We start from the raw sequence: 43,539 nt of genomic DNA, 5'->3' as shown, positions 1-43,539 counted from the left end.
CCAAAGGAATCCCAACCAGCCAGACATAAAGCCCGACCAGTCCGGGGTATAAATCATAATTGGCACTGGCTTATCAAGCACCCTGTTGAGTTCTCAAAGAACAACCACACACCGATCAAAAGCCCCAACCAGTGGGACCCCATCTCGGGGCTTTCCGTCCGCGTCCCCGACGCTTTCCGGCGTCAGGCACTTTTACTACGTTACCCGCCGGTTTTCGCCGTGTCAAACCGCGGTTTTCGCGGCCCGTCGTGCGTCTTTCCGTGCTGCGGGCACCATGTCTCGACCGGCTTGCGCCGCTCTCGTCACGGAATTCGACAGGCCGGCCGCCGCGGTTTCCCGCGAACTCGCCCGGTGCCCTGCCGGTCGTCAACCTTACCCGGTCGGTTCCGCCTCACCAAATCCGCCTCGCGGCGAGTCTGGGGCCCCTCCCGGTGCCGGGTCTGAAGGTGTAACCCCTCCGGCCCGGCGGTCATTCCCGCGCTCCGGCCGCTTCAGGCTTTCGCCTGTTTCGTCCGTTCCGCGCTGGCAGAGAGAAAGTTACGCGTCCGGCGGGATGATCGTCAAATCCGCCGGACGCGTCCCCCGTCACACCGTCGACAGGCGACTATCCGCCCAGCTCAACGCCTGCGAAGGAGCGCTTGCCACGGCGCAGCACCAGGTACCGGCCGTGCAGCAGGTCCTCCGGTGACACCGAAGCGTCCACTTCGGTCACCCGGTTGTTGTTGACGTAGGCGCCGCCCTCGGCGATCACCCGACGGGCCTCCTTGAGGCTGGGCACCAGCCCGGAGTCGCGCAGCAGGCCCGCCACGTCCGGCAGATCGCCGGCGAGCTGCACCAGGCCGGCCTCGGTCAGCGCCGCGCGCAGCGTCTCCGGGGACAGGTCGTCCAGTGAGCCCCGACCGAACAACGCCTGGCTGGCGGCGATGGCCTGCCCGGTCTCCTCCGGGCCGTGCACCAGGGTCGTCAGCTCCTCGGCGAGCGCCCGCTGCGCCAGCCGGGCCGCCGGTCGTTCGGCGGTGGCCTTCGCCAGCTCCTCCAGCTCGTCCCGGGACCGGAAGCTGAAGTACCGCAGGTAGCGGTCGACCTCCCGGTCGTCGACGTTCAGCCAGAACTGGTAGAACGCGTACGGGCTGGTCATCATGGGGTCGAGCCAGACGGCGCCGCCCTCGGTCTTGCCGAACTTCGTGCCGTCGGCCTTGGTGACCAGAGGCGTGGTGAACGCCTGCACCGGCCCCGCGCCGCGCCGTCGTACGTAGTCGACGCCGGCGGTGATGTTGCCCCACTGGTCGGAACCGCCGAACTGGAGCTGACAGCCGTGCCGGCGGTGCAGCTCGAAGAAGTCGTTGGCCTGCAGCAGCTGGTAGCTGAACTCGGTGAAGCTGATCCCCGTCTCCAACCGGGCCCGCACCACCTCTCGCGCCAGCATCTTGTTCACCGGGAAGTGCTTGCCCACGTCGCGCAGGAACTCGACCACCGACATCTCGCCGGTCCAGTCCAGGTTGTTGACCAGTTGCGCCGCGTGGTCGCCGGTGTACGACACGAACGGCGCCAGCTGCTCACGGATCCGCTCAACCCAGCGGACGATCACCTCGGGCGGGTTGAGGGTGCGCTCGGCGCTCTCCTTCGGGTCACCGATCTGCCCGGTCGCCCCGCCGACCAGCAGCAGCGGGCGGTGGCCGGCGAGCTGCAGCCGGCGGGCCATGGTGACCTGCATGAGGTGGCCGACGTGCAGGCTCGGCGCGGTGGGGTCGAAGCCCACGTAGTAGGTGGCGGCGGCCCCACCGTCGAGCAGCTCGCGCAGCTCGTCGAGGCCGGTCGAGTCCTGGATCAGGCCACGCCAGAGCAGGTCGTCGGTCAGGGAGTCCCGCCCGGGCGGCGGGGGGCTGCTGTCGGTCACGGTCGCTAATTCTCCCCCATCGGCGGCACCGACCCGTACCGGGTTTGGCGCGAGCCGCCCCGGCTAGGCTTGCGCCTTGTTGATCGAGGAGGGTTTTGTCGTGGAGATGCCGGACCTGACGGGTGGTTTCGTCGCCCTGCTCGGCCTGAAGTTCGAGGAGGCGACCGCCGACCGGGTCGTTCTCAGCTGGCGCGTCCGGCCCGAGTTGCACCAGCCGTTCGGCATCCAGCACGGCGGGGTGTACTGCTCGGTGGTGGAGACCGCCGCCAGCGTGGGTGGCTCGCTGTGGCTGGGCGACCGGGGCACCGTGGTCGGCGTCAGCAATCAGACCGACTTCCTGCGGGCGGTCCGCGACGGCGAGCTGACGGCGGTCGGCACGCCGGTGCACCGGGGCCGCAGCCAGCAGCTCTGGCAGGTGGAGATCACCGACGCCGACCGGCGGTTGGTCGCCCGCGGTCAGGTCCGGTTGCAGAACCTTTCCCCCGCCTGACCCCGCACACCCCCGCGTGGCGGCGGGCCCAGGCACGCGGGGTCAGCTGCGGGCCTCGTCCAGCAGCACCGGCTCGGTCTCCTGGTCGGTGTCCTTCTCGGCGTCCGCCTCGTCCAGGGCCCGGCTCAGCCGTACCTCGGTGATCGCCCGGTGGTCGATGCCCGCGACCACCAGCGTCCAGCCGTCCAGGGTGACGTCCTCCCCCGCGACGGTCGGGATGTGGCCGAGGCGGGCCAGCACCAGCCCGGCGACGGTGGTGTAGTCGCCGTCGGGCCGCGACGGCAGCTCGACGCCGATGTCCGGCAGGTCGTGCACCGGGAAGGTGCCGGGCAGCAGCAGCGCGCCGTCGGGGTCGCGGCGCACCGAGTAGCCGTCCCGGTCGGTCTCGTCGTAGATCTCCCCGACGATCTCCTCCAGGATGTCCTCCAGCGTGACGATGCCGTCGACGGCGCCGCGCTCGTCCACCACCAGAGCGATGTGCTGGCGTTCGGCCTTGAACTGGCGCAGGGCGTCCACCACCGGCAGCGAGTCGGGCAGCAGCATCGGCGGGCGGGCGATCTCGTCGACCGGCCGGTCGTCCGGCACGCCCACCAGGTCGCGTAGGTGGATCACGCCGAGCGTGTCGTCCAGGCCGCCGTGGCGCACCACCGGCGCCCGGGAGTGCCCGGTGGCGGCCAGCACCAGCCGCGCGGACTCCGCGGTGGTCCCGCTGTCGAGCGTGAAGACCCGCAACCGGGGTACGAGGACCGCCCGCAACCGCCGGTCGGCGATCTCCACGGCGCCGGCGATGATGGTGCGCTGCTCCTTGGTGAAGCCGTGGTTGCCGGCGACGATGTCGCGCAGCTCGTCCGGGCCGATCTCCTCCGGCTGGTGCTTCGGGTTGAGCCCGACCAGCCGGACCACGAGGTCGCTGGTGGCGCCGAGCGCCCAGACGGCCGGTCGGGTCACGGTGGCGAGCAGGTCGAGCGGGCGGGCCACCAGCAGCGCCCACCGTTCGGCGGACTGCATGGCGATCCGCTTGGGGGCCAGCTCGCCGAAGACCAGGGTGACGAAGGTCAGCGCGAGGGTGACCGCCACGATCGCCACCGTCTCGGCGGCGCCTCCGAACACCCCGAGCAGCGGCACGAGGGGCTTGGCGAGCGAGACCGCCGCGGCGGCGGAGGCCAGGAAGCCGGCCAGGGTGATGCCGATCTGAATGGTGGCCAGGAATCGGTTCGGATCCTTGGCCAGTCGAGCCAGCACCCGACCGGCCCGGCTGGTGCGCTCCAACCGCTGGATCTGGCTGTCCCGCAGCGACACCAACGCCATCTCACTGCCCGCGAAGAGCGCGTTGATGACGACCAGGACCCCGACCAGAGCCAGTTGGCTCCCGTAGCTCTGCACGCCTGGTTCGCTCCCTCGTCGTGGTGGCGCCGGCCGGTGCGCGGCGCCCACCGGTCGGCGGCCCCGCCCGGCGTACGCGTGTCTGTGCCCCGTGCGTCGGCTGCCGAATCCTGCGCCGGCGACGCTAGGCCGATTCGGCCCCCGATGGCGCGGGCAGGTCCAGGACGTACGAGTCACCCTCGGCGCGGAAGCCGAGCCGGTGGTAGTAGGGGGCGACCATCCCGGGCGGGCTGACCACCCGGTGGAAACCGCGTTCGGTGAAGAGGCGGCTGCGCCGGTAGACGAACTCGCCGGGCGTAAAGTCGCGGAACTTCGGGGTCACGTAGTCCAGGTCGATCTGGGCGACCCCGGGCGCCTCGGCGTGCGAGAGCACCACCCCGACCACCTCGTCGGCCTTGACCACCAGGAACGCGGAGCGTTCCGCGTCGGCAGGGTCCCAGTGGAAGCCGGGATTGAAGCGGGTGATGTCGGCCGCGTGCACCCGCAGCGTGTGCGCCAGGAACTGGTCGCCGACGCCGACCTCGACCACCTGGTAGGTCTGCTCGTCGTGCCGGGTGGCGAGCATGCCGCGCAGGTACCAGATGTTGATCACGGCGAGCACGATGTTGAGCCCGACCATGGGCCAGACCTCGATTGCGGCGTTGTAGCCGATCAGCACGAGGCAGCCGATGAGGTTGAGCGCGCGCAGCCGCAGGATGCGCGACTGCAGCAGCGACCAGACCAGTACCGCGGAGCCGGCCCAGCCGACCAGATCCAACCAGTTCACCCCGCGAGACTAGTGCTCACCCTGGTCAGAGCCGTCGGCGGGCAGCTCCAGCAGCCACTCCTCGACCTCGGTGCCGCGGCCGTTGGCGTACCCCGAGTCCTCGCCGACCACCACGAAGCCGCACTTGGCGAGCACCGCGAGGGACGCGGCGTTGTCCTTGGCGGCGCGGGCGTGCACCGGCCGGGGCAGCTCGCGCAGGAGGGCGGCCAGAGCGGCGGTGGCGTGACCGCGCCCCCAGCGGGCCGGATCGATCCAGTAGCTGACCTCGGTGCGGTCGCCGACCGGGAAGGCGGTGACGTGGCCGACCACCTCGCCGTCGACCTCGACGGTGCGGACCAGGTTCGCCGGGTCGGTGAGCACCCGGGCCCAGTGCCGGGCGAACTCGCGGTGGTCGGACGGGTCGGCGGGGCCGAACGCGGCCATCCGGTTGGCCTCCGGATCCTGCTGGTGCAGGAAGAACTCGACGAGGTCGTCCTCGCGGACCGGGCGCAGCTGCACGTCGGGGGTCATTCGACGAGGGTACGCAGCGGCCGAGGACGGTACGCAACCTCAGGCGGCGACCGCCGCGACCGCCACCGCGGCCGCGGCCAGGGAGCTCGTGACCGACAGCATCCGACGCCACGGCACCGCCGCGTCGACCGCGGGCAGGGTGGGCCAGCGGATCACCGCCAGCGCCACCCCCGCCGCCGACAGGCCCGCGCCGACGGGCCAGAGCCAGGCCGGGACCATCGACCAGTCGCCCAGGCGGTGCCCGAGCCCCAGGTAGGCGAACGCCCACACCGCCGCGGACACCAGGGTCACCCGGTCCAGGTTGGGGCGGCGGACGGTGCCGAGCAGGGCGAGACCACCGAGGAAGGTGAACGCCACCGCGAGACCGGCGCCGATCCACCACGGCGTCACCGGCGCGGCCTCGCCGGCATTCTCCTTCGGCACTCCGAGCAGCCGCAGCCCGATGGGCTCGACGCCCTTGTCGGTGTTGCCGAGCACCACCACCGCCCTGCCGGTGGCCGGCTCGAAGCCGACGTAGGACCGGAACCCGCCGGCCGCGCCGTTGTGCCAGACGATCTCGCGGTCGCCGTGGCGGGTGGTGAACCAGCCGTACCCGATGCGGGTGTCGGCGTTCTCGCGGTAGCGGGCGGTGGCGGCGTCGGCGCCGGGCGCGGTGCCGCCGGCGGTAGCTGCCACCAGCCGGGCCAGGTCCTCGGCGGTGGACCAGACGCCGATGCCGGCCGGGGCGTAGCCGGGTCCCAGCCAGGGGTCGAGGGCGCGCCCGCTGGCGCGACTGCCCTGCGCGCGGTCGGCGGGTAGGTCGCCGGACCCGGCGGCGACCACGGTCGCGGTCATGCCGAGCGGCCGGAGCAGCCGCGCCTGCAGCAGATCGGGGTACGCGACGCCGGCCTTCGCGGCCAGCGCCTGGCCGAGCACGGACGGCCCGAGGTTGGAGTAGTGCACCGAACCGCGTCCGTCGCCGGGGGTGACCCGGTCGGCGGCGGTCCGGACGCTGTCGACGTCCTGCCCGGCGTAGGGGTCGCCGCCGGAGACGTTGGACCAGAGGATGCGCGCCCAGCCCAGCGGCGAGCCGGGGGCCAGCCTCGGCAGGCCGGCGCGGTGACTGGCCAACTCGGCGAGGGTGACATCGCGGGCGGGGCCGGTGACGGCGGGCCAGGTGGCGCCGAGCCGGTCGTCGGGGCCGACGACACCGGCGGCGACCTGGTCGGCCAGGAGCATGCCGGTGAACGTCTTGGGGACCGAGCCGATCTCAAAGGGGGTGCCGGGCTCGACGGGCCGTCCGGTGCCGTCCCGGTCGCCCAGGCCGGCGACGCGGGTCCGGCCGTTCTCGACCAGGGCGACGGCGAGCCCGCGGTGTCCCTTCGGGTCGGGCACCGCCGCCCGGACGGCGCCGGCCAGCTCGGGGTCGCCGGTGACCTGCGGGCCGAGGCGGGGTACGCGGGGCATCAGCACGATCCCGACGAGGCCGGCGAGGAGCGCGACGAGGAGTGCGATCGCGGTCGTTCTACGCATGGTCTTCCTTTCGTCGGGCGAGGGGTGTCCGCCGTGGGGGTGGCTGGGCGGACGGCTTCGACGATGGCGGGGCCGGTGGTCAGCGACCGGCGGCGGCGAGGATGGCCAGCAGTGGCACCACGCGTTCGGCGGGGACGGCGTACCGGCCCCGGCCGGCGCTGCGCAGCCAGCCGGCGGCGGCGATCTGGCGCAGGTGGTGGTGGAGCTGACCGGTGGTGCCCAGCTCTTCGATGTCGGCCAGCGCGGCGGTGGTCTGCCGGCCGCCGAGGACCTCGCGCAGCAGCCGCAGGCGCACCGGGTGGGCCAGCGCGGACAGGGTGGCGGCCAGCTCGGCCCAGTCGTCGGCGAGCAGGTCGTCGACGCCGCGCCCGTACTGCCAGTCGTAGTGCTGGTCGGCGACCCGGACGGTGCCGGTGTAGAGCACGGCGCCCGCTCCGTCGGACGGCAGTCGCTGCTTGAGGCCGTCCAGGGCCCAGAACGTGCCGGCGAGCGCGGGCGGTGTGTCCGCCGTCGGCGGCGACGCCGCCAGGCGCTCGGTCAACGCGGCGACCTGTGTTTCCAGCGCGGCCAGCCGCTCCTCGACAGTTCCCATGGGTTGATACTACGAACATACGTATTTTCGTGCAACCCGAGGTGCGGGCGAGCCTCCCGCCAGCGCGTCCGGGCCGGGGCAAATACCGGCGTTGCCCGCCGGGTACGTCGACAATGACCTGACCGACCGAGGGAGATCCGATGAACCGACCCGTCGTGGTGGGTGTGGACGGATCGCCGTCCAGCCTCGTCGCCGCGGAGCACGCGGCCCGCGCCGCCCTGCTCCGGACCCGGCCGCTGCTCCTGGTGCACGGCTACCTGCACCCGCTCGGCTACGGCGTGCCGCTCAACCCGTACGACCTCGGGGTGCCGGCGCCCACCGAGGAGGCGCAGAAGATGTTGGAGCGCACGGCGGCCGACCTGGTCGACCGCTGGCCGGGCCTCACCGTCGAGGTGCGCCAGATCGCCGGCGGCCCCGGCGCGACGATGGTCGAGGAGTCCCGCCACGCCGAACTCGTCGTGGTGGGCAGTCGAGGGCTGGGCGGCTTCGCCGGCCTGCTCCTCGGATCGGTCGGCACGCAGGTGGCCGCGCACGCGCACTGCCCGGTGCTGCTGGTGCGCCCGGACGAGCAGCCGATCCCGGTGGACGCGCCGGTGCTGGTCGGCGTGGACGGCTCGGAGTCGTCCCGGCTCGCCGTCACGTACGGCGCCGACGAGGCGGCGCGCCGCGACGTCCCGCTGGTGCTCGTGCATGTCGGCCCGGTGGACGGCGACCGGCCGGTGCCGGAGGAGGTGGAGGAGGCGCAGGCCGCGTACCAGGCCGAGGCGGTGCGACTGCTGGCCGACGCCTCCACCGCCGTCCGGGCGGAGCATCCCGGCCTGCTGGTGCGGGAACATCCGGTCCGTGCGGACGGCCCGGCCCGGGGGCTCATCGAGGCGAGCGGCACCGCGTCGCTGCTGGTCGTGGGCACCCGGGGCCGGCACGGATTCACCGGACTGCTGCTCGGCTCGGTCAGCCAGGCAGTGATCCAGCACGCGCACTGCCCGGTGCTGGTGGCGCACCCGTACGACCGGGGGTGACCGGGGCGTCGTCCCGGCCGAGCATCTGCAGGAAGTCGGTGGTGAGAGCGAACGGGTCGGCCGGGCCGGTGGCCGGCAGCCGACGGTCGATCTGGTCGGCCAACTCCCCGGCCGCGCGCCTGATCCGGCCCCGCAGCGCGCCGTCGGCGGTGCCACCGGACCAGTCCTCCGGAGCGGCGAAGACCGCGGTGGGGACCACGACCGCGCGCAGGTAGCTGAACATCGGGCGGACGGCGTGCTCCAGCGCCAACGAGTGCCGGGCGGTGCCGCCGGTGGCCGCGATCAACACCGGCCGGTCGATCAGCGACTCGGCGTCCAGCACGTCGAAGAAGGACTTGAACAGCCCGTTGTAGGAGGCGCTGAAGATCGGGGTGACGGCGATGATCCCGTCCGCCCCGGTCACCGAGTCCAGCACCTCACGCAGCGCCGCCGGCGCGAACCCGGTGAGCAGGTTGTTCACCACGTCGTGGGCGTACTCACGCAGGTCGACGACGCGCAGCTCCACCTCGGCGCCCCGCCGGACCAGCTCGTCGCGGGTCGCATCGGCGAGCTGGTCGGCGAGCAGCCGGGTGGACGACGGCTGGCTGAGGCCGGCCGAGATCACCGCGAGGGTACGGCGGGTCATCGGGCCACCTCCGGCGCCTTGCCCGTCACGTCGTCGACGGCGTGCACGGTGCTGTCCTTGGCGCCACCCGCCGCGGCGAGCAGCGAGGCGTGCGTCGGCGCCTCCGGCACGTGCGCGGGGCGCAGCGCGGCGAACTCCTTGCGCAGCACCGGCACGACCTCCTCGCCGAGCAGGTCGAGCTGCTCCAGGACCGTCTTCAGCGGCAGCCCGGCGTGGTCCATCAGGAACAGCTGCCGCTGGTAGTCACCGACGTAGTCGCGGAAGCTCAGGGTGCGGTCGATGACCTGCTGCGGACTGCCCACGGTCAGCGGGGTCTCCCGGGTGAACTCCTCCAGCGACGGCCCGTGCCCGTAGACCGGGGCGTTGTCGAAGTACGGCCGGAACTCCCGGACCGCGTCCTGCGAGTTGCGCCGCATGAACACCTGCCCGCCGAGGCCGACGATGGCCTGGTCGGCCGAGCCGTGGCCGTAGTGCGCGTACCGCTGGCGGTAGAGCTCGATCATCCGCTGGGTGTGCTCCTTGGGCCAGAAGATGTGGTTGGCGAAGAAGCCGTCGCCGTAGTAGGCGGCCTGCTCGGCGATCTCCGGGCTGCGGATGGAGCCGTGCCAGACGAACGGGGGTACGCCGTCGAGCGGGCGCGGCGTCGAGGTGAACGACTGCAACGGGGTGCGGTACTTGCCCTTCCAGTCGACGACGTCCTCGCGCCACAGCCGGCGCAGCAGGTCGTAGTTCTCGATCGCCAGGGGGATGCCGGCGCGGATGTCCTTGCCGAACCACGGGTAGACCGGGCCGGTGTTGCCGCGGCCCATCATCAGGTCCACCCGGCCGTCGGCGAGGTGCTGGAGCATCGCGTAGTCCTCGGCGATCTTCACCGGGTCGTTGGTGGTGATCAGCGTGGTCGCGGTGGACAGCAGCAGCCGCTCGGTACGCGCCGCGATGTGACCGAGCATGGTGGTCGGCGACGAGGGCACGAACGGCGGGTTGTGGTGCTCGCCCGTGGCGAAGACATCCAGCCCGACCTCTTCGGCCTTCAACGCGATGGCGACCATCGCCTTGATCCGCTCATGCTCGGACGGCTCCCGACCGGTGGTCGGGTCGACCGTGACGTCGCCGACGGTAAAGACTCCGAACTGCATGACCAGCTCCTCGCGTGTCTGCCGGATCCGTCGTGGTACCCGGACGCACCGCTCAACCTATTTGACGCGTCAAATATTTCATCGGCAGATACCCTGCCGATGGCGTGGATCACGCATTGCCGGACTCGCCCGGCGAACCTGACGGAAGATGTCAGTTCCGCTGGGACAGGATGACGGACATGACCCATCGCGCCGAAGGCACCTTCACGCTGGACACCTGGGACCAGGAACCGTACGACGAGGCCGAGGGCACCACGCTGGCCGAGGCCCGGATCAGCAAGACGTTCTCCGGCGACCTGGCCGGCACCAGCCTCACCCGCATCCTGATGTGCCGCACGCCCATGGAGACGTCGGCGGCGTACGTGGGCTTCGAGCGGTTCACCGGCTCGCTCGCCGGACGGGTCGGCAGCTTCGTGCTGCACCACACCGCGGGCAGCGACGGCGACGGCTCGGCCCTGGCCTGGACGGTGGTGCCGGACTCGGGCACCGGCGAGCTACGCGGCCTACGCGGCGGCGGGCAGATCATCGGTGGCCCGGACGGCGGCCACGCCTACCTGCTGGACTACGACCTGCCCTGACCGCCGCCCGGACGGCTCAGCCGCCCGCGACCGAGGGCAGCACCTGCACCTCGGCGTCGTCGCCGACCGGCGTGGCCAGCCCGCCGGAGTGCCGGCAATCCTCCCCGTCGACGTAGACGTTGACGTAGCGGCGCAGCTCACCACGCTCGTCGCGAATCCGCCGAGCCAGCCGCGGATGGCCGGCGGCCAGCTCGTCGAGGACCGCCCGCAGCGTCCCGGCGGCGGCCACGCTCAACCGGCTGGCGCCGCCGGCCTCGCCGCGCAGCGGGCCGGGCAGCAGCACAGTGACCACGTCACACCGCCGCGGCCCGGACGCAGAGCACGTCGGGCAGGTGCGCCGCCACCAGCGACCAGGAGTCGCCCTCGTCGCGGCTGGCGTAGACCTCGCCCGAGCGGGTGCCGAAGTAGACCCCGCCCGGGGAGGAGTCGTCGGCGCACATCGCGTCGCGCAGCACCGCCGGGTAGAACGGGCCCTCGGGCAGCCCCACCGACAGCGGCTCCCACTTGCCGCCGGCGTCCCCGGAGCGGAAGACCCGGCAACGGTGGTCGGTGGGGAAGCGCTCGCTGTCGGCCACCAGCGGGAACGTCCACACCGTCCCGCCACGCCCGGGGTGGGACACCATCGCGAAGCCGAAGTCGCTGGGCAGCCCGTCGGCGATCGAGGACCAGGTGCGGCCGTCGTCGTCGGAGCGGTAGACGCCGTGGTGGTTCTGCGCGTACAGCCGCTCGGGGTTGCCGGCGTCCCGGGCGACCTTGTGGACGCACTGGCCGAACTCCGGCCACTCGTTGGGCATGAAGTAGGCGCGGATGCCGGTGTTGCCCGGCGCCCAGCTCGCCCCGGCGTCCTCCGAGCGGTAGACCCCGCCGGTGGACATGGCGACCAGCAGCCGGGCCGGGTCACGCGGGTGGGGCAGCACGGTGTGCACGGCCTGGCCGCCGAACCCGGCGCCCCACTCGGGGCGGTGCGGGTGGTCCCAGAGTGAACGGACCAGCTCGAAGCTGCGGCCGCCGTCGGTGGACCGGAACAGCGCCGAGGGCTCGGTGCCGGCCCAGACCACGTCCGGCTCGTCGGGGCCGGCCGGCATCAGCTGCCAGACCCGCCCGAGGGTCGCGTCGGTGTCGGCCGGGAAGGCGACCGGGGCCACGTCGGGCTCGTCCCAGGTGGCGCCGAGGTCGTCGCTGGTGGCGACGCTGGGCCCGAAGTGTGAGCTGGTCACCCCGGCCAGCAGCCGCGGGGTGGGGCGGCGGGTGTCGACCGCGACCGCGTAGACGCCGGTCATCGGGAAGTGCGGGCCGGTGATCTCCCAGGTGCGCCGGTCGTCGGCGCTGGTGGCGAGAAACAATCCCTTGGCCGTGCCGATCGCGAGCAGCGTTGCCATGACGTCCTCCGGTCCGTCGGCGAGTAGGTGCGGTGATTATGGCCACACCCCCCGACAGATTCGCCAGGCCACACGCCGCGCCGGCGCTCAGCGCCGGGCGCGGGGCACGTGCCGGCGGTACGCGCTGACCGTCGGATCGCCGTCGAGCCAGAACCGCCACGGCAGGTCGTGGGCTCCGGTCACGCCGACCCGTGGACCGGCGACCACCGCCTGCGGGGGCACCGGCGACGCCGCGGGGCGCAACCGGACCGGCCCGTCGCCGAGCAGGTATCCGCCGTACGCGGCGCGGTCGATGCCGAGCGTGGCGCAGAGCCGAGCCGGCCCCCGGGCCAGATCCACGTCCCGGCGTACGGCAGGTCGGCGGGCGCGTGCCGTGGCCAGCCCGTCGACCACCGCACCGGCGCGTAGCAGCACCGCGGCGGCCTCCCCCTCGACTCCGGTGACCACGTTCATGCACCAGTGCATGCCGTAGGTGAAGTAGACGTAGGTGTGCCCGGCCGGCCCGAACATCACCGCGTTGCGTGGGGTGCGCCCCCGGTGCGCGTGCGAGGCCGGATCTCCGGCCGTGCCGGCGTACGCCTCGACCTCGGTGATCCGGACGGTCACCCCGCCGGCGTGCAGCAGGCAGCCGAGCAGCCCACGCGCGGCCGGCAGCAGCGGGCCGGCGAGCAGGTCCGCCAGCGTCGCCAGGCCGGCGTCGGCGTCGGCGTGGTGGTCACCGGGCAGCAGATCCATGACCCGACGGTACCCAGCCCGTCCCGCCGACCATCGCCGCGACCCTCGGCGTTTCAACATTCTGTTGACAACAGGAAGTTGATGGGTTGTGATCGGAGCATGACGACCGACGACCAGTTCACCGCGCCGAGCCCGGCCCGGGCGCGCGCCCACCGCACGCACGACGCGCTGCAACGGATCAGCGAGCGGCACGCCGGCACCGAGGCCCGGCGAGGACGCTGGGCCCACCCGTACGTGCTGGACCCGTGGGAGGCGGTGGCCCTGGTCACCGCGCTGGCCGCGGGCGGGGCCGAGCGGGAGCCCACCGAGGAGCCGGTCGACGGCGCCGACCTCACCGCCGCCCTGACCCTGCTCCCGCACGTGCGCGCCGAGCTGGACGCCCTGGAGGCGGGGCTGTTGACGCTGGCCCGCGACCGGGGGCTGACCTGGCAGGCCATCGCGTACGGGCTGGGCCTGGGCAGCGCGCAGGCCGCCCGGCAGCGCTACGAGCGGGTCGCCGCCCGCTCCGCCGAGCAGACCGGCTGACCCGCCACCGGTGCAGAGGGTGGCGACCCGACCGGCACGGCGCGCGCCGACCAGCGGCCGGGCGGGCAGACTGTGCGCACGACGATTCCGGGAGGCACCCATGGAGCGCGCGGAGATGCTGGCGTACTGCCTGGCCAAGCCGGGGGCGTGGCTGGACCGGCCGTGGGAGGGCGACGAGGTGGTGAAGGTGGGCAGCCGGATCTTCGCCTTCCTCGGCAACGGCGACGGAACCCCGACGATCGGCCTGAAGTGCGGGCCGACCCGTGAGGTGGCCGACGAGTGGCTGCACCGGCACCCCGACGACGCCAGGGTGATGGCCTACATCGGCCGGTCCGGGTGGAACACGCTGCGCCTGGACGGCGGGATCGACCCCGACGAACTGTCCGAGGCCGTCGACGCGTCGTACGACATGGTGGTGGCCAAGCTCCCGAAGCGGGAGCGCCCGACGGCCTGAACCGACCGCGGCGCCGGAAGCGGACAGCTCCGGCGCCACGGCGAGATCAGCGCGGGACGACCCGCTCGGTGGCCCACTCCCGCCAGCCGGCCAGCCGGTCCGCGGCGGCGGCGAGCTGGTCGGCGACCGGCCCGGGGCCGGTCGAGCCGGGGGTGGTCCGGGCCGCGAGCGCCGAACGGACCGAGAGCACCTTGCGTACCGACGGGTCGAGGTGCTCGCTGACCGCGGCCAGATCGGCGTCGGAGACCTCGTCCAGCTCGCAGTCCCGGGCCGCGCAGAGCGCCACCAGGCGGCCGGTGATCTCGTGCGCGTCACGGAACGGCACGCCCTTGCGGACGAGCCAGTCGGCCACCTCGGTGGCCAGCGAGAAGCCGACCGGCGCGGCGGCCACCAGACGGTCCACGCGGACCGTCATCGTGGAGATCATTCCGGCCAGGGCCGGGAGCAGCAGCTCCAGGGTGTCGACCGCGTCGAAGGCCGGCTCCTTGTCCTCCTGCATGTCCCGGTCGTAGGTCATCGGCAGGCCCTTGAGCATGGTCAGCACGGTCATCAGCCCACCGACCAGCCGGCCGGACTTGCCCCGGGCCAGCTCGGCAATGTCCGCGTTCTTCTTCTGCGGCATGATCGACGAGCCGGTGGCGAACGCGTCGTCCAGCTCCACCCAGCCGAACTCGTGCGAGGTCCAGAGCACCACCTCCTCGCCGAGCCGGGACAGGTGCACCCCGATCATCGCGGTGGTGAAGAGGAACTCGGCGACGAAGTCGCGGTCGGCGACGGCGTCCATCGAGTTGGCGAACGACGTGCGGAAACCCAGCTCCTTCGCCACCGCCACCGGGTCCAGCGGCAGGCCGGACCCGGCCAGCGCGCCCGCGCCGAGCGGGCTGATCGCCGCGCGGTGGTCCCAGTCGCGCAGCCGCTCCAGGTCGCGCAGCAGCGGCTGCACGTGGGCGAGCAGCCAGTGCCCGAAGGTGACCGGCTGGGCGTGCTGAAGGTGGGTCATCCCGGGGGCGGCGGTGTCGACGTGCCGCTCGGCCTGCTCGACCAGCGCCTCGGCCAGCTCCACCACCCGGCTGGCCACACCCCGGGCGTGGTCGCGCAGGTAGAGCCGCAGGTCCGTGGCGACCTGGTCGTTGCGGGACCGGCCGGCGCGCAGCTTGCCGCCGAGGCTGCCCAGCCGCTCGATCAGCCCGCGTTCCAGCGCCGTGTGCACGTCCTCGTCGTCGACCGTGGGGCGGAACGCCCCGGAGGCGCAGGCGGCCTCCAGGTCGTCCAGGGCCGCCAGGATCCGGCCCAGCTCCTCCGGGTCGAGCAGGCCGGCACCCGCCAGGACCCGGGCATGCGCCCGGGAACCGGCGATGTCGTACGGGGCCAGGCGCCAGTCGAACTGCACGCTCACCGACAGCCGGGCGAGCGCCTCGGCGGGGCCGCCGGCGAACCGGCCACCCCACAGGCTCGTCCGGTTGGTGGCGGCGCTGTTCTCGGTCAGGCTCTTGTCGTCCACGCCGCCCATCATTGCTCTGCTTGCCCTTCGCTCGCGACTGCGGGGCTCACTCGCCGCGCTCGCTCACTCCTCGCGCTCGCACGGATCACTGGCCGGAGCTGCCCAGCCGGGCGTTGCGCGCGGCGGCCATCCGGCTCGGCAGACCCCACAGCTGCACGAAACCCTTCGCAAGCGACTGGTCGAAGGTGTCGCCGGTGTCGTAGGTGGCCATCCCGAAGTCGTAGAGGCTCGCCTCGGAGCGCCGACCGGTGACGGTCGCCCGGCCGCCGTGCAGGGTCATCCGCACCTCGCCGCTCACGTGCCGCTGCGCGTCGTCGATGAAGGCGTCCAGCGAGTCCTTCAACGGCGAGAACCACAGGCCGTCGTAGACCAGCTCACCCCAGCGCTGGTCGACGCTCTTCTTGAACCGGGCCAGATCCCGCTCGACGGTGACCGCCTCCAGCTCCTGGTGGGCGGTGATCAGCGCGATCGCGCCGGGCGCCTCGTACACCTCGCGGCTCTTGATGCCGACCAGCCGGTCCTCGACCATGTCGAGGCGGCCCACGCCCTGCGCGCCGGCGCGCCGGTTCAGCTCCAGGATCGCCTGGTACGGCGTGACCGTCTCACCGTCGATGGCCACCGGCACGCCGGCGTCGAAGGTGATCACGACCTCGTCGGCGTCGCGCTCCTGCGCCGGGTCGGAGGTGTACGAGTACAGGTCCTCGATCGGGGCGTTCCAGATGTCCTCCAGGAAGCCGGTCTCCACCGCGCGGCCCCACAGGTTCTGGTCGATGGAGTACGGCGACTTGGCCGACACGTCGATCGGCAGCCCCTTCTCCTCGGCGAACGCGATCGCCTTGTCCCGCGTCCAGGCGTAGTCCCGGGCCGGCGCGATGATCTTCAGGTCGGGGGCGAGCGCGTTCAGGCCGACCTCGAACCGGACCTGGTCGTTGCCCTTGCCGGTGCAGCCGTGCGAGACGATCGTCCCGCCGTGCTTACGGGCCGCGGCCACCAGGTGCTTGACGATCAGCGGCCGGGACAGCGCCGAGACCAGCGGGTAGCGGTCCATGTAGAGGGCGTTCGCCCGGATGGCCGGCAGGCAGTAGTCGGCGGCGAACTCGTCGCGCGCGTCGACCAGCTCGGACTCGGCGGCGCCGCAGTCCAGCGCCCGCTGCCGGATGGCGTCGAGGTCCTCGCCGCCCTGCCCGACGTCGACCGCCACCGCGATCACCTCGGCGCCGGTCTGCTCGGCCAGGTAAGGAATGGCGACGGAGGTGTCCAGCCCTCCGGAGTACGCCAGGACGACCCGCTCGGTCATGATGTGGTGCTCCCTTCAACGTTGTCTTCCCCGCGGGCCCAGCCGGCGAGCTTGTCGCCGAGTGCGGCCCCGCCGACGGCCTCACGGGCCACGACGAGGATGGTGTCGTCGCCGGCGATGGTGCCGACGACCTCGGGCAGGCCCGCTCGGTCCAACGCGCTGGCCAGGTATTGGGCTGCGCCCGGCGGGGTGCGCAGCACGGCGATGTTGCCGCTGGAGTCGACCCCGTTGAGCAGCTCACGCAGCAGCCGCACCAGCCGCGCGGGGGCCGCCTCGGCGTCGCGCAGCGGCCGGTGGCCGTCCTCGGGGATCAGATAGATCGCCGGCCCGTCGCCGCCGCGCACCTTGACCGCGCCGAGCTCCTCCAGATCCCGCGAAAGGGTGGCCTGGGTGACTCCGACGCCGTCGGCGGCGAGCAGGTCGGCCAGTTCGGTCTGCGAGCGGACGGCCTTGTCACGGATCAGCTCCACGATCCGGGCGTGCCGCGCGGCGCGGGTCAGCGGGGCGGTCATCGGGACTCCCCCGTTCCGGCTCCGGCGCCGACCAGGAACGTCAGCAGCGCCTTCTGGGCGTGCAGCCGGTTCTCCGCCTGGTCGAAGACCGCGCTCTGCGGGCCGTCGAGCACCTCGTCGGTGATCTCCTCGCCGCGGTGCGCGGGTAGGCAGTGCAGCACGATCGCGTCCGGCGCGGCCTGGCCGAGCAGCTCCTTGTTGACCTGGTACGGCAGGAACGGGGTGATCCGGTCCAGCCCGTCGTCCTCCTGCCCCATCGACGTCCAGGTGTCGGTGGCCACCACGTCGGCGTCGCGTACCGCCTGACCCGGATCGGTCAGGGCCCGCACCGATCCGCCGGTGCCGGCGGCGATCTCCGCCGCCCGGCTCAGCACGGTCGGGTCCGGTGCGAAGCCCGCCGGCCCGGCGACCCGTACGTGCATCCCGGCCGTGGCCCCGGCCAGCAGGTACGACTGGGCCATGTTGTTCGCGCCGTCCCCCACGTAGGTCAGGGTGCGGCCGGCCGTGCCGCCGAACCGCTCGCGGACGGTGAGCAGGTCGGCCAGCAGTTGGCAGGGGTGGAAGCCGTCGGTGAGCGCGTTGATCACCGGCACGCTCGCGCCGGCCGCCACCTCGGCGATCCGGTCGTCGCCGTGGGTGCGCAGGACGATGGCCGCGACGTAGCGGGACAGCACCCGCCCGGCATCGGCCAGCGACTCGCCCCGGCCGAAGTGGGTGACCTGGGTGTCCACGACGAGGGGGTGCCCGCCCAGCTCGGCGATCCCGGCGTCGAACGAGATCCTGGTGCGCAGGCTCTGCTTGTCGAAGAGCACCGCCACCGAGCGCGGCCCGGACAGCGGCCGGTGGCCGAACCGGTCGGCCTTCATCCGCGCCGCCAGGTCGAGCACCGTGGTCTGCTCGGCGGGCGAGAGATCGTCGTCGCGCAGAAAGTGCCGGCTCATGCGGTCGTCCCCGTCGTGGTCGTGGCGGTGGCCGGCGTCGAGATCGTGGAGGATGCCGGCCCCTGGTGCGGCGCCGTTCCTGCACGATCGGTGCCGGCGGCCGCCGGGGCGGCCGCCGGGGCGGCCGCGTCCAGGGCGGCCGGTAGCGCGGCGAGGAAAGTGTCCACCTGGGCGGTGGTGAGGATCAGCGGCGGGGCCAGCCGGACCACGCCCGGCTGCACCGGGTTGACCAGGAAACCGGCCTCGCGCAGCGCCTCGGCGAGCACCGGCGCCACCGGGGCGGTGAGCGCCACGCCGAGCAGCAGACCCGCGCCCCGCACACCGGCGACCAGCGGGCGGTCCAGCGCCTCGATGCCGTGGCGCAGCCGCTCGCCGACCCGCTTGACGTGGTCGAGCAGCCCCTCGTTGGCGATGGTCGCCACCACGGCGAGCGCGGCGGCGCAGCTGATCGGGTTGCCGCCGAAGGTGGTGCCGTGCGAGCCGGGGGTGAGCAGGTCGGCGGCCCGGCCGAAGGCCAGCGTGGCGCCGATCGGCAGCCCGCCGCCCAGCCCCTTGGCCAGGGTGACCACGTCCGGCTCCACGCCCTCGGCCTGGTGGGCGAACCAATGGCCGGTGCGGCCGATGCCGGTCTGCACCTCGTCGAGCACGAGCAGCGCCCCGTGCGCGGCCGTGATCCGTCGGGCGGCGGCGAGGTATCCGGCCGGCGGCACGACCACGCCGTTCTCGCCCTGGATCGGCTCCAGGACCACCATGGCGGTGGCGTCGGTGACGGTGGCCTCGAGGGCGGCGACGTCGCCGTAGTCGACGTGGGTCACCTCGCCGGGCAGCGGGCGGAACGGGTCGGCCTTGGCCGGCTGGCCGGTCAAGGCGAGGGCGCCCATGGTGCGGCCGTGGAAACCGCCCCGGGTGGCCACCACGTGGCTGCGGCCGGTACGCCGGGAGAGCTTGAACGCCGCCTCGTTCGCCTCCGCGCCGGAGTTGGCGAAGAAGACCCGGCCCGGCCGGCCGGCGAGCGCCAGCAGCAGCTCGGCGAGGGCGACCGGCGGCTCGGCCACGTAGAGGTTGGAGACGTGCCCGAGGGTGGCGACCTGCTTCGAGACGGCGGCCACCACGGCCGGGTGGGCGTGGCCGAGGGCGTTCACCGCGATCCCGCCCACCAGGTCGAGGTACTTCCGGCCGGCGTCGTCGACCACGACCGCGCCGGCGCCGGAGACCAGCGCCATCGGCGGGGTGCCGTAATTGTCCATCATGGACTGGCTCCAGCGCTGCACCAGTGCGCTCATGACGCGACCGAGCCCTTCTTGTTCGCGACTGCGGGGCTCGCAGGCTCACTCCTCGCGCTCACGACCATCGTTCCGAACCCTTCCGAGGTGAACACCTCGAGCAACGTGGAGTGCGCCACCCGACCGTCGACGACGTGCGCGGCGGGGACTCCCCCGCGCACCGCCCGCAGGCAGGCCTCCATCTTCGGCACCATCCCCGACTGGAGGCTGGGCAGCAGCGTGGCGAGGTCGTCGGCGGCGATCTCCGAGACCAGGCTGGTGGTGTCCGGCCAGTCGGCGTACAGGCCGGCCACGTCGGTGAGGACGACCAGCTTGCGGGCCCGCAACGCGACGGCCAGCGCGGCGGCGGCGGTGTCCGCGTTGAGGTTGTGCAGCACCCCGTCGACGTCCGGCGCGACCGTGGAGATCACCGGGATCCGGCCGGCCGCGATCAGGTCGGTCACCGCCGACACGTCCACCGACTCGACGTCGCCGACCTGGCCGACGTCGACCGGCAGCCCGTCCACGTACGCCGGGCGGCGCACCGCGGTGAACAGCCGGGCGTCCTCGCCGGAGAGGCCGACGGCGAAGGGGCCGTGCGAGTTGATCAGCCCGACGAGTTCCCGGCCCACCTGCCCGACCAGCACCATCCGGACCACGTCCATCGCCTCGGCGGTGGTCACCCGCAGGCCGCCGCGGAACTCACTGGCGATGCCGAGCCGGCCCAGCATGGCGGAGATCTGCGGACCACCGCCGTGCACCACCACCGGCTTGAGCCCGGCGTACCGCAGGAAGACCATGTCGGCGGCGAACGCCCGCTGCAACTCGGGGTCGGTCATGGCGTTGCCGCCGTACTTGACGACGACCGTGGAGCCGGAGAAGCGGGCCAGCCAGGGCAGCGCCTCGATCAGCGTCTCCGCCTTGACCTGGGCGCGGGTGAGGTCGGTGCTGAGGCTCATGTGGAGTACGCCGAGTTCTCGTGCACGTACGCGTGGGACAGGTCGTTGGTCCAGATCGTCGCGGCCGACGTGCCGGCGTGCAGGTCGATCCGGATGGTCACGTCCCGCCCGGTCAGGTCGACCTTCGAGCGGTCCTCGGCGGCGCCGCCGCCCCGGCACACCCACACCCCGTTGACGGCCACGTCCACGCCGTCGGGCTCGAACGCGGCGGCGGTGGTGCCCACCGCGGCGAGGATCCGGCCCCAGTTCGGGTCGTTGCCGAACAACGCGGTCTTGACCAGGTTGTTACGGGCCACCGAGCGGCCCACCTCGACCGCGTCGTCCTCGTCGGCGGCGCCGACCACGTCGATGGCGATCTGCTTGGTGGCGCCCTCGGCGTCGGCGACCAGCTGCTGGGCCAGGTCGTGGCAGGCCGCGGTGACCGCTGCGGCCAGCTCGGCCGGCGTCGGCTCGATGCCGCTCGCGCCGCTGGCCAGCAGCAGCACGGTGTCGTTGGTCGACATGCAGCCGTCCGAGTCCACCCGGTCGAAGCTGACCCGCGTGGCCGCGCGCAGCACCTCGTCCAACGTCGCCGGCCCGGCCACCGCGTCGGTGGTCAGCACGCAGAGCATGGTGGCCATCCCGGGCGCGAGCATCCCGGCGCCCTTGGCCATCCCGCCGACGGTCCAGCCGCTGCCCCGGGCCACCGTGGTCTTCGAGCGGGTGTCCGTGGTCAGAATGGCCTCGGCGGCGGCCGTGCCGCCGTCCCGCGACAGCCCCCGGATCGCCGAGCGGACGCCGGGCAGCAGCTTCGGCATCGGCAGCCGCTCCCCGATCAGCCCGGTGGAGCAGACCGCCACCTCACCCGCGCCGAGAATCAGCCGTGGGCTCACCGAGGTCAGCGCGGCGGCGGTGTGCTCGGCGGTGGCGTGGGTGTCCTGAAACCCGGCCGGGCCGGTGCAGGCGTTGGCGCCGCCGGAGTTGAGCACCACCGCGCGGACCACACCGCCACGCACGACCTGCTGCGTCCAGAGCACCGGCGCGGCCTTGATCCGGTTGCTGGTGAACACCGCGGCGACGCCGGCGTCCGGGCCGTCGTTGACCACCAGCGCGACGTCCGAGCCACCACTGGCCTTCAGGCCGGCAGCCACCCCGGCCGCCCGGAACCCCCGCGGGGTAGTGACGCTCACGGGGTGACCCCCCAGACGGACAGGCCGGTGGTCTCCGGCAGGCCGAGCATCAGGTTGGCGTTCTGGACGGCCTGGCCGGCGGCGCCCTTGCCCAGGTTGTCCAGCGCGCTGAGCACGATCAGGCGGCCGGAGTCCACGTCGACGGTGGCCTGCAGGTGGCAGGAGTTCGAACCCAGCGTGGCCGCGGTGTGCGGCCACCTGCCCTCGGGCAGCACGTGCACGAACGGGTCGTCCGCGTACGCCTGCGCCAGCACGTGCTGCGGGTCGACGCCGTGGGTCGGCAGCGCGGTGACCGTGGCCAGGATGCCGCGGGGCATCGGCGCCAGGACCGGGGTGAACGACAGACCGGTCGCCCCGGACGCCTGCTTGATCTCCGGCACGTGCTGGTGGGTGCCGACCCGGTACGGCGACAGGTCCCCCAGCACCTCGCTGGCCAGCAGGTGCGGCTTGGCCGCCCGCCCGGCGCCGGAGGTGCCGGAGGCGGCGACCACCACCACGTCGGCGGGGTTGGCCGCGCCGGCCGCGATCAGCGGCGCGAGCGCCAGGGTGATCGCCGCCGCGTAGCAGCCGGTGTTCGCCACGCGGGTCGAGCCGGCGATCAGCTCCCGCTGGCCGGGCAGCTCGGGCAGGCCGTAGGTCCACTGGCCGGCGTACGGGCCGCCGTAGTACTGGGCCCAGTGGTACGGGTCGGCGAGCCGGTGGTCCGCCCCCAGGTCGACGATCCGCACGTGCGGCGGGATCTGGGCGGCCAGCACGGCCGACTCGCCGTGCGGCACCGCCAGGAAGACCAGGTCCGCGTCGGTGAGCGTCGAAGGGTCGGTCTCGCCGAACACCAGGTCGAGCCCGGTGAGCTGCGGGTGCACCACGTCGACGCGGTGCCCGGCCTGGCGGTGCGCGGTGGCGGCGACCAGGTCGAACTCCGGGTGCCCGGCGACCAGGCGCAGCAGCTCGCCCCCGGCGTAGCCGCTCGCTCCGGCGACCGCGACTCGGATTCCCATACTCACCTCCGCATGACTATGCAACGAAGGTTAGCGCCATGATCGAGGCGCTGCAAGTTCATACAGTCCACTGCATGGGAATGATGCGCGTGCCGCCGGACACACGTCCGGCCCGGGTCGCGGGGCGACACGGGCCGGAACGGCGAAAAACGGGATGGAACGTTCAGAGGCGGCCCTCCGCGACGGCCCGACTCACCCAGGGGACGACCTCGTCGAGCATCACGTCCAGCGACGTCGTCGCGGTGAACCCGAGCACCTCACGGGCCTTGGTGACATCCGGCACGCGCTTCTGCACGTCGTAGCGGAACGGCTCGTCGCAGACGTACCGGAACGGCACATCCGACCCCTTGATCTTGTGCCAGATCAGCTCGGCCAACTCCAGCACGCTGGTCGACTCCGCGGTCGACAGGTTGAAGTCCTCGTTCCGCGCGGCCGGATGCTCGATCGCGGTGGCGATCCCCCGAGCCAGGTCACCGCCGTACGTGTAGTGCCGCACCTGGTTGCCCTCGCCCAGGATGTGCAGCGGGTCCTGCCCCTTGACGATCTTCTGCACCAGGTCCGGAACGACGTGCGACATGGCCAGCTTCACGTTGCCCGAGAGCACCTCGGCCTGGCCGAGCGCCCGCCCCTCGCCGACGCCCACGCAGTTGAACGGCCGGACGATGGTGTACGGCACCTGGTACTGCTCCCAGGCGGTGCGGGCGTAGTACTCCACGGCCAGCTTCTGGAACCCGTACGACGACAGCGGCGGTGGGACGCGCCGCTCGTCGCCCTCCCGGCTCGGCCACTGCTCGGTCGACTCGTAGACCATCGAGGAGGAGAGGTAGGTGACCTTGGCCAGCCGCCCCTCCCGGTGCGCCCGGATCGCCGCGTCGCAGGTCGCCGCCATGATCCGCTCGTTGGTCGCCAGCAGGTCGTAGGCGTACGCGTGGAAGTAGGAGATGCCGCCGATCATCGCCGCCCCGGCCACCAGGTGGTCGCAGCCGTCCAGCAGATCGGTGAGCAGGTCGACGTCGCGGGCGTCACCCTCGACGAAACGGTAGCGGGGATGCTCGTCGTAGCTGTGGGTCACCGGCCCGTACTTGGAGAAGTTGTCGACCCCCACCACCTCGTGGCCCCGGTCCAACAGCTCCTCGACGAGGTAGCCACCGATGAATCCGGCCGAACCAGTTACCAGGACCTTCGCCACGTGCGCTCCTAAGCGGTTTTCTCGTACTCGGTGCTGTTGTCCTGCGGGTCGCGCGGCGCCGGCACGGCCGCCGCCGCCGTGCCCGCGGCGAACCTCGCCCGGCCCAGCCGCCGACCGTAGGCGAAGAAGTACCACCGCAGGTACCCGGGCAGGAAACGGCCCAGGTCGAAGTGGGACTCGCCCAGCGGCCGGTCCAGCCAGATCGTCGGGATCTCGGCCACCGGCAGCCGCAGCCGGGTGGCCTTCGCGGTCAGCTCCAGGCCGATCTCGAACCCGGTCCGGGACTCGATGCCCACCTCCCGGACGAAGGCCGTGTCGTACGCCTTGAAGCTGTTGGTGGCGTCCCGGGTGCCGACCCGGGCGAAGGTGTAGAGGCTGCGCCCGGCCCACCGGGACATCATCCGCTTCAGCCTCGGCCCGCCCACCTGCTGCCCGCCCGGCATGTACCGGGAGGCGGCGGCGACCACCACGCCCCGGTCCACCAGCCGGGCCAGTTCGTCGATCTGGCGCGGGTCGTCGCAGCCGTCGGCCATGGTGACCACCACGACGGGGGCCTGGGCCGCGTCGACGCCGAACCGGATCGCGTTCGCGGGCCCACGACCGTAGGTGTTGAGCACGGCACGGACCCGGGGATCGCGCCGGGCGATCTGCTCGGCGTACGGGACGGTGGTGTCCTCCGGCATGTCGTGCACGATCAGCACCTCGGCCGGGAGCAGCATCTCGCGCAGCATCCGCTCCAGGCAGCGGACGATCGCCTCGCCCTCGTTGTAGACCGGGACGATGACCGACACGCGCGGCGTCATACCCGCACGCCCTGCCCGGTCAGCCCCCACATGTCGATCAGCGGGGTGTCGGTCTCCAGCCGGGCGTACTGCTCATGCGGGGCCGCGATGACCAGCAGGTCGGCCCGGCGCAGCACCTCGGCCAGATCGACGAAGCGCTCGTCGGCCACGTACGGGTCGGTGCAGAGCGTCTCGCGGGTCTTCAACGCAAGGATCTTGCGCAGCTTGTACGCCAGGCTCTCCCGCGGGTCGTCGCTGCCACCCTTGAACGCCATGCCGAGGATGCCGACGGTCATCTCGGACAGGTCGAACCGGTCCTCCAACCGGGACACCAGGTACAGCGGCAACCCCTCGTTGATCAACATGGCGGAGTGGCCGAGCACGAAGTTGTTGCGGTTGAACGCGGCCAACTGCATGGTGTCCTTGAACAGGCACGGCCCGGCGGCGAAACCCGGCATCGGCAGGTCCGCCGCGCGCGGATAGTCGTACGCCACGGCGTGCCGGATCCGGGCGAAGTCGAGCCCGAAGTCGTTGGCCATCATCCAGAACTGGTTGGCGGTGGCGAACTTGATGTAGCGCCAGGTGTTGGTGAACAACTTCGCCAGCTCCGCCTCCTCCGGCTCGAGCGGCACGATCTCCTCAGTCAGATGCCGGAAGAGCTTCTCCGCCCGGGCCAGCGCCGCCGGCGTCCGCGCCGCCACGATCTGCGGCAGCGCGAACAGCTCGGTCATCGCCCGGCCCTCGGCGATCCGCTCCGGACAGAACGCCACGTCCGCCCGGATGCCCTTGCCGGCCAGCAGCTTCTCGGTCAGCGCCGTCACTCCCGGGTAGACGGTGCTGCGGAGCACCACGAGCTGCCCGTCGCGCAGGTGCTCGGCGCACCGCTCCAGAGCCCGGGGCACCGCGCCGAGGTCCGGGTTGAGGTGCTCGTCCACCGGCGTGCCGACGACCACCACGAGATGCTCGGAGCCGCCCACGCTGGCCGGATCGGTGGTCGCCCGCAGTCGCCCGGCGGCGACCGCCTCCGCCAGCGGCTCCGCCGCGCCGGGCTCGGCGAACGGGAGCCGCGCCGCGTTCACCGTGGCCACCGCGTCGGCGTTGATGTCGTACAACACGACGGAGAGGCCGCGGGCCGCGAAGGCGATGCCCAGCGGCAGACCCACCCGACCGCAGCCACCGACGATGCAGACGTCGACCGTCCTGACCTGCGCGGCCTGATCCTCGAACATGGATCAACTCCCATGGGGGTGGTGGGGGTGTCCTCCGGTGGTCGCCGGAATCCAAGCAGGCTAACCGCTCAGAGGTGACTCGCGGGTAACCGAACATGCCGAGGCCGGTGCCCTTTCGGCCGATAGGGCACGCGGCGAACGGCTCCGGTGACGCAGCGCGATGACATGAGCCCCCTCAGGAGTTGCCGCGCAGGTGCCGGCGGGCCCACAAAAGCCGGCGGTGGCCGCCGCGAGCGCGACGACCACCGCGGGCTGTCCGCGTACCGACGCCCCTCAGGCGCCGCGCAGGGTGGCGCCGAGGCGTTCGGCGGCCACGGCCACCGCCGCGTCCCGGGCGGCCACCGCCTCCTCGACGGTGAGCGTCCGGTCCGGCGCCCGGAAGGTGAGCTTGTACGCCAGCGACCGGCGACCCGCGCCGAGCTGCTCACCGGAGTACACGTCGAACAGTCGCACGTCCTCCAGTAGCTCGCCGGCGCCCGCCTCCAGCGCCCGGCGCACCTGCTCCGCCGGCACCGACTCGTCCACCACCAGCGCCACGTCGATCAGCGCCGGCGGGAAGCCGGACACCGTCGGGGCGGGCGTCACCGGCGCGGACGGCAGCGCGTCCAGGGACAGCTCCATCGCGCAGGTCCGGCGGGGCAGCTCCAACGCCGCCACCACCGCCGGGTGCAGCTCGCCGGCGTGCCCGACGACCGTGCCGTCGACCCGCAGCTCGGCGCAGCGGCCGGGGTGCCACGGGGCGTACTCGGCGGCACGCACCTCGACCCCCTCATCGGGAACACCGGCGGCGGCCAGCACGTCACGCGCCGCCTCGATGGCGTCCGCCCAGCCGGCCGCCCGGCCCGGAGCCCACCAGCCGGCCGGGTCGAGGTCACCGGTCAGCACCACCGCGACGTGCACGGGCTGCGCCGGCACCACCGCGTCGGCGGCCGCGAACTCCTCGTCGGTGGGACGCCGGTCCACGCCCATCGCCGGCGGGCTGCCCGCGCCGACGCGCGGGTGGAACACCGCCCCGATCTCGTACAGCGCGAGGTCACGGTGCCCCCGACCGAGGTTGCGCTTGAGAATGCCGAGCAGCGGGCCGAGCAGCGTGGTGCGCAGCAGCGGCTCCTCCTCGGACAGCGGGTTGGCCAGCCGCACCGCCGGCCGGCGCGGATCGTCGGCCGACATGCCCAGCAGGTCGGCCAGCTCCGGCGACACGAACGGGTGCGCGAGCACCTCCACGTACCCCCGCTCGGCCAGCGACCAGGCGACCGCCCGCCGCCGACGCTGCCGCGGGGTCAACCCGCGACCGGGCGGCGCGGTCGGCAGCACCGACGGCACCCGGTCGTACCCGTCGAGGCGGACCACCTCCTCGACGAGGTCGGCCGGGTCGGTCAGGTCGGGCCGCCAGCTCGGTGGCGTGACGCTGAGCGCCACCCCGGCGCCGCTGGCGACGCCGACCGCGCCCGGGTCCTCGGCCAACCGGTCCGCGCCCTGCGCGACCGTGCAGCCGACCCGCTCCAGCAGGGCGACCACCCGCGCCGGCGGATACTCGACCCCGACCCGCCGGGTGGGCAGGTCCGCCGGCAGGGTGATCGGGGTACGCGGACGGACGTGATCGATGTCCAGGATCTCCGCACCCGGGGTGCCGCCACCGTGCTCGGTGAGCAGCCGCACGGCCCGCTCCAGCGCGACCAGCGGCAGGGCCGGGTCGACGCCCCGCTCCCAACGCTTCGCGGCCTCGCTGAACAGCTTGTGCCGGCGGGCGGTGCGCCCGACCATCGCCGGGTCCCAGTGCGCCGCCTCGAAGAGCACGTTGGTGGTGCCGGCGACGACCTCGCTGGTCTCGCCGCCCATCACCGCGGCGAGCGAGATCGGGACGCCGGCGCCCTCGCCCGCGAGGGCGTTGTCCAGCCCAGCGTCGCAGATCACCATGTCGTCGCCGGCGAGCACCCGCTGCACCCCGTCCAGGGTGGTCAGCTTCTCCCCCGGCTCGGCGCGGCGGACCACCAGCGGCCCGGCGATCCGGTCGGCGTCGAAGGCGTGCATCGGCTGACCCAGCTCCAGCATCACGTAGTTGGTGATGTCGACCGGCAGCGAGATGCTGCGGATGCCCGCGGTGACGAGCCGCTGCTGCATCCACGACGGCGTGGGCGCGGTCGGGTCGACGCCGCGGACCATGCGGGCGGCGAAGCGGTCGCAGCCGATCGGGTCGCGCACCTCCACCGGGTACGCGGGCGCCTCGGTGCCGGTCGGCGCGGGCACCAGGGCCGGGTCGCGCAGCGGCACGTCGAAGGCGTGCGACAGCTCCCGGGCCAGGCCGCGCAGGCTCAACCCGTACCCCCGGTCAGGGGTGATCTCCAGCTCGAACACCACGTCGTCGAGGCCGACCACCGGCCGCGCATCGTCGCCCGGCTTGGCCGCCACGTCCGGCGGCAGCACGATGATGCCCGAGTGGTCCTCGCCCAGGCCCAGCTCCTTCGCCGAGCAGATCATCCCGGCGGAGTTGTGCCCGTAGGTCTTGCGGGCGCCGATGGCGAAGCCGCCGGGCAGCACACCGCCGGGCAGGATCACCACCACCCGGTCGCCGGGCGCGAAGTTGCGCGCCCCGCAGACGATCTCCTGCGGCTCACCGGTGCCGTTGGCGTCACCCACGTCGACCCGGCAGAACCGGATCGGCTTCTTGAAGCCGGTGAGCTCCTCGATCTCGCGCACCTCGCCGACGACCAGCTGGCCGGTGACGGACGCCCGCAGGTCCACCACGGACTCGACCTCGATGCCGAGGTCGATCAGGGCCTGCTCCAGGTCACTGGTGGGCAGGTCGGCGGGGAGGTCGACGTACTCCCGCAGCCAACTGACAGAAACTCGCATGACTTCAGACCACCGTTCCCGTGTCTCGTACCCGCATCGCCTACGCCCCGGTCCCGAGCGCGCGGCTGAACCGCACGTCGCCCTCGAAGAGATGGCGGATGTCGCTGACCCCGTGCCGGACCATCAGGGTCCGGTCGATGCCCATGCCGAAGGCGAATCCGGAGTAGACCTCCGGGTCCACGCCGCAGGCGCGCAGCACCCGCGGGTTGACCATCCCGCAGCCGCCCCACTCGACCCACTGGGGGCCGTCGCGGTGCTCCGGGAACCAGACGTCGAACTCCGCCGACGGCTCGGTGAACGGGAAGTAGTGCGGCCGCCACCGGGTCTTCGCCTCCGGGCCGAAGATCGCCCGGGCGAAGTGGTCGAGCGTGCCGCGCAGGTGCGCCATCGTGATGCCCTTGTCGACGACAAGTCCCTCGGCCTGGTGGAAGACCGGGCTGTGGGTGGCGTCCACCTCGTCGGTGCGGTAGACGCGGCCCGGCACGATCACGTAGATCGGCGGCGTGCGGCTGAGCATCGTACGGGTCTGCACGGTCGAGGTGTGCGTGCGCAGCACCAGGCCGGAGCCCTCCGGTGCGATGTGGAAGGTGTCCATCAGCCCGCGCGCCGGGTGGTCGGCGGGGATGTTCAACGCGTCGAAGTTGACCCACTCCAGGTCGACCTCGGGGCCCTCGGCCACCTCGTAGCCCATCCCGACGAACAGGTCGCTGATCGACTCCATCAGGGTGCTCAGCGGGTGCCGGGCGCCACGCGGACGCCGGTCGTAGGGCAGGGTGACGTCCACCCGCTCCTCCACCAGCACCCGCTCGGCCTGCTCGCGCTCCACGACCTCGGCGCGGTCGGCGTACGCGGTCTCGATCGCCCGGCGGGCCTCGTTGACCCGCTTGCCGGCGTCCGACTTCGCGGCCGGCGGCAGCGCGCCGATCTCGCGGCGGGCCAGCGAGACCGGTGACCGGTCACCGAGGTGCGCGGGACGCAGCGCGGTCAGCGCGTCCGGGTCGGTGGCCGCCGTGAACGCCTTCGTGGCGTCGGCGACGGCCGCGGCCAGTGCGGCCGGGTCGAGCAGGGCGACCTGCTTCGGGTCGTACGGATCGTTGCGGTAGCTCATGGCGTACGGGCACTCCCTCACGGCGGCGCCAGCCCTCACCGGGGCGGCTAAGCGAGTCTACGGACGCGCGGCTGCGCCGCAGCCCGCCGGTAGGAGTGTCGTGCAGGGAGCAGGTCAGGCCCGCCGCCCGCCGACACCGGCGGGCTGGCTAAACGAACGCCGTTGCGCGTTCATCGACGGACGCTCTCCCCTGCGGTATGCGCGCCGGGCGTGGACACCTCAGCGCTGTGCTCTCGCTGAAGCGTACAGGCAGACCGCCGCCGCCGCAGCCAGGTTCAGGCTCTCCGCGCGCCCGTGCAGCGGCACCCGGACCCGGGCGTCGGCCGCGGCGGCCAGCTCCTCCGGCAGCCCGTGCGCCTCGGAGCCGAACAGCCAGGCGGTGGGCCCGGCGAGCCGCCCGTCGTCGGCCAGGTCGTCCAGGTCGCTGTCGCCGTAGCCGGTGGTGGCCAGCACGGTCAGGCCGCTGGCGCGCAGCGCGTCGACCACCTGGACCGGGTCGGTGGCGCGGACCACGTCCACGTGGAAGAGGCTGCCGGCGGAGGCCCGGACGCACTTGCCGTTGTACGGGTCGACGGCGTCGCCGGCGAAGACCACCGCGCCCGCCCCGGCCGCGTCGGCGGTGCGCAGCACGGTGCCGGCGTTACCCGGGTCCCGGATCTCGGCGAGCACCGCCACCAGGCGGGGCGTACCGGCGAGGGCCTGCTCCAGCGGCACGTCCAGGTGCCGGCAGACGGCGACCAGCCCCTGCGGGGCGACGGTCTCGGCCAGCGCGGCGAGCCCCTCGTCGGTCACCTCGGAGACCGGCACGTCGGCGCGGGCCGCAGCGGCGGCCAGCTCCGCGTACCGGTCGAGGGCGGTGGGCGTACCGAACAGCTCGGTGACCACCTCGGGCCGCGCGAGGGCCTCGCGGACCGCCTGCGGTCCCTCGGCCAGGAACCGGCCGGTGGCCTCGCGGTCCCGGCGGCGCTGCAACCGGCGGGCGGCGACCACCCTGGGTGTACGGGGGGTGAAGGCCATGGTGTGCGGTCCTCCGGCACGATTGAGGCGCCCCCCGGACGGCGGTGCCGACACGGGAGACGCCTCGCTCTTGTGCGCGGGGATCAGGCGGCCTGGGCCGCCGCGCCGCCGGTGCCCTCGGCCGCGACCGCGGCCCGGGCCAGCTCGACGATCGCCGCGAAGGCGGCGGCGTCGTTGACAGCCAGGTCGGCCAGGATCTTGCGGTCGACCTCGATGCCGGCCAGACGCAGGCCCTGGATCAGGCGGTTGTAGGTCATCCCGTTGGCCCGGGCGCCCGCGTTGATCCGCTGGATCCACAGCTGCCGGAAGTCGCCCTTGCGGTCACGACGGTCCCGGTAGGCGTACTGCATCGAGTGCAGCACCTGCTCCTTGGCCTTGCGGTACAGCCGGGAGCGCTGACCGCGGTAACCGCTCGCGGTCTCCAGCAGGGTACGACGCTTCTTCTGGGCGTTCACAGCCCGCTTGACGCGTGCCATCTCAACTCCTTCTTACGTAAAGGTGGCGCGCGTCAGCGGCCGAGCAGCTTCTTGATGCGCTTGACGTCGGCCTTGGCCAGCACGACCGTGCCGGTCAGCCGGCGGGTCTGGGTGGAGGGCTTCTTCTCCAGGTTGTGGCGGAGGCCGGCCTGCTGGGCAACGATCTTGCCCTTGCCGGTCACCTTGACCCGCTTACCCATACCCGTGTGGCTCTTCATCTTCGGCATGTGGAACGTCTTCTCCCCTGTTACTCGCCGCTGGTGTCGGCGGCGGTGCCGGTGTCACCGGCTGCTGCGGTCTCGCCGGCCGCCGCGGTCTCATCGGCTTCCGGAGCGGCGGACTCGTCCGCGCCCCGGTCCCGAGGTGCACCGCGGGACGCCGTAGCGGCGACCGCGGAGGCCTTGACGGCCCGATGCGGAGCGAGAACCATGATCATGTTTCGGCCGTCCTGCTTCGGAGCGGCCTCGACGTAGCCCAGGTCCGTGATCTCGGATTCGAGCCGACGCAGGAGCCGGTAACCCAGCTCCGGGCGGCTCTGCTCGCGACCGCGGAACATGATCGTCACCTTGACCTTGTCGCCCGCCTTGAGGAACCGCACCACGTGACCCTTCTTGGTCTCGTAGTCGTGCGGATCGATCTTCGGTCGGAGCTTCATTTCCTTGATGACGGTCTGCTGCTGATTACGCCGCGCTTCGCGCGCCTTGAGTGCGCTCTCGTACTTGAACTTGCCGAAGTCCATGAGCTTGCACACCGGCGGGCGCGCCATCGGCGCAACCTCGACCAGGTCCAGATCGACGTCCGCGGCCAGCTGAAGGGCGCGCTCCAGTGGGACGATGCCCACCTGCTCACCCTCGGGGCCGACCAGTCGGACCTCACGTGCCCGGATCTGCTCGTTCACGCGTGGTTCGACGCTGATGGGGCCTCCTCGAGTCGTTTCTGCTCTCTCACCGACCCCCGCGGTTCCCGGGTGGGAACCGACCTGGAAAGCAGAAGGCCCCGGCGCATGCCAGGGCCCGCTCGACCGGTCGGCACGATCACAGGATCGCGCATCCGGAACCGGGACGTGCCCGGAACCGGTGACCGGGACCCGGCCACCGTAGCGGCGACTCGGGTGGGAGCAGGCGCTCCGCTTTCATGGCTGTCTGCTCGCACGCGGAGACAGCCTGGTCGACTCGACAACACTACACCCCAGCCCCGGCCGCTCCCAAACCGGACACCGACGAGCGCGCCGCCCCCGCCCTGGTGCCCGGCGGCCCCGGGCATGCGTGGGGCTCGACTCGGTCAGCGGCCGGGCCGACCGGTCAGGGCGACTCGGTCAGCAGCCGGGCGGACCGGTCAGGGCGACTCGGTCAGCGGCCGGGCGGAGCCGTCAGGGCGACTCGGTCAGCGGGGGGCGGAGCCGTCAGGGCGACTCGGTCAGCGGCCGGGCGGAGCGGTCAGGGCGACTCGGTCAGCGGCCGGACGCGCGCTCGGCGAGGCGGGACTGGTGCGCCTCGTGCAGCCGGCGCAGCGCGCGGACCCCCTCGACGGCCAACTCCTTGTCGGCAGCCTGCAGGGCGACCATCGGCAGCAGGTCGTCGTCGTGCAGCTCCAGGCTCGCCCACGGCGCGCCCCGGTCGAAGCGGACGCCCCGGACAACCTCCCAGGGCAGGGTGTACGAGCTGACGATGTTGCGCACCCGGATTCCGTGCGCGTCGGCCTCCACGCGGGGACGGGTGAAGAGCAGGAAGCCCAACGCCCCGAAGACACCCAGCCCGATCATGGCGACCTGGTCGCCGCGCTGGAAACTGCCGTAGCCGTCGCCGGTCGGGCCGCTCAGCGAGGTGGCCACCAGAGCGAACACCACCACCAGCGCGACCGCCGAGGACCAGCAGACCACCCGGATGCGGCGGGGCTTCAGACGTACCAGCTCCGTTTCACTCACCCTGCCAGTCTGCCACCCGCCCCTGCCCGGCGACCGCACCACCCGCCGAGCGCCCGTCAGGCGCGAGCTGCCCCATGAGCATCCGACCGCCAGCAGCGGCTGCTCGCCGAGGTGGGCCGGCCGGCGGCCAGCGCGGCAGAACCACCCGCCGAAGCCTCCGCCGCGCAGTTCCCCGCAAGATCGCGCTCGATCCGGGATCCAGTGGCCTCGGCCGCGATTGGAAGCCACTACTTCCGTGTTCGAGCGTGATCTTTCAGGTCAGCGGTGATCGTCGCGCGGTTCCAGACGTGTCGCGGGCGCCACGGGCCGGTAGATCCACTCGAGATCAGCGATATGGGGGTGTCCCGCACGGACGGACACCCCCATATCGGCGATCCCGAGTCGATCAAGCCAGCCCGCCAACCCGACGACCCCGACGCCGATCACGCCGACCTCAACCCGGCGACCCGACGCCGATCAAGCGGCTGGCCGATCCGGCCCGGGATCTGGGCGGTCAGAGCCGGCAGGCGTGGATGTTGGTGACCAGGATGGCCCGGGCGCCCAGTTCGTACAGCTCGTCCATGATCCGGTGCACGTCGTCGCGGAGCACCATCGCCTGCACCGCCACCCATCCCTCGCGGTGCAGCGGCGACACCGTGGGCGACTCGATGCCGGGGGTCAGCCCGCTGGCCCGGTCCAGCAGGCCGGCGGGCACGTCGTAGGCGAGCATCACGTACCGGCGGGCCACCAGCACACCGTGCAGGCGGCGCAGCAGTTGCTCGGCCTGCGGGTGCCCGGTCGCGCCGGCCCGGCGGACCAGCACCGCCGAGGAGCGCAGCAGCGGTTCGCCGAAGACCACGAGCCCCGCCTGGCGCAGGGTGGCACCGGTCTCCACCACGTCGGCGACCACGTCGGCGACGCCGAGCCGGACGGCGTTCTCCACCGCGCCGTCGAGGCGGATCACGTCGGCCTTGACGCCCAGCTCGCCGAGGTGCCGCTCGACCAGCCCCGGGTACGCGGTGGCGATCCGGTGCCCGCCCAGGTCGCGTACCGAGGCGATGTCGTCGGGGCGGGCGGCGAAGCGGAAGGTGGCCTGGCCGAAGACGAGGTCGACGACCTCCTCGGCCGGCGCGGCCGAGTCGATCAGCAGGTCCCGGCCGGTGATCCCGAGGTCGAGGTCGCCGGAGCCCACGTAGGTGGCGATGTCCTTGGGGCGCAGGTAGAAGAATTCGACGTCGTTGGGCTCGTCCCGGCAGACGAGGTCCTTGGGGTCGGTGCGCTGGCGGTAGCCCGCCTCGCGCAGCATCTGGGCGGCCGGTTCGGCCAGGGTGCCCTTGTTGGGAATGGCGACACGCAGCATGACGGAGTGCTCCTTCGATCCGGGATGGCGATCAGCGGGTGGGGCACTCACAGATGTCGGTAGACGTCCTTGAGTTCGAGGCCGCTGGCCAGCATCAGCACCTGGACCTGGTAGAGCAGTTGGGAGATCTCCTCGGCGGTGCGCTGCGGCCCTTCGTGCTCGGCGGCCATCCACGACTCGGCCGCCTCCTCGACGACCTTCTTGCCGATGAAGTGCACCCCTTTGTCCAGGGCGGCGACGGTGCCCGAGCCGGGGGTGCCGGCGGCGGCCTTGGCCTGCAGCTCGGCGAACAACTCCTCGAACGTCTTCACGGGAGGCGATTCTTCCAGCCGGCAGGTCAGCCGCTGAAGCCGACCCGCTGGCCGTTGCGGGCGAGCGTCCGGACGGCGAGGGCGGCGTCGAGTGCGGCGACGGTGGCCGACCAGCCCTTGTCCTCCGCCGACCCGGGGAGCCCGGCCCGGTCCCGGGCCTGCTCGATGGTGTCCACGGTGAGCACCCCGTGCGCCACCGGCTTACCCTCGTCCAGCGCCACCCGGGTCAGCCCGTCGGTGACCGAACGGCAGACGTAGTCGAAGTGCGCGGTGGATCCGCGGACCACCACGCCGAGTGCGACCACCACGTCGTAGCGGCGCGCGAGGGCCTGGGCGACCACCGGCAGCTCGACCGAGCCGGCGACCCGGGCCACCACGGAGCTCGCGCCGCACGCCTCGGCCGCGGCCACCGCGCGCTCCAGCATGTGGTCGGTCAGCTCACCGTGCCATCGGGCCGCCACCACGCCGACGGTCAGCCCCGCCGCGTCCACCGCGTCGATTCCCGGCTCACCGAAACCCGCCATCGTCATGCTCCGATCTCGTCGTTGGCGACCGGACGCCCCAGCGGCGCCTCGCTCACCTCGTCCAACTCGTCCAGCAGGTGACCCATCCGGTCCCGTTTGGTGCGCAGGTAGCGCATGTTCTCCGGGTGCGCGCCGACGGGCAGCCCCTCGCGGCCGGTGATGGTCAGCCCGTACCCCTCCAACCCGGCCCGCTTGGCCGGGTTGTTGGTCAGCAGCCGCATCGAGCGCACACCCAGGTCGTAGAGGATCTGCGCGCCGGTGCCGTAGTCGCGGGCGTCGGCCGGCAGGCCCAGGTCGAGGTTGGCGTCGACGGTGTCGCGGCCCAGGTCCTGCAACTGGTACGCCTGGAGCTTGTGCAGCAGCCCGATGCCGCGCCCCTCGTGCCCGCGGACGTAGAGCACCACGCCCCGGCCCTCCCGGGCGACGCGGGCCAGCGCGGCGTCCAGCTGCGGCCCGCAGTCGCAGCGCAGCGAGCCGAACACGTCACCGGTGAGGCACTCGGAGTGCACCCGGACCAGCACGTCCTGGCCGTCACCGATGTCGCCCAGCACCATCGCGACGTGCTCGGCCGGGTCGTGCTCGGCGCGGTAGCCGAGCGCCCGGAACACTCCGTGGCGGGTCGGCATCCGGGCGTCGGCGACCATCTCGACCTGCTTCTCGGTCCGCCGCCGGTACGCGATCAGGTCGGCGATGGTGATCAGCAGGAGGCCGTGCTCGGCGGCGAACTTCTCCAGGTCCGGCAGGCGCATCATGGTGCCGTCGTCGTTGACCAGCTCGCAGAGCACGCCGGCCGGACGCAGCCCGGCCAGCCGGGTCAGGTCGATCCCCGCCTCGGTGTGCCCCGGCCGGCGCAGCACCCCGCCCTCGCGGGCGCGCAGCGGCACCACGTGCCCGGGGCGGGCCAGATCCGTCGGGTCGGTCGCCGCGTCGGCGAGCAGCCGGCTGGTGTGCGCGCGGTCGGCCGCCGAGATGCCGGTGCTGACCCCCTCGCGGGCGTCCACGGTCACCGTGTACGCGGTGCCGCGCCGGTCCTGGTTGGTGTGGTGCATCGGCGGCAGGTCGAGCCGGTCGGCCTCGGTCTCGGTCAACGCCACACAGACGTACCCGGAGGTGTAGCGCACCATGAACGCCATCAGCTCCGGCGTGGCCAGCTCGGCCGCGAAGATGAGGTCGCCCTCGTTCTCCCGGTCGGCGTCGTCGACCACGACGACCGGCCGGCCGGCCGCGATCTCCGCGATCGCCTGCTCGATGTCCCCGAAGCTGGTCATGCCGTCACTCCGCTTCGCTTCATAACGCCCTGAGGCACCACGACGCTGAACCTGATGATTCGCTCGCTCATGCGACGGCCTCCGTGTAGGTGGACGGGATTGCGGTGGCCGGCCGGGCGGCGCGCGACGTGCGCCACCAGGCGGCGAAGCCCCAGGCGCAGAACGCGCCGTAGACCAGGTACATGGCCGCCGACGGGTAGAACCCGCCGCGCAGCAGCAATGGCACGCCGACCGCGTCGACCGCGATCCAGACCAGCCAGAACTCCACCCACCCGCGGGCCATGCCGTAGGTGGCCAGCAGGCTGCCGGTGAGGATCCAGGCGTCCGGCAGTGGGCCCCAGGAGCCCAGTGCGGCGAGCACCGGGTACGCCGCGGCGGTGCCGACCGCGGCCGCCAGCAGCATCGCCAGGCGCTCGCGCCCGGTGGCCCAGCGCGGCCGCACCGCGGCGTGCCCGGCGTCGGTGAGGCGGTTGCGCCGCCAGCGCCACCAGCCGTAGACGCTGACCGCGAAGAAGAACACCTGCCGGCCGGCCTGCCCGTACAGGTCGTGCTCCTGCGGGGTGGCGAACACCCCGCCGAGGAAGACGGTGAACAGCAGCGCGTTGCCGATCATGCCGACCGGCCAGGCCCAGACCACCCGACGCAGGCCCAGGAGCGCGGAGACCAGCCCGAACACGTTGCCGACGATCTCCCGGACCAGCACCGGCGAGCCGGCCACCTGCACCTGGGCGTCCAGGAGCCAGCCGAGCGGGCCCATCAGACGGCCCCGCCGGTGCCGGCGGACGCGGCGGCGTCGTCGGCCAGCCGGGCGCCGAGCAGCCGCTCGACGTACTTGGCCAGGACGTCGACCTCCAGGTTGACCGGGTCGCCGACGCCCTTGGCGCCGAGCGTGGTCAGCTTGAGGGTGGTCGGGATCAGGCCGACGGAGAACTGGTCCGCGCCGACCTCGGCCACGGTCAGCGAGACGCCGTCGATGGTGATCGAGCCCTTCTCCACCACGTACCGGGCCAGGGCGGCGGGCAGCCGGAACCGGACGGTCTCCCACTGCTCGGCCGGCTCCCGGGAGATCAGCTCACCGACCCCGTCGACGTGCCCCTGCACCAGGTGCCCGCCGAGCCGGCTGCCCAGCGCGGCTGCCCGCTCCAGGTTGACCGGATCACCGGGGCGCAGCGCGCCCAGCGCGGAGCGGCGCAGCGTCTCCCCCATCACGTCCGCGGTGAAGACACCGTCCGCCGCCTCCACCACGGTCAGGCAGACGCCGTTGACCGCGATGGAGTCGCCGTGGCGGGCGTCGGAGGTGACCAGCGGGCCGCGTACGGCGACCAGCGCCGAATCGCCCGCCGTCGCCGTCACCCGGACGACCTCGCCCAGCTCCTCGACAATGCCGGTGAACATGTCAGCCCTCCCTCTTCCGGGGCAAAGCGGTGATCCGCAGATCCGGACCGACCTGCGTAACGTCGACGAACTCCAGATCGATCGCCTCAGCGATGGTCGTCACTCCCGCGTCGACCAGGGCGGTGGGGCCGGCGCCGAGCAGCCGCGGCGCGACGTACCCGACGATCTTGTCGACCAGGCCGGCGGCGAGGAACGCGCCGGCCAGCCGGGGGCCGCCCTCCAGCAGCACCGCGCGGACCCCGCGCTGGTGCAGCGCCGCGAGCAGAGCCGGCAGGTCGACCCGGCCGTCCGGGCCCGCGCCGACCTCGGCGGCGGTCGCGATCCACGTCCGCGCGGCGCCGTCGCGGACCCGGGCGTCGGCCGGGGTACGCCCCGAGCTGTCCACCACCACCCGCAGCGGCTGCCGGATGGCCAGGCTGCCGTCGCGCAGGTTGCGGGCGGTCAGTCGGGGATCGTCGGCGAGCACGGTGCCGACCCCGGCGATGACCGCGTCGACCGTGCCGCGCAGCGCGTGCACGTCCATCCGGGCCGCCTCCGAGGTGATCCACATGCTGGTACCGTCCGCCGCCGCGGACCGGCCGTCGACCGTGGCGGCGTACTTCCAGATCACGTACGGCCAGCCCCGGCGCATCGAGGTCAACCAGGCGACGTTGCCGGCCTCGGCCTCGTCGCCGCGTATTCCCAGGTCCACGCGGACCCCGGCGGACCGCAGCGTGGCGGCGCCACCGGTGGCCACCGGGTTCGGGTCGGGGACGGCGATCACCACCCGGGCCACGCCGGCCTGGACCAGCGCGCTGCTGCAGGGGCCGGTGCGGCCGGTGTGGTCACAGGGTTCCAGGGTGACGACCGCGGTGCCGCCACGGGCGCGCTCGCCGGCCTGGGCCAGCGCGACGATCTCGGCGTGCGGCCCGCCGGCGTAGGCGTGGAAGCCTTCGCCGACGACCGTGCCGTCGGCGTCGAGCAGCACGCAGCCGACCACTGGGTTGGGGCTGGTGGTGCCCAGCCCGCGCGCCGCCAGCTCGATCGCGCGTCGCATCGCCTCATCGACGGAGACGCTGGCCATCGCCGTGTCCCTGCCTCTCACTCGCCGGTCCGCGCGCGGGCGGTCAGGGAGGCGGCATGGGGCCGCGGGCAGGCGGCGGCGGATTCCGGGTACGGCTCGGCCGCCCCGGGGGGTCGGCACGGCACGCTGAAGCCAGCGGCCGGCTCGGACCCGTCCGTCCCGCGCGCTGTCTCCCATCCGGACTGTCTGGGCGCGGACGAACCGCCCCCAACCGTCGGCCCCGGATTCTCACCAGGTCCACCGGGCGGCACAGCCGTCCGGGTCGCGGGCTTACCACGGTTGGACCGTGGATCACCGCCGGTTCGGAATTTCACCGAGTCCCGCCAGCGCGTGGTGGGTACAACGGCAGTCTTACACGCGAACGGGGGTGCGCCGCCACCGAGGCGAGCTACTTCACAGCCGGATCACGCTCACGTGACGCCGCGCCGCCGGTCCACCGCCACGTACGACCCGGGCTGGCTCTTGGCCACGGTCTTCATCTCGGAGGCCACCGCGATCGCCTCGAGCGGGTCGGTGAACCGCTTACCGGCGTCGGAGAGGGAGACGCCGATGGAGAGGGTGACCAGGGCGGCGCGACGGATGGTGCCCCGCCGGTCCTTCAGCTCGACGAAGCCGCGCTCCCGGTCGGTCGGGTCGTAGAGCGTGTCGGCCGCCTTCTCGAAGTCGACCACCGCCCGGGAGGTCAGCGAGCGGACCTGGTCCGGTGCGCAGACGATGACGAAGTCGTCGCCGCCGACGTGGCCGAGGAAGGCCGGTGGCAGACCGACCGCCACCACCGCACGGTGCAGGCTCCGGGCCAGCGCGGAGATGAAGTCGTCGCCCCGGACGAAGCCGTACCGGTCGTTGACGCTCTTGAACCGGTCGATGTCGATGTAGCCGACCGCGTAGTCCACCCCGTGCCGGACCCGGTCGCTGATCTCCCGACGGATCCGGCTGTTGCCGGGCAGCCCGGTCAGCGGGGAGACCTCCCGGAACTCCTTGTTGCGGCGCAGGGTCGACGAGACCCGGGCCACCAGCTCGGCGGTGTCGAACGGTTTGACCAGGTAGTCGTCGGCGCCGGCGCTGAGCCCGTGCACCTTGTCGACGGTCATCCCCTTGGCCGTCAGCATGATCACCGGCAGGGCGGAGGTCATCGGGTCGGCGCGCAGCCGCCGGGTCAGCTCCAGCCCGTCGATCCGGGGCATCATCAGGTCGACCACGGCCAGGTCGGGTCGTTGCCGCTCGATGACCTCGAGGGCCTCCTGGCCGTCGCTGGCGTGGATCACCTCGAAGCCGTGCAACCGCAGGTTGAACTCGACGAAACGGGCGATGTCCTCATCGTCGTCGACGACGAGGATGATGTCCTTCCGGTCGCCCTCGGGGTCCATCTCAGGCCCCGGGAGCCGCGCGTTCCGCCAGTGCCCGCAGGTGGCGTACCGCCTCCGCCGGGTCGGCGGCGCCGTAGACGGCGGTGCCGGCCACGAAGGCGTCGGCGCCCGCGGCGGCCGCCTGCTCGATGGTGTCGGCGGCGATCCCACCGTCCACCTCGATCCGCAGCTCCAGGTGCCCGGCATCGACGTGCCGGCGGGCGGCGCGAACCTTGTCCAGCAGCTGCGGGAGGAACCGCTGCCCGCCGAAACCGGCCTTGATCGTCATGATCAGCAGGGTGTCGAAGCTGGGCAGCAGGTCCAGGTACGGCTCGATCGGGGTGTCCCGGTCGATGGCCAGCCCGGCCTTCGCGCCGGCGGAGCGCAGGTCCTTGGCCAGCGCCACCGGGTCGTCGCACGCCTCGGCGTGGAAGGTCACGTTGTACGCCCCGGCGTCGGCGTAGCCGGGGGCCCACCGACGCGGGTCCTCGATCATCAGGTGCACGTCGAACGGCATCGCGGTGACGGCGCGCAGGCTCTGCACGACGGGCAGACCGATGGTCAGGTTCGGCACGAAGTGGTTGTCCATCACGTCCACGTGCAACCAGTCCGCGGCGTCCTCGACGGCACGGACCTCTTCGGCGAGGCGGGCGAAATCGGCGGCCAGGATGCTCGGCGCGACGATGGGCGGCGGTACGGTCACGGGGCCAGTGTACGAACGCGGTGACCCGCCGCCCCCATCGCGGCACCATCCGGGACGCGCTGTGATCCAGCGGTGACCAGTGGTGCAGAATTGGTCGGTCCGGGCCGCCGAATCCGGACGAACAGACATCAACGGCTGGCCGATCGACGGAAACGCGACGACACTCCAACCGGGACGGTGCCGTAGGCTGCACGCCCGCCGGGGTCTCGCCGCGGGGCGCGGTGACCGGTCGCCAGCTCTCGGGAGGGCGGACGATGCGACGGTGGCTTCCAGCGCTGGCGCTGGCCGGCGTCACGATGGTGCTGCTGGCCGGCTGCGGGCCCGCGCGGGGCGCCGACGGTGACCTCACCGACGACTGGCCGGCGCTGCGGGCCCCAAAACCGTTCACCCCCGCCACCGACACCTGCCTGCCCCGGGTCACCTCGATCGTGCAGGCCAGCACGTACGAGACGGTGGACTGCGCGCGCAGCCACCTGGCCGAGGCGATCCACGTCGGCACCTTCGACGGCCCCGCCGCGCGCGCCACCACCCGGCCCCAGCCGGGGTCGTCGGGCCTGCGAGCCGCCCGCGCCGAGTGTGACCAGCGGGCCCGGGAGGTGCTCGGCGGCGACTGGCACACGGCACGGCTCACCCTGTCGGTCTCGCTGCCCTCGGCACCGGCCTGGGCCGGCGGCGCACGCTGGTTCCGCTGCGATCTCAGCGAGACCGGCAGCATCGACAACACGCGGCCGGTGAACCGCGTCGGCAGCCTGCGCGGCGCGTTGATCGGTGACACCCCGCTGACCCACCGCTGCTTCGATCCCAAGCTGATCGGCGACAACCTCAACTACATGGCCCCGGTGCTCTGCACCGAGCCGCACCGCGCCGAATTCGTCGGCGTCTACGCGGAACGCGACATGAGCTGGGCGGACTTCACCCGCTCCGCCGAGCAGGCGCACCGGCGCTGCATGGCGTTGATCGCCGCGTACGCCGCGGTGCCGAACAACAGCGACCTGCCGTACCGGGCCGGGTCCATCTACTACCCACCATCACAGCGGGAGTGGGAGGAGGGCGACCGTGGGGTGCGCTGTTTCCTATGGAGCGACGACCGCAAACTCACCCGCTCGATGCGCAATGCGGGCCCCCAGGGACTACCGGCCATCTGAGCACCGGTGCCGTATGCTGCTGCGCCGTGGCGCTACCGACCGGCCGGGGGCCGGCCGGAGACCAGCAGCGGCGGGAGGTCGGGCATGCGACGGTGGTTGACGGCGCTCGCCGTGGGCGCGACGGCGGCCCTGGCGCTGGCCGGGTGCGGCGCACCCGCCGGAGTTGACCGGAACCTCATCGACGACTGGCCGGCGCCCGTCGCGGCGCAGCAGTTCGTTCCCGCCACCGACGTCTGCCACCACGCAGCCCAGCAGGTCGGCTACCTGACCGGCTACAACCCGGTGGCGTGCACCGAGTCGCACCGGGTGGAGACCATGCACGTCGGCACGCTCAGCGGCCCGGGCACGGACCGCGCGACGCCCCCACCGCCCGGCTCGGTCGCCATGCGGGCCGCCCAGGCCGGCTGCGACAAGGAGGTCAGCAAGGCGGTCGGCGCCGACTGGCGCTCCGGGCGCCTCGGCCTGACCGTCGTGCTGCCCTCGGCGCCGGCGTGGGCCGGTGGGGCCCGCTGGTACCGCTGTGACGTCACCGAGATCGCCAGCATCGACGACACCTCCGTCGGCCTGCGCACCGGCAGCCTGCGGGGGGCGCTGACCGGCGCGGCGCCTCTGGCGTACCGCTGCTTCAACCCCAAGCTGGTCAGGGACGACATCGACGAGATGGTGCCGGTCTCGTGCACCAGCCGGCACCACGCCGAGTTCGTCGGAATCTGGAAGGCTCCGGACGTCAGCTACGCCGAGTTCACCCGCACCACCAAGCGGACCCACCGGGCCTGCCAGACGGTGACCGCCCGGTACGCCAAGGTGCCGGACAACTCCCAGCTCGACTTCCGCACCGGGACGATCTACTACCAGCCGTACGAGCAGGAGTGGAAGAACGGCAACCGTGGCGTGCAGTGCTTCCTGTGGATCAGCGACCGGAACCTGACCCGCTCGATGAAGGGCGCCGGCACCAAGGGCCTCCCGGTCACCTGACCCACCACTTCGCCGAAGCCAAGAGGAAGGGCCCCTGTCCAGGGGCCCTTCCTTTCGTCGAACGGCTGCTCAGCCTCGGCGCAGGACGGCGAGGAACATCGCGTCGGTGCCGTGCCGGTGCGGCCAGAGCTGCACGGTCGGGCCGTCACCCAGGCCGGGCATACCGGCCGGCAGCAGCGGGCGGGCGTCCACGAAGTCCACCGACACCCCGCTGCGGCGAGCCGCCTCGGTCACCGTCACGTGGGTCTCCACCGTGTGCGGCGAGCAGGTGACGTACGCGACCAGCCCGCCCGGACGGACCGCCCGCAGCGCCGCGCCGAGCAGCTCCCTTTGCAGCCGGGTCAGCGGCGGCAGGTCGGAGGGTTGGCGACGCCAGCGCGACTCCGGCCGGCGACGCAGCGACCCCAGCCCGGTGCACGGGGCGTCCACCAGCACCCGGTCGAAGTGCCCCTCCGGCAGCTTCGGGTCCGCGCCGACCTCGCGGCCGTCCATGGCCAGCACGGTCACCGGCAGACCACGGGTCGCCTGGGAGACGAGCCGGGCCCGGTGCTCGGCCACCTCCACCGCGGTCACCCGGGCGCCGCGCTGCGCGGCGAGCGCGCCGAGCAGCCCGGCCTTGCCGCCCGGACCGGCGCACAGGTCCAGCCAGCGC

At 72.9% G+C, this 43,539-nt stretch carries 45 protein-coding genes, 1 pseudogene and 1 riboswitch; of the genes and pseudogenes, 7 read left to right on the top strand and 39 right to left on the bottom strand.

What is annotated here, in order from left to right; translation table 11 throughout:
• Positions 1–604: 604 nt before the first annotated feature.
• Positions 605–1,897 carry a tyrosine--tRNA ligase gene (gene tyrS / locus EAD98_RS12790; protein ID WP_121654267.1) on the bottom strand — a complete coding sequence of 431 codons (1,293 nt, stop codon included), beginning with the start codon at positions 1,895–1,897 and terminating at the stop codon, positions 605–607.
• Positions 1,898–1,979: 82 nt separating this feature from the next.
• Between tyrS and EAD98_RS12785 the strand changes: the two genes are divergently transcribed.
• Positions 1,980–2,387, top strand: a complete 408-nt coding sequence (locus EAD98_RS12785) for a PaaI family thioesterase (protein ID WP_199723385.1) — start codon at positions 1,980–1,982, stop codon at positions 2,385–2,387.
• Between the two features lie 42 nt (positions 2,388–2,429).
• Here EAD98_RS12785 and EAD98_RS12780 read toward each other — a convergent pair whose 3' ends face one another.
• The 5 genes from EAD98_RS12780 to EAD98_RS12760 form a co-directional block, all read right to left on the bottom strand.
• A complete protein-coding gene (locus tag EAD98_RS12780) occupies positions 2,430–3,770 on the bottom strand; it encodes a hemolysin family protein (protein WP_121654265.1) in 1,341 nt (446 codons plus the stop codon).
• 124 nt (positions 3,771–3,894) lie between these two features.
• Entirely contained in the window at positions 3,895–4,536 is a 642-nt protein-coding gene (locus tag EAD98_RS12775; RefSeq protein WP_121654264.1) for a hypothetical protein, read from the bottom strand.
• A gap of 9 nt (positions 4,537–4,545) precedes the next feature.
• Positions 4,546–5,046 carry a GNAT family N-acetyltransferase gene (locus EAD98_RS12770; protein ID WP_121654263.1) on the bottom strand — a complete coding sequence of 167 codons (501 nt, stop codon included), beginning with the start codon at positions 5,044–5,046 and terminating at the stop codon, positions 4,546–4,548.
• A gap of 39 nt (positions 5,047–5,085) precedes the next feature.
• On the bottom strand, positions 5,086–6,558 hold the full coding sequence (locus tag EAD98_RS12765) for a serine hydrolase (protein WP_121654262.1): 1,473 nt from the start codon (positions 6,556–6,558) through the stop codon (positions 5,086–5,088).
• 79 nt (positions 6,559–6,637) lie between these two features.
• A complete protein-coding gene (locus EAD98_RS12760; protein WP_121654261.1) occupies positions 6,638–7,150 on the bottom strand; it encodes a helix-turn-helix transcriptional regulator in 513 nt (170 codons plus the stop codon).
• Positions 7,151–7,290: 140 nt separating this feature from the next.
• On the opposite strand from EAD98_RS12760, the gene EAD98_RS12755 reads away from it, so the two are divergent.
• On the top strand, positions 7,291–8,169 hold the full coding sequence (locus EAD98_RS12755; protein WP_121654260.1) for a universal stress protein: 879 nt from the start codon (positions 7,291–7,293) through the stop codon (positions 8,167–8,169).
• Here the strand turns inward: EAD98_RS12755 and EAD98_RS12750 are convergent.
• Both EAD98_RS12750 and EAD98_RS12745 read right to left on the bottom strand, forming a co-directional pair.
• Positions 8,102–8,794 (bottom strand): FMN reductase, encoded by a 693-nt coding sequence (locus EAD98_RS12750; protein ID WP_121654259.1) that lies wholly within the window; start codon positions 8,792–8,794, stop codon positions 8,102–8,104. The genes EAD98_RS12755 and EAD98_RS12750 overlap by 68 nt on opposite strands.
• Positions 8,791–9,930: an LLM class flavin-dependent oxidoreductase gene (locus EAD98_RS12745; protein ID WP_121654258.1), complete on the bottom strand. Its 1,140-nt coding sequence runs from the start codon at positions 9,928–9,930 to the stop codon at positions 8,791–8,793. Before EAD98_RS12745 ends, EAD98_RS12750 begins: the two co-directional genes overlap by 4 nt.
• Positions 9,931–10,109: 179 nt before the next feature.
• Here EAD98_RS12745 and EAD98_RS12740 point away from each other — a divergent pair, with 179 nt between their 5' ends.
• Positions 10,110–10,508 (top strand): DUF3224 domain-containing protein, encoded by a 399-nt coding sequence (locus EAD98_RS12740; RefSeq protein ID WP_199723384.1) that lies wholly within the window; start codon positions 10,110–10,112, stop codon positions 10,506–10,508.
• A 16-nt stretch (positions 10,509–10,524) separates the two neighbouring features.
• On the opposite strand, the gene EAD98_RS12735 is transcribed toward EAD98_RS12740, so the two are convergent.
• The 3 genes from EAD98_RS12735 to EAD98_RS12725 form a co-directional block, all read right to left on the bottom strand.
• Positions 10,525–10,800 (bottom strand): ubiquitin-like small modifier protein 1, encoded by a 276-nt coding sequence (locus EAD98_RS12735; RefSeq protein WP_121654256.1) that lies wholly within the window; start codon positions 10,798–10,800, stop codon positions 10,525–10,527.
• 1 nt (position 10,801) lies between these two features.
• The gene (locus EAD98_RS12730; RefSeq protein WP_121654255.1) at positions 10,802–11,887 is read right to left on the bottom strand and encodes an exo-alpha-sialidase; all 1,086 of its coding nucleotides are present in this window, start codon (positions 11,885–11,887) and stop codon (positions 10,802–10,804) included.
• An 87-nt stretch (positions 11,888–11,974) separates the two neighbouring features.
• Positions 11,975–12,622, bottom strand: coding sequence for a DNA-3-methyladenine glycosylase (locus EAD98_RS12725; RefSeq protein WP_121654254.1), 648 nt, complete (start codon positions 12,620–12,622; stop codon positions 11,975–11,977).
• Positions 12,623–12,721: 99 nt separating this feature from the next.
• Here EAD98_RS12725 and EAD98_RS12720 point away from each other — a divergent pair, with 99 nt between their 5' ends.
• Both EAD98_RS12720 and EAD98_RS12715 read left to right on the top strand, forming a co-directional pair.
• A complete protein-coding gene (locus tag EAD98_RS12720) occupies positions 12,722–13,147 on the top strand; it encodes a DNA-binding protein (RefSeq protein ID WP_121654253.1) in 426 nt (141 codons plus the stop codon).
• Between the two features lie 100 nt (positions 13,148–13,247).
• Positions 13,248–13,601 carry an MmcQ/YjbR family DNA-binding protein gene (locus EAD98_RS12715; RefSeq protein WP_121654252.1) on the top strand — a complete coding sequence of 118 codons (354 nt, stop codon included), beginning with the start codon at positions 13,248–13,250 and terminating at the stop codon, positions 13,599–13,601.
• A 46-nt stretch (positions 13,602–13,647) separates the two neighbouring features.
• On the opposite strand, the gene argH is transcribed toward EAD98_RS12715, so the two are convergent.
• From argH to rpe, 27 genes are all read right to left on the bottom strand, one after another.
• Complete coding sequence (argH, locus tag EAD98_RS12710; protein WP_121654269.1) at positions 13,648–15,111, bottom strand: argininosuccinate lyase; 1,464 nt, start codon at positions 15,109–15,111, stop codon at positions 13,648–13,650.
• A gap of 76 nt (positions 15,112–15,187) precedes the next feature.
• Positions 15,188–16,399 (bottom strand): argininosuccinate synthase, encoded by a 1,212-nt coding sequence (locus EAD98_RS12705; RefSeq protein WP_121654251.1) that lies wholly within the window; start codon positions 16,397–16,399, stop codon positions 15,188–15,190.
• The gene (locus tag EAD98_RS12700) at positions 16,396–16,911 is read right to left on the bottom strand and encodes an arginine repressor (RefSeq protein WP_121654250.1); all 516 of its coding nucleotides are present in this window, start codon (positions 16,909–16,911) and stop codon (positions 16,396–16,398) included. The genes EAD98_RS12705 and EAD98_RS12700 overlap by 4 nt, the downstream gene beginning before the upstream one ends.
• On the bottom strand, positions 16,908–17,852 hold the full coding sequence (gene argF, locus EAD98_RS12695; protein ID WP_121654249.1) for an ornithine carbamoyltransferase: 945 nt from the start codon (positions 17,850–17,852) through the stop codon (positions 16,908–16,910). Before argF ends, EAD98_RS12700 begins: the two co-directional genes overlap by 4 nt.
• Complete coding sequence (locus EAD98_RS12690; protein ID WP_121654248.1) at positions 17,849–19,135, bottom strand: acetylornithine transaminase; 1,287 nt, start codon at positions 19,133–19,135, stop codon at positions 17,849–17,851. The genes argF and EAD98_RS12690 overlap by 4 nt, the downstream gene beginning before the upstream one ends.
• Entirely contained in the window at positions 19,132–20,073 is a 942-nt protein-coding gene (gene argB / locus EAD98_RS12685; RefSeq protein WP_121654247.1) for an acetylglutamate kinase, read from the bottom strand. The genes EAD98_RS12690 and argB overlap by 4 nt, the downstream gene beginning before the upstream one ends.
• Complete coding sequence (gene argJ / locus EAD98_RS12680) at positions 20,070–21,242, bottom strand: bifunctional glutamate N-acetyltransferase/amino-acid acetyltransferase ArgJ (protein ID WP_121654246.1); 1,173 nt, start codon at positions 21,240–21,242, stop codon at positions 20,070–20,072. Before argJ ends, argB begins: the two co-directional genes overlap by 4 nt.
• On the bottom strand, positions 21,239–22,240 hold the full coding sequence (gene argC, locus EAD98_RS12675; RefSeq protein WP_121654245.1) for an N-acetyl-gamma-glutamyl-phosphate reductase: 1,002 nt from the start codon (positions 22,238–22,240) through the stop codon (positions 21,239–21,241). Before argC ends, argJ begins: the two co-directional genes overlap by 4 nt.
• Before the next feature lie 163 nt (positions 22,241–22,403).
• Complete coding sequence (locus tag EAD98_RS12670; RefSeq protein ID WP_121654244.1) at positions 22,404–23,429, bottom strand: NAD(P)-dependent oxidoreductase; 1,026 nt, start codon at positions 23,427–23,429, stop codon at positions 22,404–22,406.
• An 8-nt stretch (positions 23,430–23,437) separates the two neighbouring features.
• On the bottom strand, positions 23,438–24,220 hold the full coding sequence (locus EAD98_RS12665) for a glycosyltransferase family 2 protein (RefSeq protein ID WP_233579120.1): 783 nt from the start codon (positions 24,218–24,220) through the stop codon (positions 23,438–23,440).
• Between the two features lie 8 nt (positions 24,221–24,228).
• Positions 24,229–25,440 (bottom strand): nucleotide sugar dehydrogenase, encoded by a 1,212-nt coding sequence (locus EAD98_RS12660; RefSeq protein ID WP_121654242.1) that lies wholly within the window; start codon positions 25,438–25,440, stop codon positions 24,229–24,231.
• Positions 25,441–25,713: 273 nt separating this feature from the next.
• Entirely contained in the window at positions 25,714–28,293 is a 2,580-nt protein-coding gene (gene pheT / locus EAD98_RS12655) for a phenylalanine--tRNA ligase subunit beta (protein WP_121654241.1), read from the bottom strand.
• A 40-nt stretch (positions 28,294–28,333) separates the two neighbouring features.
• Entirely contained in the window at positions 28,334–29,401 is a 1,068-nt protein-coding gene (gene pheS, locus EAD98_RS12650; RefSeq protein WP_121654240.1) for a phenylalanine--tRNA ligase subunit alpha, read from the bottom strand.
• Between the two features lie 219 nt (positions 29,402–29,620).
• Positions 29,621–30,472, bottom strand: a complete 852-nt coding sequence (locus tag EAD98_RS12645; RefSeq protein ID WP_199723383.1) for an RNA methyltransferase — start codon at positions 30,470–30,472, stop codon at positions 29,621–29,623.
• A gap of 29 nt (positions 30,473–30,501) precedes the next feature.
• Entirely contained in the window at positions 30,502–30,894 is a 393-nt protein-coding gene (gene rplT, locus EAD98_RS12640) for a 50S ribosomal protein L20 (RefSeq protein WP_030335718.1), read from the bottom strand.
• 32 nt (positions 30,895–30,926) lie between these two features.
• Complete coding sequence (gene rpmI / locus EAD98_RS12635; protein WP_007458415.1) at positions 30,927–31,121, bottom strand: 50S ribosomal protein L35; 195 nt, start codon at positions 31,119–31,121, stop codon at positions 30,927–30,929.
• A 20-nt stretch (positions 31,122–31,141) separates the two neighbouring features.
• Complete coding sequence (infC, locus tag EAD98_RS12630) at positions 31,142–31,792, bottom strand: translation initiation factor IF-3 (protein ID WP_121654238.1); 651 nt, start codon at positions 31,790–31,792, stop codon at positions 31,142–31,144.
• A gap of 552 nt (positions 31,793–32,344) precedes the next feature.
• Positions 32,345–32,818, bottom strand: coding sequence for a PH domain-containing protein (locus EAD98_RS12625; RefSeq protein ID WP_199723382.1), 474 nt, complete (start codon positions 32,816–32,818; stop codon positions 32,345–32,347).
• Positions 32,819–33,311: 493 nt separating this feature from the next.
• Entirely contained in the window at positions 33,312–34,157 is an 846-nt protein-coding gene (gene hisG, locus EAD98_RS12620) for an ATP phosphoribosyltransferase (RefSeq protein ID WP_121654237.1), read from the bottom strand.
• Between the two features lie 47 nt (positions 34,158–34,204).
• Positions 34,205–34,468, bottom strand: coding sequence for a phosphoribosyl-ATP diphosphatase (locus tag EAD98_RS12615; RefSeq protein WP_089016570.1), 264 nt, complete (start codon positions 34,466–34,468; stop codon positions 34,205–34,207).
• A 26-nt stretch (positions 34,469–34,494) separates the two neighbouring features.
• Positions 34,495–34,992 (bottom strand): 6,7-dimethyl-8-ribityllumazine synthase, encoded by a 498-nt coding sequence (gene ribH, locus EAD98_RS12610; RefSeq protein ID WP_121654236.1) that lies wholly within the window; start codon positions 34,990–34,992, stop codon positions 34,495–34,497.
• Between the two features lie 2 nt (positions 34,993–34,994).
• Positions 34,995–36,260, bottom strand: a complete 1,266-nt coding sequence (locus tag EAD98_RS12605) for a bifunctional 3,4-dihydroxy-2-butanone-4-phosphate synthase/GTP cyclohydrolase II (RefSeq protein WP_121654235.1) — start codon at positions 36,258–36,260, stop codon at positions 34,995–34,997.
• Between the two features lie 67 nt (positions 36,261–36,327).
• A complete protein-coding gene (gene pnuC / locus EAD98_RS12600) occupies positions 36,328–37,017 on the bottom strand; it encodes a nicotinamide riboside transporter PnuC (RefSeq protein ID WP_121654234.1) in 690 nt (229 codons plus the stop codon).
• Complete coding sequence (locus EAD98_RS12595; RefSeq protein ID WP_121654233.1) at positions 37,017–37,655, bottom strand: riboflavin synthase; 639 nt, start codon at positions 37,653–37,655, stop codon at positions 37,017–37,019. Before EAD98_RS12595 ends, pnuC begins: the two co-directional genes overlap by 1 nt.
• 1 nt (position 37,656) lies before the next feature.
• The gene (ribD, locus tag EAD98_RS12590; protein WP_121654232.1) at positions 37,657–38,718 is read right to left on the bottom strand and encodes a bifunctional diaminohydroxyphosphoribosylaminopyrimidine deaminase/5-amino-6-(5-phosphoribosylamino)uracil reductase RibD; all 1,062 of its coding nucleotides are present in this window, start codon (positions 38,716–38,718) and stop codon (positions 37,657–37,659) included.
• A 161-nt stretch (positions 38,719–38,879) separates the two neighbouring features.
• Positions 38,880–39,050: riboswitch (FMN riboswitch) on the bottom strand.
• Between the two features lie 78 nt (positions 39,051–39,128).
• Positions 39,129–40,085: a response regulator gene (locus EAD98_RS12585; RefSeq protein ID WP_121654231.1), complete on the bottom strand. Its 957-nt coding sequence runs from the start codon at positions 40,083–40,085 to the stop codon at positions 39,129–39,131.
• Position 40,086: 1 nt separating this feature from the next.
• Positions 40,087–40,767: a ribulose-phosphate 3-epimerase gene (gene rpe, locus EAD98_RS12580; protein ID WP_121654230.1), complete on the bottom strand. Its 681-nt coding sequence runs from the start codon at positions 40,765–40,767 to the stop codon at positions 40,087–40,089.
• 254 nt (positions 40,768–41,021) lie between these two features.
• On the opposite strand from rpe, the gene EAD98_RS12575 reads away from it, so the two are divergent.
• Positions 41,022–41,912: a septum formation family protein gene (locus tag EAD98_RS12575; RefSeq protein ID WP_121654229.1), complete on the top strand. Its 891-nt coding sequence runs from the start codon at positions 41,022–41,024 to the stop codon at positions 41,910–41,912.
• 84 nt (positions 41,913–41,996) lie between these two features.
• A complete protein-coding gene (locus EAD98_RS12570) occupies positions 41,997–42,887 on the top strand; it encodes a septum formation family protein (protein ID WP_121654228.1) in 891 nt (296 codons plus the stop codon).
• Positions 42,888–42,956: 69 nt separating this feature from the next.
• Here the strand turns inward: EAD98_RS12570 and EAD98_RS12565 are convergent.
• Positions 42,957–43,539: pseudogene (locus tag EAD98_RS12565) on the bottom strand (RsmB/NOP family class I SAM-dependent RNA methyltransferase); the annotation flags it as partial.

This window comes from Micromonospora sp. CV4 (assembly GCF_003667455.1).
Taxonomy (GTDB): Bacteria; Actinomycetota; Actinomycetes; order Mycobacteriales; family Micromonosporaceae; genus Micromonospora.
The sequence above is the reverse complement of the archived record's forward strand: the minus strand, read 5'-3'. Positions and strand labels throughout refer to the sequence as shown.

Excerpts from the sequence above, each read along its gene's own strand:
- argB (WP_121654247.1), bottom strand. The coding sequence starts at position 20,073 with ATGAGCCTCAGCACCGACCTCACCCGCGCCCAGGTCAAGGCGGAGACG.
- EAD98_RS12725 (WP_121654254.1), bottom strand. The coding sequence starts at position 12,622 with ATGGATCTGCTGCCCGGTGACCACCACGCCGACGCCGACGCCGGCCTG.
- EAD98_RS12730 (WP_121654255.1), bottom strand. The coding sequence starts at position 11,887 with ATGGCAACGCTGCTCGCGATCGGCACGGCCAAGGGATTGTTTCTCGCC.
- EAD98_RS12750 (WP_121654259.1), bottom strand. The coding sequence starts at position 8,794 with ATGACCCGCCGTACCCTCGCGGTGATCTCGGCCGGCCTCAGCCAGCCG.
- EAD98_RS12740 (WP_199723384.1), top strand. The coding sequence starts at position 10,110 with ATGACCCATCGCGCCGAAGGCACCTTCACGCTGGACACCTGGGACCAG.
- argC (WP_121654245.1), bottom strand. The coding sequence starts at position 22,240 with ATGGGAATCCGAGTCGCGGTCGCCGGAGCGAGCGGCTACGCCGGGGGC.
- EAD98_RS12705 (WP_121654251.1), bottom strand. The coding sequence starts at position 16,399 with ATGACCGAGCGGGTCGTCCTGGCGTACTCCGGAGGGCTGGACACCTCC.
- EAD98_RS12585 (WP_121654231.1), bottom strand. The coding sequence starts at position 40,085 with ATGGACCCCGAGGGCGACCGGAAGGACATCATCCTCGTCGTCGACGAC.
- EAD98_RS12765 (WP_121654262.1), bottom strand. The coding sequence starts at position 6,558 with ATGCGTAGAACGACCGCGATCGCACTCCTCGTCGCGCTCCTCGCCGGC.
- EAD98_RS12770 (WP_121654263.1), bottom strand. The coding sequence starts at position 5,046 with ATGACCCCCGACGTGCAGCTGCGCCCGGTCCGCGAGGACGACCTCGTC.
- EAD98_RS12715 (WP_121654252.1), top strand. The coding sequence starts at position 13,248 with ATGGAGCGCGCGGAGATGCTGGCGTACTGCCTGGCCAAGCCGGGGGCG.
- EAD98_RS12570 (WP_121654228.1), top strand. The coding sequence starts at position 41,997 with ATGCGACGGTGGTTGACGGCGCTCGCCGTGGGCGCGACGGCGGCCCTG.
- argF (WP_121654249.1), bottom strand. The coding sequence starts at position 17,852 with ATGAGCCGGCACTTTCTGCGCGACGACGATCTCTCGCCCGCCGAGCAG.
- EAD98_RS12720 (WP_121654253.1), top strand. The coding sequence starts at position 12,722 with ATGACGACCGACGACCAGTTCACCGCGCCGAGCCCGGCCCGGGCGCGC.
- EAD98_RS12595 (WP_121654233.1), bottom strand. The coding sequence starts at position 37,655 with ATGTTCACCGGCATTGTCGAGGAGCTGGGCGAGGTCGTCCGGGTGACG.
- rplT (WP_030335718.1), bottom strand. The coding sequence starts at position 30,894 with ATGGCACGCGTCAAGCGGGCTGTGAACGCCCAGAAGAAGCGTCGTACC.
- EAD98_RS12660 (WP_121654242.1), bottom strand. The coding sequence starts at position 25,440 with ATGTTCGAGGATCAGGCCGCGCAGGTCAGGACGGTCGACGTCTGCATC.
- EAD98_RS12690 (WP_121654248.1), bottom strand. The coding sequence starts at position 19,135 with ATGAGCGCACTGGTGCAGCGCTGGAGCCAGTCCATGATGGACAATTAC.
- pheS (WP_121654240.1), bottom strand. The coding sequence starts at position 29,401 with ATGAGCTACCGCAACGATCCGTACGACCCGAAGCAGGTCGCCCTGCTC.
- EAD98_RS12605 (WP_121654235.1), bottom strand. The coding sequence starts at position 36,260 with ATGACCAGCTTCGGGGACATCGAGCAGGCGATCGCGGAGATCGCGGCC.
- EAD98_RS12760 (WP_121654261.1), bottom strand. The coding sequence starts at position 7,150 with ATGGGAACTGTCGAGGAGCGGCTGGCCGCGCTGGAAACACAGGTCGCC.
- hisG (WP_121654237.1), bottom strand. The coding sequence starts at position 34,157 with ATGCTGCGTGTCGCCATTCCCAACAAGGGCACCCTGGCCGAACCGGCC.
- ribD (WP_121654232.1), bottom strand. The coding sequence starts at position 38,718 with ATGGCCAGCGTCTCCGTCGATGAGGCGATGCGACGCGCGATCGAGCTG.
- argH (WP_121654269.1), bottom strand. The coding sequence starts at position 15,111 with ATGGGCGGCGTGGACGACAAGAGCCTGACCGAGAACAGCGCCGCCACC.
- pheT (WP_121654241.1), bottom strand. The coding sequence starts at position 28,293 with ATGCGAGTTTCTGTCAGTTGGCTGCGGGAGTACGTCGACCTCCCCGCC.
- EAD98_RS12575 (WP_121654229.1), top strand. The coding sequence starts at position 41,022 with ATGCGACGGTGGCTTCCAGCGCTGGCGCTGGCCGGCGTCACGATGGTG.
- rpmI (WP_007458415.1), bottom strand. The coding sequence starts at position 31,121 with ATGCCGAAGATGAAGAGCCACACGGGTATGGGTAAGCGGGTCAAGGTG.
- pnuC (WP_121654234.1), bottom strand. The coding sequence starts at position 37,017 with ATGGGCCCGCTCGGCTGGCTCCTGGACGCCCAGGTGCAGGTGGCCGGC.
- EAD98_RS12755 (WP_121654260.1), top strand. The coding sequence starts at position 7,291 with ATGAACCGACCCGTCGTGGTGGGTGTGGACGGATCGCCGTCCAGCCTC.
- ribH (WP_121654236.1), bottom strand. The coding sequence starts at position 34,992 with ATGGCGGGTTTCGGTGAGCCGGGAATCGACGCGGTGGACGCGGCGGGG.
- EAD98_RS12745 (WP_121654258.1), bottom strand. The coding sequence starts at position 9,930 with ATGCAGTTCGGAGTCTTTACCGTCGGCGACGTCACGGTCGACCCGACC.
- EAD98_RS12700 (WP_121654250.1), bottom strand. The coding sequence starts at position 16,911 with ATGACCGCCCCGCTGACCCGCGCCGCGCGGCACGCCCGGATCGTGGAG.